Raw genomic sequence first — 57,671 nt, 5'->3', positions numbered from 1 at the left:
GTAAGTCAACGATTCGAAGATCTCCGAATCTTTTCCAGAAAGTAATAAGCTATCTTTTCGACCTACAATAATTTTACCTTCAATATCATTGCGATTGTTTTTCAGAATTTGTCTCTTCTTCAATGCATCGATATCCATGAGAGCTTCGGCATAAGTCAAGCCGACTTTGGTATCTTTTCCTTTTTGGAAAATAATTTTAGGAAAAGCATTGGTTAAAAAACCTTGGTCAAGCAAAATTTTCACATGAGCGTTTGCAGGGATTTCCCAAGAAACATTTTCAAGATTCTGGCTCGCAAGTGCCGCCCCTTCCACTTTTCTTACTGTGCTAAAATATTGTTTTTTATATTCCATAGAAGGTAAAGCGGAAGGCACTAACATCCAATTGTTTATATCCGAAATTCCCTTTGGACAAGCACCTCTCCAGCCAACTCGTTCAGCATTTGCCCATTGGGTATCATCAAAACTCTCTGAATTCCAATTGGTGGGTAATGTTTTAGAATAATCCAATAATTCACCTGCACCCGCCACATAATAGGCAGGATGCCCAACGCCTTTGGACAATGGCTGATAGGCTTGGTTCGAAAAACTCTTCCATGTAGGATTGGTATCTACAATCTTCTCAGCGGAAGTATTACCTGTCAACACAAATGCGGTTCGATGCGAAATCTGTCCTTCTGCTCTAAAATCCCCTTCATTCCAGACAATGGCAGCGATAGTATTTTTACCTTTTTTAAGATAGGGAGCAATGTTTAAGGTTTCAAAATTCCAATAAGATAAATCACCTCTGGCAGGTCCTTGCGATATAATTTTGCCGTTTACATACAACTTATATCGGTTGTCGGCCGACACGTGTATGGTAAAATTTGAAGGTGTTTGAGGTAGCTCAAAGTTTTTCCGAAAATGATAAATGCCGTATGCTTGAGGAACCGTCTGAGGAGCTGCTACCCAATAGGCTGTCCATACCTTATTCTGTATATCAGGATGAATTGTTTGAGCAATTGTCACTGAACTCATACAAAGCGATAAAAAGAGAAATATTAAGGATTGTGCTTTCATTGGTTAAGAGATTTACATACTAAACAAGCATGATAAAATTCTATTTTATATTAGATTTATTCATGAATATAGAAATCTTATTGGTCGCTGCTGTCATTATTAGTCCTTGTTTATTACATATCAAATCAAAAAAGGCTAGAAATACCACGACGAGTGTTATTTCTAGCCTTTTTTTTGAGGAAAATATTTATACTCAAACAGAAATGAATTGCGAAAAATAGCCTTGCTAAAGGTTTTATTAATAGCACTTTGCGCCTCTGTGCCTTTTGTATACAAGTCTATTTCGCTTTTCCTACTATTTTCATCAGTTGCCATTTTACATTGGCATATATGCCCATAACACGATGAGGAATCACATAGGTCATCAATACTTTTTTCAAATGCTCAGGATTGTTTGGTCTCGAAAGTACCAAAGATTTCAGGGCATAGTAGCGAGACAAAATAGGGTTGTCGCCATATTGTATCGAATTTGCCAGCATCAAGTAATATCTAGCGATATTTTTGCGGACTCTTGTATGAAAACGGAAATCTAATTCTTGATCAATGCCCTTGTACATACCAATGCGATTGAATAAAAATTCTGCATCCTGTTTACCATCTGTAAAGCTCATACCACCACCATTTTTACGATAAACCGACATTACATCGTTCATATAGTAAAATTTGCCATGCTTTCCGAGCAAAATATATCTTGGAATATCGCCACTTTTGGACTCATGAAACCACTGAGGATAAGTTTTCATGATACCATGACGAAACATCACCGCAGAGGTTGCCATATACCAAACTTCGTCCTCTCCTACCAAATCATCAAGCGTTGTTACTACCTTTTGCTCAGGGGTATTCACATATTCATCTGGATGAGAACCATCTTCAAAATGGATTAAAGCATTGTGAAAACAAGCGACAAAATCAGGATTAGCATCCAAAAAATCAACCTGCTTTTGTAATTTATGGGGACTTGTCCAATAATCATCGCCGTCCATTGGTGCAATATATTGCCCTTTTGCTTCCGCAAGCGTTGCCATTGTGTTGTTTTTCCCAAAACCACCCAAGTTTACTGGATGTAACAGCGGCTTGATTAAATGAGGATATTTCTGTTGGTATTCTCTAATAATATCGGGAGTGCTGTCAGGAGACGCATCGTCACCAACAATCACTTCGTATTCAAAATTAACTTGCTGATTAACAATACTATCCAGCGTTTGACGTATGTAGTTTTCGTGCTTATATGTATGAACAATTACGCTTACTTTAATCATTGAAATGGGTATTAAGTCGCAGTACTTGGCAAAGAAGAAAGCGTATTCTTTAAAATACTTAACTTCAGAAACTTGTACAGATTTAATTTCTATTACTTAAGTGGAAAGAATTATAGGAAAACCTTTTATTCAAAAACAAAAGACCTGTGAGGGATGCTCACAGGTCTGCAAAGATACAAGGAATATTGTTAGGCAAAAAGTTGCTCTAATTGTTCTTTCTTAGGAAAATCTGGTGTTACCAAATTTTCTTCTGGTTTGTAGATATATGGCATTGGAAATCCTCTTTCTTGGAAAGTTAGCTCCGCCATATTATTATAGCGTAATTGGATAGACCAGCGGATATTTTGTGTGATATTATCGCCAGAACGGTGTACCAAAAATGCTGAAAAAATCAATAAATCACCTACTTCGAAGGAAGTTTGTACATAATCTTCTTCAGGTAAAGCATCTTGAATAGAGCCGGTATAGCCAGAAGTATCGGCTTGCAATAAACCCACTGTATGACTAGCAGGAATGATTTGTAAAGCACCCAAATCAGCACCACAATCGACTAATGGGAACCACAAAACAACGCTGTCTAAAGATCCTTGACCCGTACGCCAGTCTTGATGCGCACCCAATTTCCAGTGACTACCTCCTTTTGATAAGTATCTACTATTGAATTGCATCGCAGGACGAACAGCAATGGTCGGGAACTCATAACCAATTTCTTTCAATAGATTTACAATACGCTCGTCTGTGCCCAAACGGTGCATCGAAATCAAATGCTGTACTTGCTTTCCTGTATTGACAAATGAGGTAAAATCAGCCTGAAAATAATCAAACATAGCTTTTTCGAAGGTATCACGATCATTAATATCTACATCGATACCTACAACACGCTTGATTTGAATCGCAAAGAGCTGTCTTGCTTCTGTATAAATTTTATTGATTTCTTCTTTTGAAAAGAAGTTTTTCAAAATCAAAAATCCGTCTTTATTGAATTGTTCTTTTGAGGCTGCCATAGCTTTGTGAAATGTTTGGCTAATTGCTTAGCAATGGGTTCAATAATGGCTCAAAATTATAGTACAGTATTTGGGATTTTTATGACAAATATCAAAAGCCTGAGTGACTATTTTTCTGAAACTGCATAGGCAAAACCTGATGCACCAAAGCCATTGCCATTGTACAACAAATATTTTTTGTCATTATGTTCATAATAGTGAGCATAATTTATCATGTTGTAATCAAAATCAGCTGGATTTTCAGATTTTGCAATACCTACTAAATCATCCTTACGCTCCCATTTGATACCATCTAATGACTCTGCATAGCCCATTCGATAACTCTGGTCACGATTGGTACGATAGTCAACTGTGTGACGATATGAGTAATACATTTTGTAAATACCATCTTCCTTGAACACGCTTGGACGACCTACTGCATGTAGAAAATCGTCAAATGCGAGTACTACATCGCCAGTCGAAGTCCAATGAATTCCATCTTTTGATTCTGCATAACGACAGTCATAAAACGGTTCTGGATACCCGTGAATATATTCACATTTTTGACCTGAAATATGCCACATTCTCCAAACCCCGTTGTCATACATTACCGAAGGCTGAGCTGCCCAGATTGGATTATGAATCGAACGATCCATGATTGGTCCACGGAACATTTTCTTGAAAGACAAACCTCCGTCATGACTGATCGCCAAGCCCATCGACAAGCGATAAGAGTTGTGTGTACGGTTCCAACCTGTGTAATACAACCAAATATCGCCATTAGGCATATCGACAAACCAAGAAGGCATAGCTCCTGTTTCATCATATTCACCAGGACCACCCAATTCTAGGATAGGCTTATCGTGGATATAGCGAATCTGAGTCGGATCATCATATTCAACATCGATAAATGTTGGACGTGACTGACCTTGTGAATCTCTAGTTGAGAAATATATTCTTAAAAAATCTTCGTGTTTGTATGCAAATGGCACTTGTGCGTGCGATTGACTATGAGCCAACGAACCATCTGGTTTATAAACCACACCTTTTTTTACCCACATAGTACTTCTATTTTGTATGATAAACGTAGAGTTTTTCAGTCAAAATTTTCTATAATAAAATTCCAAACTCCAACTCCAATCTCAACACTTTTTACGCTTTCTTTTGTGCGTTTCTCTCTGCACGAATTCTCCAATTATCTTCAAAATCTTTTCCTGGAATTTGAAGATTTACATTCACTTCTGGAGTTTTGTCTGTTTTCTCAAACGCTAATACGTAATATCCAAAACCAAAAATCCAGTGTAATTCAAAATTATCAATATTTTTAGGAAGGTCTTCTAAAGGTACTTGATCAGCAAACATTGGATTGGCAGACATCAAAGTTTGGTAACTTGATTGATCACGCAACCATGGTGCAACACTTTCATCGCCCACTACTACACGACCGCCAACTTTTACGACACGGTTGAATTCTTCAAATGCTTCTTTACGCTCTGAGAAAGTATTGATACCTCCAAAGTGGAAAACCGCATCAAAAGTATTGTCTTCGAAAGGCAAATATGTACCGTTTGCAATAAAATAATTTACATCTACTTCTTCAGGTTGCAAACGTTGTTTGGCCAAACGCAACATATTTGGCGACAAATCTGATAAAAATGCTTGACCTCCTGGCGCAATTGCCTTGATAATCAACTCAGAATCTTTGCCAGTACCAGCACCAACTTCCAAGACTTTCATACCTGGCTTTAAGCCAAGAAGATTAGTCATTTTTTGGCGAACAGTTGCTTCATCAGAGTTCAAAGACTCAAAAACCCATGTTACACCACGGTCATAACGTTGGTAAGCATCATTGTAAGCTAATTGTTCTTTACGATCTTGCTCAAATAATTCCTTAGGATATGTCAAATCAACGATGTCGTTGATTTCATAAGAAATGGGTTCTTCTGTCGAAGTATTATGTAAAGTATTGCCATCTTCAGCCAAAACCAAAGCTGTTTTAGTTTTAGGGCAAATAAATTTTTGTTCGTAGTTACTCATTGCGTTGCACGAATTTTTTCGTGATATGAATTATAAATTAATGTCTTTACTTGAAATTTTTGCTTTCTCAGCAGGATTTCCCTTATAAATACTCCAAGGTTCTGTTTTCTTCCCTGTAAAGTTGGTTCCCATCGCAAACAGTGTACCTTCTGCAATATGTACGCCATCACGAATGGTCGCATTTACGCCAAAGAAGCAATATGGCTCAACCACACAACGACCCGAAAGTACCACATGAGAAGTAAAATAAACATGGTCTTTAATTGTGCCATGATGCCCAATGTGGTTACCGCTCCAAAGCACAACATTGTTACCTATTGTCACAAAAGGTTGGATAGTATTGTCTTCGAGAATAAAGCAGTTTTCACCAATTTTGTCTGTCAGTACTGTGGCTCTTGAGCTGATATAAGATATAAATTCATATCCTAAATCTTTGGCTTCTTGATAAACCTTGGCACGAACTTGGTTCATTTTTCTTTCAGACAGGGGAGCAAAAAACTTGTATTCGCTAGTCGGATACAAAGTCGTTACCTCTTCGAAAGGTACTACTGGCAAGCCACAAAAAGTTGGCTCTTTAATATACTCTTGATTTACCGTAAAGGCCACAATTTCATGGTCTGTATCAGTAGTCAAATAATAGTGGGCGAGTTCGGCCACCAGCTCTGTTCCAAAAACAACAACTTTTGCCATAGTTCGTTTAGTTTATTAGGTCAATAAAGCTCAACCAGTCTGGTTAGTGTAAGTTCATGTAGATTTTTTGCCGCTCAATTATACCAATTCATACGAATCCAAAAACGTTTGTATTTGCTCTACAGAATTGAACATCAAAACATCCAAAATAGATAACCAAGGAACAAATTCATTCTTTAGTTGGGGATATTGAACAGGCTTACTTTTAATAAAATTTAACCGCATTCCCTTTTCTTCAAACACCTCTTTTTGATACAATTCGATACCTCCAATTGGGTTGATATAATGATTAGCCTTTTCTTGTAAACATATATCCAAAATACGATTCTGCGCTTTCAATTCGATATTTTGGTAAATCGCCGAGCTAGGAATTATCTCCGTTATGATACCCAAATAAGCATTGATAAGCTTCAGGTTTTCGACAATAATTTCAGAAAAAATTGCTTTTTCCTGTCCTAACGTTTGCTCTATGATAGGCTTCACTTGCTGGAAAAAAGGTGCTTTTTTATAACTCTGTTCAAGTGTTTTCAACCATTTTGATTTCCAAGCATCATCCCAATTTACTTCAATTTCATTGATTAACTTATTCTGGCTTGCCTCTTTCAAAGGAATCGTAAAAAGGCTATCCTTGCCATTTACCAGAATTCTGTTGCGATTAATCCAGCCCCTGTTGATAAAATTTACATCATCATAAATGACAAATTTATCTACTGCTTTAATCAATTGGAAATACCCTATATATGGAAAAATATAGGGTTGCATAATCGCTAGTTTCATATCGTAAGATTCTTCAAAAAATGAAGAACATTATTTTAACTTTCTTAAATAATAATCTTCCCCTCTGGTAATCATATTCTTCATGGTCGTATCTGTACCCAATCGAATATCACCTGGCAGAGGTTTAATTACTTTTTTGGCAAAGAATAAATATTGTGCTTCCTTCGGAATTGGTTGAACACCTTTTTCAAATGGATTTATGACAATCAAAGTACGAGTCAAGTTTTTACCCCAAAGTGGATACTCAAAGTCATCATTGATCGTAGCCAATGCAACAGTAGCATCTTGAGGTACCAACTCGTCAAACTTATGATAGGCAGGCGTTATGTCAGGACGAGCCCATGTTTGAAGATCAATTCTATCGGTATCAAAAGCAGCAGGACGACCCAATGCTGCCACCGGCAAACAACGCTCATTCAAATACACCACAAGTATTGCAGAAGCTGATGCCACTAATACAACGATGGCAGTATAGAACTTCAACAGTACAAATGACCCGCTTTGCAGTCTCCATTTATTGCCTTCATGAAACAACAACGTCACCAATGGAACTGCATACACGGCAGTACTAATCATATAACGACCTTTCCAAGCATCGTAAGGTGCCGTAAAACTCAGCGCTGCAAAATGCAAACAAAAGGCTACTGCCAGTACATAAAAAGCAATTCCTCTACGAATAAAACCAATCAACACCAGTACTACCAATGGCAAGACAATGGCAAAACCAAATATTCCCCAATGAGGATTTGCATTAAAAAATTCAAACCTTACATTATACGAAAAAGGATTGATAGTAAAGTCTGTTTCTTCCTCGAGACGAAGATGAAGTTTTTTCTCCACTTTCTCGATCGGTTTTCTCATGAGTTGATTAACAGTTTCAAACTGCTCTATATTTCTTAAGCCGTCAAGGTTTACCATATCAATAGAATACCTCACAACATTTCGTGAGCCTTGTTTGATAAGGTTTTTCAATGTTCCTGCACGTTCCACAGATTGGTGTTTTAATGCAGTAGGTGGTCCAATCGGGTGACCAAACAATTGGATGTTTCTCAAATATCCAGTTGGTAAAGTGAATAGCACCACCCCAACAGTCAGGCCAACAACTAAGTGAGTCAATCTTCCAAAGGTTCTTGACCAGAAATGTTGGTAAGAGTCACCGAATTTGTCTATAAATTTTGCTCTTAAATCTTCACCAAAAACTGTATAAATAATTATCAAAAACAGTGGTGGAAAAGAAAACACGAAGGTAATCTTGTGTCCTAAAGCAATGCCAAAAGTCAACCCAGCTAGGTACAGATAACGTCTCCAGTGTTTTTCTCGATACGTAAAAAGGAAATACACCAAACAAGCCAAATACGATCCTAATACAATATCTGTTTCAGTTGAAATAGACTGCATCATAACATCTGGTAACAACCACATTACCAAAGCTGCAAAGACACTTGCTGTAAAATTTTTGGTTAATCTTTCGGCAATGCCAAATACACCAAAACCAATAATAATATAAGCTGTATGGTGAATCACTTTAAACCAATTTTCGATACGACCACTCATAAGGTAGTTGTAGATTTGAATCGTACAAACGCTACGAGGGTAAGTATCTATATTCCAATTGGTTCCACCAAAATGAGCCATAGAACCATGACGCATGTAATACATCAACCTGTTCAAGTGCCCAGTCATACTGTCCCACTCATTGGGAACGGTATAAAAAATCAAGAAAAGGTTGGTGATTTCTGTAATAATAAATGCGCCAAAAAGTAGTCCAAAAGACCATTTTAGCCATACAGGAAGGTTTCCAAACCAGTTCCAAACCAATTGTGTACGACTTCCTATCAGTTCAAAGAAAGTAAACCGCTCACGTTGATCTCGACCAAACAATTTGGTAAACTGTACATAGAAGACGAAAGCTGGAATAAAAACCGAAAGTGCCCAAAAACGACGATCATCGATTTTACCTATTTCAGAAAGTGCAAATCCTGTCAAAATAACACTACCACAAAACGTAATGTAAGCCGTGAGCACAATATCCACCAAAGATTTCATGCAAACCCTAGAGGCTATTCTCAAAACAAAGCCTATAAAACTGGCAAACAGGATTGGATAGATAAAATTCATATCAATAATTTTAGTCAATAGAAGTATTAGAGATTTTCGTTTACGATACGTGCAATTCTGTACACATCCTCATGCGCCAAATCAAAATATAGAGGCAAAGCCAAAGCTCTCAAGGCAAAATCATCGGAGATAGGGCAAGTACTTTCCTCTGTTACGAATTTGAGCGTACTCAAGGATGGATAAAAGTATCGACGAGGCATAATCTGATTTTCAGACAAAGCATCTCTTACCTTCAGCAACGCGGCTTCAGATTCGAAGAAAACAGGATAATAAGCATAATTTTTCACGGTATTCAGTGAAAGTTCAGGTCGCCCAAGCTTTTCCCAATTTAGCTCTTGATCATAAATATCAAAAATAGCCTTACGAGCCGCAATAATTTCTGGTACTTTTGGAAGATTTACCAAACCCATCGCTGCATGAAACTCAGAATTCTTGCCATTAATACCGATCGTAAGATAATCGTCACCAATATGACCAAAGCTTCTATATCTATCTAAAAGCCAAGCATACTCATCATTATTAGTAATCACAGCTCCACCCTCTACCGTGTGAAAGACCTTAGTAGCATGGAAGCTACAAGTGCTAATATCGCCAAATGAAAGGAGTGATTTATCGTCTACAGAGGCTCCAAAGGCATGTGCTGCATCGTAAATAAGCTTAATGTTATGCTTATCCGCTATTTTTTGTAGCTCATAAACGTCACATGGATTGCCATATACGTGAGTAGCCAAAATTGCTTGTGTATTCTCAGTAATTGCGGCTTCAACTTTTTGTGGGTCAATACACAAATCCGAACGAAGGATATCTGCAAAAACAGGAGTACATCCCTCCCACACAACAGAGTGAGAAGTGGCACAGTAAGAAAATGGTGTAGTAATAACTTCTTTGGTTACTCCTAATACTTTGAGTGCTAACTGAATAGCAATGGTACCATTTGATACAAACAAGCAGTGCTTTACGCCTAAATAATCCTTAATTTTTTGTTCTAATTCACGCACTAAGGGGCCATTGTTTGTGAGTTGGTTTCGCTCCCAAATACCCTTTAGGTAGGCTTCATATTCCTCATAAGGAGGTAAATATGTTTTAGTTACATTAATCATTTAGCGTAATCTGTATATAAGTTTCAAATTTCGAAGTTTCTCTTTTCTAGCAAAAAGCAGAAAGCTTTATTTAATTCAACATTAAATAGCGTTTTCGTATTCCAATTGCATAATTGGGAATTCAATTTTCGGACGTACATATCCTGGCCATTTTCCATACCAAACTGTTCCTTCACGATAATCCTCTATTTCAAAGATCAAAGCCTCCTCAAAGTTATATACTACAGAAGCAGTATCTTTCACAATCATGAAAGAAAGTGAATAAGAACCATCGTTCAAGAAATCACTAGGAATTTCGCATTCAGCAGAGATAATACCTTTTTCGAATTTAATCGAAGGAGTCCCTATGTTAAAAATACATTCACCAGTCAAAGAGTTTACGTGGAGACTAATATTCAAATTAGCTTGATCCATGTAATTCCAAAACTCAATTTGTATCTTAAAAGAAGTACGAACATCCAAATGGTTTTGGTTGTCCAAATAATTAGGAACAAGTTTAACACTTTTCAAACGAACACGATCGTTACCCGGCGCTTCATTCTGATCAGTGTAGGTTACTTGTAAATCTGTTTTCTGTATTTGGCTCAAATAGTTTGACATAATAAGATTAGTCTCACCCATTTGAATCAATTGCCCCTTTTGCATATACATGGCTTTATTACACAAACCTTGTACTGCAGTTAGGTTATGGCTTACAAATAGAATAGTACGCCCAGAAGTTGAGGCGTCCTTCATTTTGCCAAGACATTTACGTTGAAAGTCAGCATCCCCAACAGCCAACACCTCATCAACAATCATGATTTCTGGCTCTAGGTGTGCTGAAATTGCAAATCCTAAACGTACATACATTCCTGACGAATAACGTTTTACGGGAGTATCAAGAAATTTTTCAACACCTGCAAAATCAACGATTGCATCAAAATGTTTCTTGATTTCATCACGTTTCATACCAAGAATCGCCCCGTTCAAGAATATATTTTCACGACCAGATAACTCTGGATGAAAGCCTGTACCAACCTCTAATAAGCTGGCAACACGACCTTTGATGGTAATTTTACCTTGAGTAGGTTCAGTAATACGACTCAACACTTTCAAAAGTGTTGATTTACCAGCACCATTTGAGCCAACTACACCAACTCTATCTCCTTGCTCTATTTTAAAACTTACATCTTTCAGGGCCCAGAAGTCTTCGTGTTCTACTTCGTCTTCTTCCCCTTTGGTAAACATATTTCTAAACGTATCTGTAATCACCTCACGAAAGGTATCTGACTTTGCATTACCTTTTTTATGATCGATTATGTATCGCTTACTAACGTTTTGTGCCTCAATAACTGTCATTCTACTTCAATATTTTAAATGTAATCAACAAACGAATTTTCTCTTTTTCTAAAGAAAATAATCGCAATAATTGTGGTTAGACAAACAAAAATAATGGTTGGCAAAAAGCTATCCCATGTAAAATAAGGATAGTTTGGAATCAAACACCAACGGAAACCCTCAATAATACCAGCCAATGGATTCAACCAAGTATAAAAAGGATACCAAGATAATTCTTTTATAGAAGAAGTAGAATACGCAACAGGACAAATAAAGAATCCGTATTGAACAATCAGTGGAACAATTTGCTGAAAGTCACGGTATTGCACATTAAGAGAAGCAAAAATAATCCCTAAACTTAATGCAGCCATGAAAGCAAAAAATAGAAATACTGGTACAAACAGCAAATGGTAGTCTACCGAAATACCGCTGTATATTAAGAAAGGAACTAATACTATAAAACCTACAAAAAAGTCTAACAAAGGCACTGCCACCGAGCTCAAAGGCATCAACAATCGAGGAAAGTAAACCTTCGATACGAGGTTGGCATTACCAGTAATACTATTACTCACCTGCTGAAAAGCAGAAGCAAAGAAGTTCCAAAAAATTACTCCAGTGAAAACGATGATTTTAAAATCAACACCAGATGTATCCTCAATTTTGGCAACCTTATGAAAAGCAAATACAAACACCAATACCGTCATGATTGGCCTGACAACTGCCCAGGCTACACCAATCATCGTTTGTTTATAACGAACTGTTATATCTCGAACAGCTAAAATCCATAGCAATTCTCTAAATCTAATTATGTCAGCCCAATAATGCTTTTCAGACCTTCCTGCCTCAATGACTGTTTCTTGCATTGTCTAATTAACTATTTATTTTTCTTATCCTTTAACTTTTTAACTACGTCGCGACCAGCAACAAATAATAGCGCTAATATTAATCCAATGGTTCCACCGAGTTTAATTCCTTTTCCTTTAAGGGTAATATCGGCACCAATAGGCAATTCTGAATCATCAATTTTAGTAAACAATGGAGATTCTTTCACCATAGAGAACCTCAAGTTATCAAGATTTCTAACAGCTTCTTGATACATACCTTGCAATTGTGCAGAATTAGTACTTAATCTCTGCTGTTCAATCATTCCTTGCTGCATAATCACTTGCTGATTTTGGTCAACAACCTGAGCATATCTTCTTTGAGTACCATATAACTGACTTTTCAAGGAATCAACGCGGCGTTCCATGATACCGAGTAACTCGCGTGTTTTTTTCGTTTTTGTTTCTATGTAAAAATCAGTCACCGTTTTCAAAAATAGGTTTGTCCAGATATGAGACAAAGTATCATTACGTGTCGTAGCAGCCAAAGTCATCAACGATGATTTCTTGTTTTCGTTGGCAATCGAAGTCAATGGCTCTAAAAACGATTGCAACATTCGTACTCTTGATCTCTCTTTCGGCGTCAGTTTTTCATAATCTGAATGCTTGAATCTAAAGGTTTTCATCTCTTCATCATCTTCCCATTCGTCATCCAACCCTCCACTTTTCTCAATTAGTAAGTTTCCGAAAATTACTTTTTTGCCATTTACATCTACAGGAGTCAAAAGAGCTCTGTTGTAAATATTTTTAGTTTTTAATAGCTCTAAGAAATTTTCGCCACTAAACAAACCGCTGCTAGCAGCACCTCCGCCACCACCAAGACCAAAAGCACTCGCCAAATCTGATAATCCGCCACCACCCGAGGCACTTCCATTGTCCATGTTAAAAACAATTTTGGAGGTGTATGTTTTCGGCTTTTTGGTAATGATGTCTACTAAATATCCAGAAATCACCCCAAATATCGTAAATGCGACAATTAACTTCCAATTTGCGACGACTAAGTCCTTAAATGCAATGACTTTTTTTACTATATCTTCAAAAGAAAATTGATCTTCTGGTAATGTATTTTGAGTCTGAGACATGAGTCTAAATTAATAAATGCTAGATATTATATTATTGAATTGCACGCATTAAGGCGATAATCGTGCCTATACCCGTAAGTGATGCCGTGATTGTTGTAATAATACCAAGAACTTGCTGTGAAGCCATTTGCTTCTGATTCAGTCGAGGAACAACAATTTCAGAACCTGGATTAATTTTTGGATAAACATTTACTAATCCTAATAACTTACGAGTACGGTCTACAGACCCATTTGCATAAATAACATACGAACGTTTGCGAGATGAAAGCGAAGTAAACCCACCTGACTCCGAAATATAATGTTTGAAAGATGCTCCTTCAATAAATCTTGTAGAAGTTGGATATAATACTTCACCTTGCATTCTTACTGTTTGTGGCTCTTTAGGAATACGAAGAATATCACCGTCTTGGAGTAACATATTAGATTTTGAATTTTCATTTTCTAATACATCAACCAAATCAATCCCGATAGATTCCTCATAAATTTGTTTGATTGGCTCAACCTTCACAGATGTTTCAGAATTATTATCACTCAAATCCTGAATTTGTCTGCTTTTACGCTCAACCTCTTGATCTGTCAATTTTACTTTTCTGATTAAGGTTGCTCCTGCAGGATATGCTTGCGCATTCAATCCACCTGCACGCTTGATTACATCAAGCAACTTCTCGTCTTTTCTTTCCAAAGCATAAACACCAGGAAAAATAACCTGACCATCAATTGAGACAAACTGCTGACGCTCATAATTTGGAGAAGAACGCACAAACACTTCATCAAACGGTTCCAATATAAATTTAGAAGCTGACGAACTCATTGATAAATCTGGATTGATCGAAAATTGGAATTTCTCACCAATCGTAGGCGTAATCTTAGAAGGATCATCTTGTCCGATATTTTTCTTTCTACGAATTACCTCAATTCTTCCAGTGGCAGCAGATTCCTTCAAACCACCTGCTTTTATCACCAAATCCTCAACAGTCATGTTCTTTACATATGGATACGTTCCAACAGAAGGCGTTTCGCCACCACTATTTGGCAATACACCCAGTGATGTCGAACCAGTTGGAGTTTTTTCAGCAAAACCATCCATTGATGTCAGTTTAATTTCACCTTGGATACGCACAGTGTAGTTCTCCATCATTTCCAAGCTAGAATAAACAGTAATTTCATCCTCTCTTTTCAAAGGTACATCTGGTGCTGCTCCTGAAAGAATATCCTTATAATTGACTGCAATATTTTCCTTTGTTAAATCACTTTTCAATCTAACAATTAAAATTCTATCTAAGAAAGCATCTTCTTTAAAGCCTGCTGCACGTAGAATGAGTCTAGACAAAGATGAGTTATCGCTCAAAGAATAGCGTCCCGGACGAAATACGGCACCATTTAACTTGACGACATTTTCATATCTATCCATCAAAATTTGATCTACAGTAATAAAATCTCCTGACTTCGGGAAAAATGAAGTTAGCAATTCACCATTCAAGTCAACCAATTTTCTCTCTTTATCTGTAAATCTCTCTATTTTAAGAACACTTTTGTAAGCATCTGGCAGGTATCCCCCAGCATATTCATTGATAATCATATCAAGATTTTCGTTAGGAAGAACCTCAAATATTGCAGGTTTCTTAACTCTACCTGCAATCTCGATACGAGACTTATATGGCGTAACCTGAATAATATCTTGGTCTTGTAATGCGATATCTTGACGTAAATTTCCAGTAGTCAATAGATCATATAAATCTACACGAGCAACGAGCTTTTTACCTCTAATTACTTTAATCTCACGGAATGTACCATTTTCGTTAGGTCCTCCAGCCTGATAAAGAACATTAAATACTTTGGCTAATGATGATACAGCGTAAGTACCCGGTGCAATGACCTCTCCTATAACTGTAACTCTTATTGTTCTAATATTTCCAAGAGAAACAGTAGCTGTTGTATTAGCAGATGTAGTACCTGATGCCTTTAATCCAACATAAATTTGCGAAAGGCGGTTAATGATTCTCTTTTTTGCTTCTTCTATAGTCAAACCACTCACGAAAACATTTCCAACACGGTCTATCTTAATATTACCATCTGGCGTTACAGGTAACGTGTAGTGATTCTCAGAGTAACCATTGATATCGATAATAATCTCGTCGTCGGGACCCAAAATATAATTTTTGGGAGTTGCCATACGAGCATATGAATCAAATGTAATTTTAGAGTTATTGAAAATACTATATCCAAAAATCTTCTTTCTTAAGGCAGCTGTAGATGAATCAGCTGTACTTAAATTCGCAGTTTTCTGTTTTTTCAAAGAATCTAAATCGCCTTTCTCTCCAGCAATTTCAGATACTTTGCGAGAACCAGTACTTTTTACTCCAGTGTTAGTTGTAGTTGTAGGACGTGTAATTGGTGTAGGGAGTGTAAAGTTTGCAGGAATACCTTGTATTTGTGCAAAAGAATTCAAACTCCATAAAGCAAACACTAATAAAGATATAGAGCGTAAGCTAACCGCAGACATGAATGAATGACGTGATTTTATAGCCTTCAAAACAAGATTGTTTGGGTTTTTGAGTTGTAACATGATTTTTAATTTTGTCCTTAGATCAATTTTAGAAGGATATTTTCAAAAATAATCCAAAAAACGGTACTTTTATTATTAAGATAAGTTTGAATTAAATTGCAAAGTAAATGAACTTTTGGCTAAATCTCGACAATCTTACACAGATTAATTAGGGAGTGGACAATTAAATTAATGTACACTTACGATTTTTAATGCTTTTTTGTAGATTTGCTAACTTTTTAATCCAAAACTATATTTTTGAGTCATCTCAATTACTTTTCAACTCAAAAATATAGTCAATAAGTAATTTTTTAACTTGTTTTGATGAAACATCAATAAATCCTTCTTTCTCTAGCAGTATGTCAACAACGCCAAATAATGAGGTTCAATATACCGAAGACAGTATTCGGTCACTAGATTGGAAAGAACATATCCGCCTTCGTCCTGGTATGTATATTGGTAAGCTCGGCGACGGTTCTTCGTCCGACGATGGGATATATGTATTAGTAAAAGAAATCGTCGATAACTCTATCGATGAGCACATGATGGGACATGGAAAAGCCATCGATGTGAAAATTTCAGACCACCGTGTAGAGGTACGTGATTATGGACGTGGTATTCCACTAGGTAAAGTAATCGACTGTGTATCAAAAATCAACACGGGAGGTAAATATGATTCGGGGGCTTTCCAAAAGTCCGTAGGTCTAAATGGGGTTGGTACCAAAGCTACCAACGCGTTATCAAGTTTCTTTAGAGTACAGTCATTTCGTGAAGGCAAAACAAAATGGGCTGAGTTTAGCAAGGGAGAAATGCTTGCTGAGTCGGATGGCGAACCAGAAAGTAACGCCAAAAATGGTACGCAAACAATTTTTGAACCTGATAATTCCATTTTCAAAAATTACCATTTTATCCCTCAATATTTAGATAATCTTTTCTGGAATTATGCTTACTTAAATGCGGGTTTGTCTATCAATTTCAATGGACAAAAGTATTTTTCTCAGAAAGGTCTTTTCGATTTATTAAGCAAAAAAACCAACGAAGAAGAAAATCGCTATCCTATTATTCACCTAAAAGGTAATGATATCGAAATTGCGATGACGCATGGCAACCAATATGGCGAAGAGTATTATTCGTTCGTAAATGGTCAGAATACTACACAAGGAGGTACTCACTTGCAAGCTTTTCGCGAAGCAGTTGTTAGAACAGTACGTGATTTTTACAAAAAAGATTACGCACCTGAGGATATCCGTGCCAGTATTGTTGCTGCAGTAGCTGTTCGTGTTCAAGAACCAGTTTTTGAATCTCAAACAAAAACCAAATTAGGGTCAATCACTATGTCCCCTGATTCAAGCTCTCAGACAGTGAGAAGTTTTGTAGGAGATTTCATCAAAACTGAGTTGGATAACTTTTTGCACAAAAATCCAACTACTGCCGAGGCGCTTAAAAAACGTATTGAACAGTCTGAGCGTGAGCGTAAAGATATTGCGGGTATCAAAAAATTGGCGAATGAGCGTGCTAAAAAAGCCAATTTGCACAACAAAAAACTTCGTGATTGTCGTGTGCATTTATCTAACGAAAAGTCTGATAATCGTTACGATTCAATGCTTTTCATTACCGAAGGTGACTCGGCAAGTGGCTCAATTACCAAATCAAGAAACGTTCAAACGCAAGCTGTGTTTAGCTTAAGAGGGAAACCTCTCAACTGTTTTGGTTTGACCAAAAAGATTGTTTATGAAAACGAAGAATTTAACCTACTCCAACATGCCTTAAATATTGAAGATGGCTTGGAAGGTCTTCGTTATAACAAAATCATTATTGCAACTGATGCCGACGTAGATGGTATGCACATCCGTTTGTTGATGATGACATTCTTCTTACAATTTTTCCCAGATTTAGTAAGAAATGGTCACCTTTATATTTTAGAAACACCTTTGTTCCGTGTTAGAAATAAAAAGGAAACCATCTATTGCTATTCCGATGAAGAGCGTCTCAATGCTATTCAAAAATTGGGTCCAAAACCAGAAATTACACGTTTCAAAGGTTTAGGTGAGATTTCTCCAGAAGAATTTGGTAAATTTATAGGCGATAATATTCGTTTAGAACCTGTCATTTTAGAAAAGGATACAACCATCCCTAAAATTTTGACTTATTTCATGGGTAAAAATACCCCTGACCGTCAGAGGTTTATTATCGACAATCTCATTATTGAAAAAGACCCTGCCGAAGCAGCAGCATAAGATATTACTAAGGGCTCAATAGTCTTTGTGAGCCCTTAATCAAGTATTCCTCTTCCTGTTCGCTAGCAGAAATATCCTGTTAACCATAATATGACCCTAGAACAATTACGACAACAAATTGATGAGCTTGACAATGAAATGCTTGAGATACTCAACAAGCGTATGGAAGTTGTTAAGCATGTTGGAGAGCTTAAAAAAACGACTCAGACTGTTATTTATCGTCCTGAGCGTGAGAAGCAAATCATCGACCGTCTTGCAGAAATGAGCCAAGGCTTATTGACACGCCCTGCGATTGAGGCTATTTACCTCGAAATTTTTGCAGTATCTCGTAATCTTGAACTGCCAGAACGTATTGCCTATTTGGGTCCTGAGGGTAGCTTTACTCACCAAGCAGCCGAAAGTCGTTTTGGTGCTATGAGCGATTACTTACCTTTGCCAAGCATTCGTTCAGTTTTTGAAAGTGTTGATACAGGTCGTGCAAGATTTGGTGTTGTCCCTATCGAGAACAATTTGGAAGGTATTGTAAAAGAGACGATTGATTTGCTAAACGAAACAGATTTGAAAATTGTAGCAGAAGTGGTTATTCCTGTTCACTTTACGTTTGCTACCAAATCTGAAAAATTATCGGATATCAAACGAATTTATTCAAAAGACATCGCTTTTGGGCAATGTGAAAAATTCTTAAATGAATATTTCAATGGTAAGGATGAAGAGTTTTTTGTACAAGTAGATTCGACTTCCAAAGCTGCCAAATTAGCTTCTCAAGATGAGCAATCTGCCGCAGTTTGTTCGCATATCGCAGCCAAATTGTTTGATGTTCCTATCTTGTTTGACAATATTCAAGATTCCTCTCAAAATAGAACAAGATTTTTCATTATCGGAAAAGATTTTGTCAATCAGAAGAGTGAAAAAGATAAAACTACCATCATTGCCAAACTTCCCGATGACGGTAAGCCAGGAACTCTGGTAAGATTCCTACAAGAGTTTGAAAATCGTGGCATCAACCTTGTTAAAATTGAATCGAGACCTGTGAAAGAAGGTGAAACCTTCAACTTCTGGTTCTTGATGGAATTTGATGGGTATTTCTTAGATGAGAATGTTCAACATATCATGAAAAAACATGAATCCGACATTAAGTGGCTCGGAAGTTATGTAAAAATGGTGTAAAAATAAAAGCCGTTAGCGATAAACTAACGGCTTTCTTTTTATCTCAAAACAGATTCTTCTTGAAAAATTTCACCTACATGCTTTTGGATATTTCTGCACATCTGCGCTAGTGGCAAATCATTAGCGTCTGTACCAAATGGATTTTCAATTTCTTCGGCAATCAGCTCTAAACTTGCCAATACATAAAAAACAAAAACCACCACAGGTATGACAATATAGCCTAGCGTAAAAACATATCCAAAGGGCAAAGTCATTACATAAAAGAAAATAAACTTCTTCAAAAATACTGTGTAAGAAAAAGGTATCGGCGTGTTTCTAATACGCTCACAAGCACCACAAATATCTGTAAAGGTTCGAATTTCTTCATTAATAAAAAGTAACTGCTCGCCAGAAATAATATTTTTTGCATATAATGCCTGCACCTGCTCAACTAGCAATTTGGCTATGTAATTAGGTTTATGATATTCTGGCTTTACTTTGTATTCAGAAATAAACAGCTCGCTATCATTTTGATGTCCACGCAAATGGCGTTTCAAGGCAAAAGCATATTCCACGATAAGTTTTTCTATTATGGTCCTTTCTTCAATCATCTCTTTGGGAACTATCGCTTGAATTTTGATAGCAAAATTTCTTGAGGCGTTCGTCAATGCTCCCCAGTTACGTCTTCCCTCCCACCAACGATCATAGGCAGTATTGGTTCTAAAAACCAATAGCATAGAGATCACAAAACCTAGCATTCCATGCATAGCTGGAATATTCTTGATATGTGAATTTTCACTTAATTTAAAAACATCTACTTCCAAATAAGCAATCAAACCAGAGTAGGCTCCAATAGCAATTAGCATAGGGAACAACTTTCTGAAAGTATCAGCTTTATGAAAGTGGAAAATAAAGGTGAACCATTCCTTTGGATTATAATTGATCATAGAGATAAGAATAATTTTGTATAATAGTTTCGATGATACAAACAAAAACAGCTTCTATCAAAAATAGAAGCTGTTTTTATATATATCGTAATAATTTACAATTCGTTAACCTACCGAACCTTCCAAAGAGATAGCGAGAAGTTTTTGTGCTTCTACCGCAAATTCCATTGGTAATTGGTTCAATACTTCTTTGGCATATCCGTTCACAATCAAAGCAATAGCTGCTTCAGTAGAAATACCACGCTGATTACAATAGAAGATTTGATCTTCACCAATCTTCGAAGTAGTCGCTTCGTGCTCTACAGTAGCTGTGTTATTTTTTACTTCAATGTATGGGAAAGTATGCGCACCACAACGGTCACCCATCAACAATGAGTCACATTGAGAGAAGTTACGAGCATTTTCAGCGCGTTTCATCACTTCAACTAATCCTCTATATGAGTTTTGAGAACGACCTGCAGAGATACCTTTAGAAACGATACGTGACTTAGTATTTTTACCAATGTGTACCATTTTCGTACCAGTATCTGCCTGTTGCATATTGTTAGTAACAGCTACTGAATAAAATTCTCCAATAGAGTTATCACCTTTCAAAATTACAGAAGGGTATTTCCATGTAATTGCAGAACCTGTTTCTACTTGAGTCCAAGAGATTTTTGAGTTAGCGCCATCACAAATACCACGTTTTGTTACAAAGTTGTAAATACCACCTTTACCGTCTTTATCACCTGGATACCAGTTTTGAACAGTAGAGTATTTAACCTCTGCATTTTCGTGTGCTACAATTTCAACTACAGCAGCGTGTAATTGGTTTTCGTCACGCATTGGAGCAGTACAACCTTCTAAGTAACTTACATAAGAAGACTCGTCAGCAACAATCAAAGTACGCTCAAATTGACCAGTACCAGCCGCATTAATACGGAAATACGTAGACAATTCCATCGGGCATCTTACTCCTTTTGGAATATAACAGAATGAACCGTCAGAAAATACAGCAGCATTCAATGCCGAAAAGAAATTATCTTTTACAGGCACTACTGAACCCAAGTATTTTTTGATTAATTCAGGATGCTCTTTAATTGCTTCAGACATCGAGCTAAAGATAATACCTTTTTCAGCTAAAGTCTTTTTAAAAGTAGTAGCCACTGAAACTGAGTCAATTACAGCATCTACTGCAACTCCAGAAAGGCGTTTCTGCTCATCAAGAGAGATACCTAATTTTTCGAAAGTACGACGTAATTCTGGATCAATCTCATCCAATGAATTAACAACTTTCGTTTGTTTTGGAGCTGAATAATATTTGATTGCTTGGTAGTCAACTTTTTTATAGTCAACGTTAGCCCATTCTGGTTCTTGCATACCCAACCAAGTACGGTATGCGCTCAAACGCCATTCCAACATCCATTCTGGCTCGTCTTTCTTAGCCGAGATTTGACGGATAACGTCTTCATTCAAACCTGCAGGTACTTCATCTGTTTCGAAGTGACTTTCGAAACCATATTTATACTCAGAGGAGGTGATTTCTTCGAGAATGTCTATTTCTTCTTTTGCCATTGTTTTAATCTGTTACAGCAATTGGTATATCAGTGATTTTGTGCTAGACAAGGAAGTAATTTCAAAGCATGTTAAAATGTCATTCAAAAAAATGATATTTGTTAGCTTTTTAACTAATTATTGACCTTTGAATTCATTCACTGAAATAATTGGTCTACAAAAATAAACCAAAAAGCGCAAGAAAAGTTCTGTTGTTTAGAATTTTTCTAAGATGTACCCCAATTATTCCTAATTTTTGGAGAAAACTCCGCTCAAACCCTCATTTTAAGAAGGATTCGCAAACGGAACCGAACGATTTACCGACTCTTCCAGTGATATAAATGTTTCTGTTCTCTGAATTCCTGCGACTTTTTGAATTTTGTCATGCAGTACTTCTCTTAGGTGAACGGTATCACGACAAACTATTTTGGCAAAAATAGAATAAATTCCCGTGGTATAATTTATGCTTACAACTTCAGGGATTTGCATGAGTTGGTCTGCAACCTCCGCATATAGCGAACTTTTATCCAGATAAATACCTAGAAAAGCAGATATATCCCATCCAAGTCGAGTATGGTCTACAATCAGTTGGGAGCCTTTAACAATTCCCATTTCTTCCATTTTGGCCATCCTTACATGGACTGTACCACTGGAAACATGGATTTTTTTGGCAATTTCGGTATAGGGCATAGTAGCATCACTCATTAAAAGCCCTAATATTTTTAAATCAACTTGGTCAATGCCTGGTACTTTTTCCATAAGTATTAATACAGTCTAAAGTTATTATTAACAATTTCGCAAAAAACAAGGCTTCAAGAATTGCCATTTTTAACGATTCGTTAACAAAAATAGCAAATTTTTGAAAATACTATAAATTTTAATAATTTTTTATAAAATATTTGTAAAATATCTGAACACCTGTTAACTTTGCATTGTCAAGTTAAAAGAACAACGACACACACACTGTAGGGTGATGAAATTTGGCAGACGTGCCCTCCTGTCTCGGGGGTGGTGATTACGGGATAAAGTTAGTATAATGCCTATCGCAAGATAGACTGGGGTTGACCACCAGATTTTGTACTATACCTAACTACGCCGTGGAGGTTCGAGTCCTTCTCCTACAGCAATTATCTGAAATTTTGGGGATATACGATTTGGCAAAATAAAATTTCCTGATTACCTTTATTCCCAGATTATCAGATTGACTACGAATATAATAAAGTAGTTTTATTTGGTTTTTAGTTTGTTGATGAAGTGTAATTCAAAAAAGCAGTCTTACTGAGTCTGCTTTTTTTGTTTTTATAGCCTTTTGTAATTCCTAAAGCGCTTCTGTTGAGCTATTTTCGCTTTTTATAGCTCTATCTACTTTTCTCAAACCCTCTAATGATTTGCGTCTTTTATAGATTTTCCAAATAATATTTCAATTTAGCAAAGCAATACTTTCTTTTCGATTTCCCTCTTTTTTGATGACAAAAAGAAGAAAAATTCCTTTTGCTCCTACCGATTACTCAAATATCCATTTTAAAAATAGAAAAACCTCAACCCAAATGAGCTGAGGTTTTAATAAATATTGACAATATCAGGAATTAATAAACTTTGAATTCCCAAATTCCTGCAACTCCTTTCAAGAATTTGATTCTCAAATACTGAAATTTCTTATTCAATACATCTGTGTGCGGAGATTTGATTTGAACGTCCTCGTGTCCTCCACATTTTACCCAAGTTTTACCATCTAGCGAGCCTTCCAAAACATAGGCATGTCCAGCAGTTGGTTTAACAAAGTATGTTTCAACTTTCTTAATGGTTTGAGGTTTTGACAATTTTGCCGTAAAAGTCGCTAAAGAATCGGCTGCATCTGCCATCCAGCGAGTTCCGTTTGACCAATCAGTCGCATTGACAGGATTGTAGTACTCAGTGCGTTTGAGTGTCGCATCATAAATATGAGGAACTTTGTATTCTGGCTTAGTTGAAGAAGCACTTGTTTCCTCAATTTTTAATCCTTTATCTTTTACATTCAAAGGATTTACACCTTTATTGGTCAATTTTACGGGTTTGATCGTTCCATCTTCGTTAAACTCCATTTTGTTGATCCAAACCTGACGGTTAGTTCCCGAGCGACCAAATTCGAGATAAGTGAAATAATAATCATCGCCGATATTGAATACATTGCCGTGCCCAGGACCATAGATTTTTTCAGTAGTATCAGTTTTAGCGATAATTTCTTCCTTCGGAAATTCATAAGGACCAAAAGGAGAAACTTTGCTATATTGATACGCATAGGCATAATGCTCATGACCACTCAAGGTGTACATATAATAGTAAATACCTTTTCGTTTAAAAAAGATTGGTCCTTCAGAGTAGCCATTTCTCTTAGTTTGAATCACCTGAATATCGCCATCTAATTCGGTCATATTGGGCTTTAGCTTAGCCGCACCACGTTGTGCCCAAAACAAATAAGGCGTTTTATCATCGTCGATAAAGATTTCTGCATCGATTCCTTTCGTCTTTTTAGGCCCATCCATCAGCACAAGCGGAGCTGGAGCTTTACCCTTTTCGAAAGTATCTTCTCCCACCAATTTAAAAGGACCTTTCGGAGAAGAAGCTTTTGCTACGTAAATATGTGTATTGACCGTCGGGTAAAAGAAATAGTCTTTCCCTACTTTTTGAGCATAACTTGGTGCCCAAAAAAGTTGTTTGGCAGCCGACGGAAAGAATATTCCGTCAAAAGACCAATTCACCAAATCTTTGGATTGCCAAAGAACTGGAGGTCCTGAGGTTGCCAAACCTTTATCATAACCATCTGTAGTGGCGTAGCAATAAAAAGTATCTCCAAACTTTACAATACTTGGATCAGCAATTAAGTCAGGAATAATAGGATTGTAATTTCGAACGGTTTGCGCGACAGTAGCTTTCGCTATTGACAAACACAGACCCATTCCTAGAAGATATTTGAATAATTTCATGGTTTGTTTATTAAAGGGATTAAATAATTTTTAGAGATTGGCTATTTACCAATAAGTGTCAATCATACACAATTATACTCAAGTTAGTAGATAAAAGGATAAACAGGTTAGCATTTCAACTCAACTTAACCTGTTTAAACAACAAATATTCTATTAATCGATAGCATGGTCTGGTGGTACTGGCAATCCTTGCCAAATTCGTTGAGAAGTCCATGGTTGAGGGCTTGCGCTCCAAAACTCATCTGTTTCTGGCAAACCTAGAGGAAGCAAAATAAAAGAGCATAGATATAAACTCCCTGTTGTGATATATGAATCTGCGATTTCGGGTTGAGCGCCGTAGAATCCGATTTTCAACCAGCCTTTTTCATCAAAAGTGGTTTTTGATTCTGTTGTTTTCTTCAAGATTGCCGTTAAAGCTTCACGTGTTTGAGCCACACTAATTTCCTTAGGAAGATTATGAACCAGCGCCATATCTGCCAAATGATGAAAAGCGCCTCCTCTATAAACCAACGATCGGCCTATAGCAGGAAATGTACCATCAGGATTCACCAGTTTTTCTTGAATATGTGCGTAACGTTGTGCACGCTCCATAATTTTTTTCCCTGCCCAATTAAAAGAAGAATTTTTTGCACTTACTACTTGATGGATATTTACTAAAAAAGGTTGAATAACGTAGCTATTGTAGTAATCAAAATGAAACTTTTCGCCGTCGCCATAAATACCATCACCCAAATACCATTGTTCAAACTGACGGTAACAATACTCTATACGGAGGATATCCCATGAATAGCCATACTTGCAGAAAAAGGCCTCAATCATCCCTGAAAACAATATCCAGTTACTAAAACCAGGTTTTATTTCTCTTGTTTTCACAAAAGAATTTACCACATTTTGCTTAGTTGTAGCATCCAAATGCTCCCAAAGCCAAGGAGAGCGTACAAAAGCCAAAGCCAAAAATGCAGCATCGACCAAAGGCTGCCCAGCCCCCTCGAATTTCATATAATCTTTTGCCTGAGGATTTACAGCATTAGCAACAGCTTTTACAGCCCATTGTCTGTAAGTATCTCTTAGCGCAACTTCAGGAGGAGTACCGCCTTCAGCATTGAGCCATGGGGCAATCCCACACAACAAACGACCGAAAGCTTCGAGATATGCCACTTGCGAACGGCTTGCCTTGTTATCTATATGAACAGATAGTTCGACAGGCATTTTAATTTTTAGACTATCATTTGCTAAACTTTGCAAGACAGGACGAGACAATTGATCGAGATGTGCAAGCCATACCTCACGAGTAGTGAGCACAGGCGCTTCGACGGTCGTTTCTTTTTTCTTTTTTGACTTTTGTGCGGTAGCTTGATAGCTCAAAGCAACAGCCATAAGAGCAGCGAGGATAAGTTTTTTCATAGGTTTGTTATGTAAAAAATCTATTTGGTTCAAAGCATTTTATCTAAGCCTTGAACCAAATAGAGAGAAATTTCACTTGGATAATTCTTATTTTTTCAATTCTTGATAGCGCTTCATAGCTTCCAAGAAATAGTAATCTGCATACGTTAGGGGTACATCCACTTCTGTATTTTGAGGAATATGACCAACACAATGCTTGATGAGAAAGCCACCATTTTTGCCATAAGCCGCTTTGTATGGAGCGTTTGATAAACTCCAAAGCATTTTCTCCGCTGAAGACACATAAGTTTTAGCCAAAGGAGCCTTTACATATCCTTGCAACTCTAATAATGCTGATGCCACCACCGAAGCTGCTGAAGCATCACGCAAGGCTTCTGGTTGATTTGGCGCATTGAAGTCCCAAAAAGGAATTTTATCTGCTGGAAGGTTTGGATTGTTTAAATAGAAATTAGCAATCTTATTTGCCTGTTCTAAGTAAATCGAATTTTTAGTCACACGATACATCACAGTATATCCATACAACCCCCAAGCCTGACCACGTGCCCAAGCCGATTCATTGGCAAATCCTTGTGCCGTTTTCTTCTGTTTTACCTCACCAGTGTTAGCATCATAATTAATCACATGATATGAACTATAATCAGGACGGAAATGGTGTTTCATCGTTGTATTCGCATGGGTTACTGCAATCTTATAATAGCTAGAATCTCCCGTTACTTCGGTTGCCCAAAACAATAATTCTAGGTTCATCATGTTGTCAATAATCACCAAAAAATCATCAGGCTTTGAGTCCCATGATTTTATACAGCCTACTTTTGGGTTAAAACGTGTAGCAAGAGACTTGGCAGAAGTCAGCAAAACTTCTTTATATGCTGTTTTTGGAGCAATACGATTAGCATTACCAAAACTACAAAACATCATAAAACCTAAATCATGGGTTGTAGTATTATACTTTTCCTTTTCTAGGTCTTTCAAAATACGTTCTGCTTCCTGATACGTAGCTTGGTCTTTGGTTTGTTCATAAATATAAAGCAAAGAGCCAGGGTAAAAGCCACTACACCACCAATCAGAGTTGCTAAACTCATAGCGGTCTGTATTGGGAAAATACGTCTTTGGAAATTTACCAGCGGGAAGATGTTGAGCCAAAAACTGATATTGTTTTTGTGCATCGGAAAAATTTTGTTTGAATTGCTTCAACAAAAGAGGTCTTGAGATAGCTTGAGAGGCTTTTTGTGCCATACTCGTAAAACCTAACAAGCAGCAAAGGAATAAAAGAAGACTGTAGTTTTTAATAAATTGGGATTTCATGACATAAAGTTTTAAAATGTTAGAGGCTTATGCCCGAAACAATAAAGCTCAGAATAGGTAATACTTTACTCAAAGCATGAAAAAGTTTTTCAAAACTACAGAATTAAAAAGAACGTCTATCCTTGGTTGGGGAGAGGTGCTGTATGTAATAGATTCATTTTAGAAATGAAAGGAGTTATTTACAAATGCCACAAGTGCCTCCATTTTTGGCGCAATGTTTACAGTATTTACAATTTTTACAGGCAGAACAATAATTGGAGCCAGTACATTTTCGAGCAAGAACTGCTGCACTAGAATGAACACAAAATATGAATAAAATCAGTGTTAAGGCATGAAGAGAGTATCTTTTTATAATAGTTTTAAAGTGTGTGATTTATAAATTAATTTGATACTGTATCCTCTTATTTCGAATAATAAGTTCAAGTTCCTCAATAGTTAATAACGCGTAAGAAGAGCCTTTTTCATGTAAGCTTACAAAGCAAAATCTAAATTTATCTCCTAGTATTTCTCCAAAATTAAATTCGTTCTCAGTAGCGCCAAAAAAGAAACCTTTTGGGTTATCGGGTAAATACTTCTTGGTTGTCTTTAGCTCAACCAGTATCATATCTTCTAAATAGGTCTCTATTTCATCGCCATTAATTTCTTTCTCTACTAAATTCGGAATATATATCATATCAAAGGATTGAAGAAAACGATGTTCAATCTGTAGCAAATCCAGAATTTTCTTTTTAGTTGACAAGTCAATTTTGAAAAAACCTGTATGATTTTCTATCAAATAATTTACACCTTCTTTCTCTGTGACATTGTTTGATAATGTTAGAATAAAGGAATGTTTTCTCGACATTATTATTGCAATTTAGGGTATAACTATCTTTATTGTACTTTATAAAAACAAAGTCAATTTGATCATTATATAAATTTAGGATGTTTTGTTACGCTCCCTCATGGGCCTTACTAAAAGATACTCAATTAAAGCTTGTCTAAGTTCCTCATTGAACACATCTTTGGTAATCTTTTTAAAATCTTCACAGCAAGCTGTAATTTCCAAGTTATCATCCTCATAAATTACCTTAGGTTTTTTTCCATGAACAGGACAAACCTGTTGCTCACTATTGTCAATAATTGCCTGAATATCGATCATATTGAAAGATGTTTATTGGGTTTGATAGTATTCAAAGTTATGTTAAATATCTACATCAGGAGTTATCTAAGTGATTCTCTGATTTCTTTCCGATTTCATCAAGTCTTTAGAAATTAAAAAAGCGCTTATGTTCAGAACATAAGCGCTTTTGAAAAAGTGGAGAAGATGGGGCTCGAACCCACGACCTCTTGACTGCCAGTCAAGCACTCTAGCCAACTGAGCTACATCCCCATTGGAATTGATACTGCAAAGTTATCATTTCAAAATACTTTTGCAAGTACCAATTCTATTTTTAAAAATTAAGTCTTGCTCCTATGCCTGCTTGTGGATGAAAGTAAAATACTGATGGTACTAATTCCACATAAGCACCCACTTCCATGAAAATAGATAGCGGTGAATCTGGAGAGAAATACTCCAATCCTGCCGAACCAACACCACCTAATCCTGTGGCTGGAATTTCTTTTTTGTAAGGAATTCCGTTAAAAGTATCATCTACAAAATACTTTCTAGAAGTAATTTGACCTCCAAAACCATAGTAGTTTTTAAAGCGACTACTTCCCATTTCGTTATGCCACAAATACAACCCACTTACAGCAATACCTGAACCGTTGAATGCACCAGTTTTGTAACTGTCTCTTACACCCCAGATACCCCCATAAACTCCAAAATTGATTTCAATAGCATTTTTGTCATTTCTTAAGTAGTTGCGTAGACTTAGTCCTGATGGTTCTCCAATCTTACCACCTATCGCCCAGTCTCTGTTTTGAGCAAAAGCACCTACAGATGCCACCATGAGTAGAAGAAACAATACTGTTTTTTTCATAAAATTGTTATTTAATTGATTTATGCCTCATAAGAACGAAGATAACCCATTAAAATGGAATTTTCGTCTTTTGTTCCGACGGAGATACGCAAACAGTTGTCACATAAAATCACCTTTGAACGGTCACGAACTATCGTTTTGTTCTCAATTAAGTAATCAAATACAGCTTTGGCCTCTTTGAAACGAACCAATAGGAAGTTCGCATCTGAAGGGTAGATATGTTCAACATTTGGCAGTTCGCTTAACTCTTTTTCAAGTTGAGCTCTATTTTCGTTGAGTGTAGCTACCGATTTTTTCACAAAATCTGTATTGTCGATGTTCTCAATTAATAACTTTTGCGTTAAACCGTTGATGTTGTAAGGGTATTTAATTTTATTCAAAAGTGTAATTAATTCTTCTTGTGCAAAGGCCATTCCCAGACGTAGCGAAGCCAAACCCCATGCTTTTGAAAAAGTCTGAAGTACCATTACATTAGGATATTCATCCAAACTTGGAATGAACGAAGGCTCATCAGAGAAATCGTTGTATGCCTCATCGATAATAACGATACCTTGTTGGAAGTTTTCGATGATTTGTAAAATTGCCTCACGATTAATCAAGTTACCTGTTGGGTTATTTGGCGAACAGATAAAGATCAATTTTGTTTTTGAATTTATCGCCTCCAAAATCGCATCAATGTTCAACTGATAATCAGGAGTCAATGGAATTTTCTGTATTCCTACATTATTAACCGAAGCACTTACTTCATACATGCCATAAGTTGGAGGCAATATAATAATATTATCAACTTTTGGTTCACAAGTCAAGCGAATAATTAAGTCGATAGGTTCATCAGAGCCATTTCCTAGAAAAATTTGCGTTGGACGACAGCCTTTGATAGGTGCCAATTTTTCCTTTATCGCAAACTGATAAGGGTCTGGATAACGGTTCCAGTTTTCGGGCGTTGCCGAACCAATCGGGTTTTCGTTTGCATCTAAAAAAACACCTTCTTTACCTGTATATTCATCACGTGCAGAAGAGTATGGAGCAAGGTTTAAAATGTGCGGGCGCACAACTGAGTGTATGTCAAATTTCATAAGTTTGTTTCTTGGATTTAGTGAAATAAGTAAATGTTGGCTATTGCTTCAGCTTACGGACTGATGCCAATTTTCGCCCCTTTTAACAACAAAAGGTGACGCATCTCAACCGAATGAGGAGCTATCACCTAGTTTGTTGGTTCTATGACAAAAAAATTATGCCAATCTTACGCGAACCGCATTAGCATGGGCACGTAAAGATTCGGCTTCGGCCATCTCGATAATAGTATTACCCAGATGTTGAATGCCTTCTTTTGTAATTTTTTGAATCGTTATTTTTTTGACGAAGCTGTCCAAACTTACCCCTGAGTAGGCTTTAGCAAAACCGTTAGTTGGTAAAGTATGGTTGGTGCCTGAAGCATAATCTCCTGCTGATTCTGGAGTATAATTTCCTAAGAAAATAGAACCTGCATTAAAGATTTGCTCGGATAATTCTTCTGCATTTTCGACAGACATAATCAAGTGCTCAGCAGCATACTGATTGAGCATATCAATGGCAATACCCTGATTTTCAACCAATACTGCTTGACTATTTTCTAAGGCTTTGGCTGCAAACTCGGCACGAGGCAATACGGCCAATTGCTTTTCTAACTCTTGATTAACGGCTTCAATTAATTCTTCCGAAGTCGATACCAATAAAACTTGTGAGTCGATACCATGCTCTGCTTGTGACAATAAATCTGCCGCTACAAAAGCAGGATTAGCAGAATTGTCTGCCCAAACTGCTACCTCTGATGGCCCAGCAGGCATATCAATGGCTACACCTTCTTTGTTTGCGAGCATTTTGGCAGCAGTAACATACTGATTACCAGGCCCAAAAATTTTGTAAACCTGAGGAATCGATTCTGTACCGTAAGCCATCGCAGCCACTGCTTGTGCGCCACCAACGCGGAAGATTTTAGAAATGCCACAAAGTTGGGCTGCATACAAAATCGCAGGGTGATCGGAAGGCGTACACAATACTACTTCTTTACAACCCGCTATTTGCGCAGGAACTCCAAGCATCAATACCGTCGAAAACAAAGGTGCCGTTCCTCCCGGAATATAGACCCCTACTTTTTCGATACCTACCGATTTGCGCCAACAAGTAACGCCTGTGGTAGTTTCGATTTTTTCGGGTGCTTGTTTTTGCGCTACGTGAAATTTGTAAATATTTTGATACGCCCCATGGATAGCAGTTTTAAGCTCTTCGCTCAATAATCCTGCTGCCGCTTCTACCTTCGAAGCATCCATTTCGAGCGTTTCTAAAGTCACTTTATCAAATTGTAATGCCAATTCAAAAAGTGCCTTGTCACCTTCTGCCTTTACTTTTTCAAGAATAGGGATGACTCTTTGTTCAATCACTGACATATCCTGTACTGGGCGAGTAAGAATCGCTTGGTAGTCGGATGGTGATGGATATTTTATAATTTTCATGCAAAAGGAATACTTTTTGCATTCAGCCTTTGGCATTCGGCTTGGGAAATTTTGAACCCATTGAGATTATTTTCAAATCTCGAAATGTCATTTGCTGAAAGCAATTATTAAAAAATCATTTTCTCGATTGGCAATACCAAAATTCCTTCAGCACCTGCATCACGAAGTTTTTCGATATTTTGCCAAAAATCTTGCTCCTCAATTACTGAATGCATTGACACCCAACCTTCGTCTGCCAATGGCAAAATTGAAGGAGCTTTCATGCCCGGAAGCAATTGGCGAATCAAAGCAATATTCTCTTGTTTGGTATTTAGCACAACATATTTGCGGTTTTTAGCACGTTGTACTGAGTCTATTCTAAACAAGATTTGATTCAGAATGTTTTGTTTTTCTGGTGAAAGGTTAGGGTATCCAATCATAATAGCTTCAGAGCGGAAAATCACTTCCACTTCTTTCAAACCATTACTTAACAAAGTACCTCCAGAACTAACGATATCACATACGGCATGTGCCAATCCAATACTTGGAGCGATTTCTACCGAACCAGATATTTCATGAATATGGGCAGTTACACCATTCTCTTTCAAGAAGTTACCTAAAATTACCGGATAAGAAGTAGCAATACTTTTTCCTTCTAGTTCCTTCACTCCGCCATATGTTTCACTGCGAGGAATTGCAATTGAAAGGCGACATTTTGAGAATCCTAGTAATTTAACTTCGTTTACATGCTTGCTTGTTTCAACATGAACGTTTTGTCCGACAATTCCGATATCCGCTACTCCGTCCTCTACATACCCAGGAATATCGTCGTCTCTTAGAAACAAAAACTCTGCGGGAAAGTTTGAGGATGTAGCTTTTAATTTACCAGCACCATTATCAAATTTGATTCCGCACTCCTTGAAAAGATTTAGTGAATCTTCACTAAGGCGACCCGATTTTTGGACCGCAATTCTTAATACTTCGTTCATTTTCAGCATTTGAGGCTATCCTAATAGATTGTTTTTTGGTACATTCGGCGTACACGGGACAACTTCGGGTGCAAAATTACGGAATCGTACGTAGCTTTCGACTTGTTTTAGGTAAAATATGGTAAAAAATATAGATGAGGGATCAGGGATTGAGGGATCAGGCACAAAGTGACTAGTTTATTTTGTCAAAAAATAGATAGACTTCAAAATTGAGCATAGCTGATTTCTGTGAATGTTATGGCTTTTTACAGCTAGAAAAAATGGTTTTGACACCTCTCTTGACCATTTACTCACTGTAAGCCTCTATCCTTATTCAACTTTGTGCCTTTTATCTTTTTCTCCTAACTTTGAAAAATACTTTGTAAACCCGCTTAATGATATGCTTATGAGAAACTCACTTATTTGCCTCTTGTTCTTTTTATCCTTTTTAGGAAAAGCCCAATCAACCTATCAATATTCAATTGCTCAGGATTCAGCTTACATTAGGAATAACTATGTAAAGTCTGAGTTTATGGTCAAAATGCGTGATGGGGTGCAGCTTTTTACACAGGTGTATGCGCCCAAAGACAAATCGAAGCAACACCCTATAATCATGCAAAGAACGCCGTATTCTTGCAACCCTTACGGTACTGACAAATTCAAAAAGCGTATTGGTCCCAACCCGTTTATGATTCGGGAAAATTATATTGTAGTATATCAGGATGTCCGCGGACGTTGGGCTTCGGAAGGAAAATTTGTGGAAATGACACCGCACCTTGACAAAAAATCTTCTGAGAAAGATATTGACGAATCGAGCGATACCTATGATACCATCGATTGGTTAATCAAGAATATTCCCAACAATAATGGCAAAGTAGGCCAGTGGGGTATCTCCTACCCTGGCTTTTTTACTTCAGCAGGTTCGGTTTCACAACATCCTGCCTTGAAAGCTTCTTCTCCACAGGCTCCAATGGCAGATTTGTGGCGTGATGATGCCTTCCATTTGGGCGCTTTTATGTTGGGAGCTAATTTTGGATTTTATAACTTTTTCCAACCACAAACTCAACCTACAAAAAATCGTCCTGCGCCCTATTTCTCATTTGATAGTCCAGATGGATATGATTTTTACTTGAAAATGGGTCCGACTCGTAATGCAGAAGATCAATATTACAAAAAGCGTAATGAGTATTTCCATGAAAATTTTGACCATCCTAATTTTGATGAGCACTGGCAAAAACGCAATATTTTACCCCACCTACAAAATATCAAGCATGCGGTATTAGTAGTTGGTGGCTGGTACGATGAGCAAGATTTGTACGGAACGTTCAAAACCTATCAAGCCATGGAAAAGCAATCTCCCAATAACGATATTCGTTTTGTGGTTGGACCATGGGTACACGGCGGTTGGGCTGGCTCTTCTGGACAATCACTAGCAGATGTTGAATTTGGTTCGAAAACGTCTTTATATTATCAGGAAAAAATTGAAAGTCCGTTCTTTAATCATTACTTGATAGATGAGTCATTGAGCTTGAATTTACCAGAAGCTACGCTTTTCGAAACAGGCAATAATCAGTGGAGAAATTTTGACACTTATCCTCCTAAAAATGCACAAGAAACAACTTTGTATTTTCAAAATGGAGGAAAATTAGGTTTGACAAAACCTCAAAATGAAAATGGACTTACAAGTTATGTATCTGACCCGAAACGTCCAGTACCATTTTCTGGTAAAATTAATGATGGATTTTCAGCAGAATATATGGTTGAAGACCAACGTTTTGCCTATCAGCGTCCCGATGTAATTAGTTTTGAAACAGATACACTCAAAGACGATTTGACGATGGTGGGCAATATCTTAGCGAATCTGAAGGTTTCGACTACAGGAACAGATGCCGACTGGATTGTGAAAGTTATAGACGTATATCCTAACAGCACACCTAGCAATCCTGCCCACCCAGATGTAATATATGGTGGTTACCAACAATTGATTCGTAGTGAGATTATTAGAGGAAAATATCGTAACGATTTCACGAAACCAGAAGCATTTATTCCAGGGAAACCAACAGAAGTAAAATTAGAGCTACAAGATGTATTGCATACTTTCAAAAAGGGACATAAAATTATGGTGCAAATCCAGAGTTCTTGTTTCCCTTGGGCAGATAGAAATCCTCAGAAATTTGTAAATATCTTTGAAGCAAAAGAAAGTGATTATCAAAAAGCTACCCAAAAAGTATATCACCAAAAAGCTTATCCTTCATTCATAACTTTTGGTGTTTTGAAGAATTAAAAAACCATATCATAAATAGATTAAGCTAAGCGTTACAAGCTGGTGTGAACTTCCCATATGGATTTTATACCAACTTGTGACGCTTTTTTATTTGATTATTAATCTATCATTCAGACCCATTTCAGCTAAAAAACATACCGTATTTTCATGAAAACCGATTCTTTGTTTTAATTTTAACAAAAAACAAATCTGAATCAACACTCCTAAAACATGAAAAAACTCTTCCTTTTATTGAGCTTGTTGGTAGGTATGACCAAAATTTCAGCACAATCATTGTCTGTTGCTCAACAAGACTCGGCATTTGTGCGTGAAAACTATGTGAAATACCAATACCAAATCTCCATGCGTGATGGTGTCAAACTTTTCACGAATGTATATGTTCCCAAAGATGCTTCGGCCAACAATAAGTATCCTATCGTCATGCAACGTACTTGTTATGATATAGCACCTTACGGAAAAGACGATTATCCACAAATGCTATATTACTCTCGTCACATGATGCGTGAAAAATTCATTTTTGTGGAGCAAGATGTACGTGGTCGTTGGATGTCTGAGGGTACTTGGACTAATATGACACCACATATTGCCAACAAGAAGGTCAAAACAGACGTGGATGAGGCTTCGGATACCTATGACACGATTGATTGGTTGGTAAAAAACATTCCGAATAATAATGGTCGTGTAGGACAATATGGTATTTCTTACCCAGGTTTTTACACTATTGCAGGAGCACTTTGCGGTCACCCTGCCTTGAAAGCATCTTCGCCTCAAGCACCAGTTTCGGATTTCTTCTTTGACGATTTCCACCACAATGGTGCATTTACGATTGGTTATGGATTGACGTTTCCTGTGTTTGGCGTTCAACATCCAAAACCAACGACTGAGTCTTGGTACGATAATTTGTTTCCAAAAAGAAATACGCAGGATGGTTTTGATTGGTACAAAACTCAAACACCTTTGAAAAATTTGGGTGCTAATTACAAGGATAACTTTTTCTGGCAAGAGCATGTAGATCATCCTAACTATGATGAATTTTGGCAAAAAAGAAGCATCATTCCTCATTTAAAAAACATCAAAAATGCACCTGCTATTATGGTTGTAGGTGGCTGGTATGATGCCGAAGATTTGTATGGTCCTTTGACGATTTATAAAAACGTAGAAAAAAATAACCAGAATATCTATAATACCATCGTTATGGGTCCATTTGGACATGGTGATTGGGCTAGAGAAAGAGGTCATCACATGCACTCAAATGTATATTTTGGAGATAGCGTAGCGACATTTTTCCAAAGAAACATTGAGTTAAAATTCTTTAAACATTTCTTGAAAGGTGCAGGCGATGGAAAATCTGATTTGCCAGAGGCCTATTTGTTTGACACTGGTAAAAAACAATGGCAAGAGTTTAAAGAATGGCCAGTAAAAACAGCTCAGAAAGTGAATTTCTACTTGAGTAATTCTGGAAAATTGACAGACAAAATCACTTCAGACGGTTATTCTGAATTTGTGTCTGATCCTAATAAACCTGTGCCGTACACAGAGGATAATAAGCAACTGTTTGGCTTTACCCCTCGTGCTTACATGAGCGAAGACCAACGTTTTGCAGGTCGTAGAACAGACGTATTGACTTTTGAAACGGATGTTTTGACAGAAGATGTAACTTTAGGTGGTGAGATTTTGGCAAAACTTAAAGTAGCCACCACTGGAACAGATGCCGACTGGTTTGTAAAATTAGTAGACGTATATCCAGGCGATGAGCAAAATACGCCATTTACGCCAAAACACATTACCTTGGCTGGTTATCAGCAAATGGTAAGAAGTGAAATTATGCGTAGTCGCTTCAGAAATAGCTTTTCAAAACCTGAGCCTTTAGTACCCAACCAAATCACTGATGTGACTTTCCGTTTGCAAGATGTGTTGCATACTTTCAAAAAAGGTCATAAAATCATGATTCAGGTACAATCTACAGCTTTCCCATTATTTGATATTAACCCACAAAAATATGTGGACAATATCTACAAAGCGGATGCTGCGGATTTTATCAAAGCTACTCACAAAGTATATAACAGTAGTGCGATTGAAGTTGAGATACTGAAGTAGTAATGTTGAATTGTGAGTGATCGAAGGATTACAAAAAACATTTATTTCGGATATCGGATGTTGGATTTCGGAAGTGTAGGCTTCTATATTTTGTAAAAAGCAAAGCTGTTTTACTTTATTTCTGAAATCAGAAATCCCAAATCTGAAAGAGTTTGTAATCCTTCATATAGGACTAGTTATGAAAGTGAAAAAGTCCTTGCCTCTCTCTCGATTCAGCATTATAATTGTACGAAGGGTGACGTTATTATTAAAATAGAATCGGTGTAGCGGCAATCTTGTTCTAAATACAAAACTAATCTTTCATACCACCCTAACTCAGCATTTATTTTTACAGAGGAGACTCCACTCTCCTCTGTGATTACTTGAACCACCCTTACCCTTGATTTATGAAATTACTTGCCTTACTGCTAAGCCATTGGTTATTTTCTTTACAAAGCTCAGATAGCCTAACACTCAAATGGCAAACCCAAGTTAATCGAAGACTGGATAGTTTGAGCAACTCCCCATTTTTGCAAACTGGAATGGTGGGGATGAGTGTAAAATCTGCCAAAACGGGAAAAAGTGTCATTTCTTTTCAAGCTAAAAAAAGCCTTGCTCCTGCCTCCACGATGAAGTTGCTTTCTACAGCAACCGCCTTAATGACCTTGGGTGATTCTTTCATGTATCAAACTACCCTCGAATATAGCGGAAGTATTGTCGATAGTGTATTAAACGGCAACGTCTATATCAAAGGCAATGGCGACCCTTCATTGGGTAGTTGGAGATTCAAAAATCAACCCGATTACAAACAGCTGTTGGATGCCTGGGCAATGAAAGTCAAAGCTTTGGGTATCAAAAAAATCAATGGGAGAATTATGGGGGACGCGAGTTTTTTCAATGCCAACGTGATTCCTAATACATGGATTTGGGGCGATATGGGTAATTATTATGGTGCAGGCTGTTATGGACTCAATATCAATGAAAACCTCTTTTGGGTTACATTCCAGCCCAAGGGTTATATGGAATCGGCGGGTTTTGTCAAAACTGCCCCTGATTTACCCTATTTAACCAAAATCAACAAAGTCCTAACCGACCGAGCTGGTACGGGCGACCAAGTCATGATTTATTCTACGCCTTACCAAGATGCCATTTTGATGGAAGGTTTTGTGCCACAAGGAAGTAGCTTTTCGGTAAAAGGCTCGATTCCTGACCCAGCTTTTTATATGGCTTTTGCTTTGAGCAAAAAATGTGAAGAACTCGGTATTCAAATTCAAGAAGGACCAACCTCAACTTTAGAATTGGACAAACGCTATTTAACGCATAGCAAACCAAGCGGTACGATGACTATTGCTACTCAAAACTCTCCCAGTTTGAAAGAACTGGTAAAAGCTTGTAATTATCAAAGTATCAACTTATATGCAGAGGCATTTTTAAAAACGCCTTCGGTACTGCTCAATATGGGAAATGGCACAAGCGATGCAGTTAAGGGTTTTGAACAAATTTGGCGAGCAAAAGGATTGAATATGCAAGGATTGAAAATGAAAGATGGCAGTGGACTATCGCCAAGCAATGCCGTTACAACTGATATCATGACCGATGTTTTGTCGATTATGACTAACGAAAAAAGCTTCAATTCTTATTACGAATCTATTCCTGTGGTTGGTGTATCGGGCACAGTGGCCAACCTTGCCAAGAAAAGCAAAGCCGCTGGGAATATCCATGCCAAGAGTGGTTCTATTGAAGGCGTAAGAGCTTATGGAGGCTATTTTACCGCCTCTAATGGTGAATTATATTGTTTTTCAATTATCTTCAACAAATATGATTCGAGTTATGGAAATGCAACCAAAGAGCTCGAAAAACTCATGATTATGTTGACTGACCTATAAAAGAAAAAGTTTGTGCCAGAGACTTTGCTCGCACAAACTTTTTGCTAATCACGTATAGTCCGTTTACTACAATTTTAACTTGTAAGTTAACCCAATGGTATAAACATCGAGGTCGGTAGGCACGAGAGCATAATCTCTAAAAAATGTGAGTCCCACACTATTGCGTTTATTTACGGTATAATCAACGCCTGCCTTATATCTTATTTGGTCAAAATCCTCTCCAATTTTGTAAAAAAAGTCTGCCGAAATAGACGGCGTAAATCTTGTTTTATTTGGATAGGCTAACTCAATTTTATTTCTTAAATAACTTTTTGTTTCCTCTAAACCCGTATCAGTATCCTTGAATTGATCTTGATAGCGCAAGCGATAACTAAATTTCAGTATCCATATTTTTCTATCATACTCAACATTGGTATAAAACCGATGAAACGGCTTGTATATATAAGCATCATCACTTTTGTCCCATTTACGCTTTTGGGCATATCGGTAATAGGCCGATACTTCCCAATGCTTGTTAAGTTTATACCCTATCCCAAACTCCCCAATGTACGAACCAAGGGTTGTGAAATTATCCATCGTTCGAACTTGCAAATTAGCATTGAGACTGATATGCTTGTTTAACTTTTTCTCAAGTGAAAGTCCTGTCCAAGAACGTAGGTCTGTTTCTTGCCCCCACATCTTAAAAGACATAAGGAGCAATAGCAATAGGATTCTTTTCATATTAGTGTTAAATGTGGTTAAATACTGGTTGAGCTTTTGATAGCGACGAAAACTTTGACCTATTTCCTATCGCTTTGCATAAGTTAATTATGCGAGCATCAGCTAATGATAAAAAATAGTCATTCTGGTAGCATCTTTCAGAAAGTCTATTTCATGGATTTCGACTCTATGAACGGCTAAGCCTGTACGTGTTCTTAAATCTTGCAAAAGTTCTTCCTGTTTATCAGGGGTTATCAACTCAATACGCTCATACATAACGACCTTCGAGTATTCCTTTCGCATGATTAAGCCACTTTCGAGCAACCATGTAACAAACAAAATCAATCCATTCAATACTGATAATTCATCCCAACCACCTTTGCTCACTGCCGAAATCAACCCTATGGCTATCACCATAAACAAATAGGTCATATCCTTCGCTGAAATACCCTCGGTACGATAACGTAGCATCGAAAACACGGCAAACAAACCAAATGCTGCACCCATAGACATTACCACTTTATTGAGCATATAGGTCAACAAAAAGATGATAATATTGAATACAAAAAAGGTTAAAAACAGGTCAGCACGTCGATAATTTTTATAATAAATCAAGCGAATCAATATCAAAACAGCCAATAAATTGATTCCCATGCGGATAAAGAATTTGGCTGGTAGTTTGTCTATCCACTGAAAACTTTCAGTAACTTGTGGTGAGGTTAGTTGTTGTAAGATGGTCATGGTGCGCCAATATTTTTGAGACTCTTCTTAAATGCTTTTTAAACTTATTCTGCTTGATTTGCTGATACAAACTAATTATGCCGAAACAATACTTGCTAATACCGCCTTGTTTGAGTCGATACTTTCGCATAAGGTCGATAAAAGGAGATTGACTTACTTTTTCTTGTTTCACCTCGGCAATGACAATAGCAGAATAAACTTTTTGTTGCGCTTCAAACTCGAAAGTAAGGTTTAGGTCTATCGTCAGGCGTTCTGCCCCAACCTTACTTACCAAAGTAATACGCTGGTAGTTTACCCACAGAATACCTTTTAGCGATTCAGGAATGATATCTTGTATAGTTTTTTGTAAAAAATCTGAACTATTTTCTTCCAATACCTCAGTTATTCCGTCTTGGCTAATTCGCGTTTTTTTGGTTCTACCTTTATTGTTTTTGTACTTTATTTCAAAAAAAGATAGGCTCGATTCAACGTAATTTCTAGCTCTTACCTTGTAGCGATTGAGCAAACCATTTTGATGTGCTTTGTAAAGTGCCAAATCATCGGTGTCGTAGTACAATGTTTTGTAGTTACAAAGTCGATTATCCTCTATTTCCAATACTCGATAAAATGATTTTGCTTCTCGCAAGATATCAGGCAATAGCGCCAAAGGAATCAAGTACTTAACATCCATACGGTCCATGAGTTTTACCCCATCCATTTCCGCTAAAGTAATCGGTTCAAATAAACTAGTTTGTATTTGAACCTCTTGCAAGAATGTATTAGAATCCATACGTATACTTTTTAACTTGAATTAGTTTGCCTTTTGCATCGTAAGTTTTCTTCTCTGTTTTGAGTCCATTCCCATTGATCGAATATACTGATCTACAATCCAACTCATTATGTTCATTGTAGTGTAAAACTTCAGATTTTTCCTTAAAAGAATCGTATTTATAGACCTCTCTTTCAATCTGATGATTATTACCGTCTACAATAACTTCCTCTATTTTGTCATCAAATTCATTATATTTTGAAAGAACTTTTCGTTTAAGTTTACCAGACTTGTCATATTCTGCCTCTTCGATGACTTCTCCTTGTTTGTTAAACTTTTTGTAACCATCATTTCGTGTTACCTCTTTACCTCCAATACTTTCAGTGATTTGTTCGGTAACAGTCTTTATCTTATTTTTTTTGACCTCTTTTTTACTTTGTCCATAACTTAAATAGGACGTAGCGAGCAAAAGGATTGCGATTGGGTAATGTTTCATATTTGTCTGTTAGAGATTTTATATTGATGCTTAAAAGATTTGGCAAAAAATTTCGTTCTATTAAGTTATGCATTTATTAACCATGACTTGAAATGTTAAGAAACTGTTGCCTACTTATTAAAAAAGATTCTAAATAAAATCACCACATGAGTGCATTAAATAGATTCAATAACTCAAAATCTTGCGCACTTACAAAGAATCATTCTCTTATTAATAAAACCCCTAACTCTCCCCAGAATTCTTTCGCAAATCAACGGATAAAATTTGAGACCATCAGCAAGTTAGGCACAGAGTGTAGAAGTTACGTTTTTATCTGTAGATTTTAACTTTTGTTAACATGAATTTTATGCAAAAAATGGCGTTTTTGAGTTCAAAAACGCCATCTGTATACATAATTTCTCTGATTTTCTACAATTGATAACACTTTTAAAAAATACATAGTCTTGTTAGTTCGCTACTATTTTGACTTGGATTTTTCAGTTAAAAACTGGTCGATTTCTGAGGCTCTCTTAACTATTTGCTTCTGTAGGCTTTGAATTCCTTCCTCAAAACTTTTCTCATTTGTTAAGTGCGAATAGGGCGATTTCTCTCTACTGGCAGCCTGTTTTATCAGGCTTACATATCCATCCACCTGTTTGTTGAGTTTGGTTGCTTGCCAAGTATTTTTCCTGAAAGTTTCTACTTCCTTCAAATAAGAGCCATAATAGGTCGGATCTTGCGCAAGATAAGCAATCAACACAAACTGTTTAGGGCAATCTTTGAGAGACAGAGCAAGCCCTCTATTGGGCATTCTGAAATCCTTAGGTGGTTCTGGCAAACCTTCAGGGATAGGAAAATTAGGCTTATCGTTGGTCGAAATTGCTTCATTGTTATCCCAAGGAATCCAGACCAAACCACGATTGGGTGCGTTGTACAAATAAAAATTATGAGCCATTGCCCCATAAGTATCCCAATTGGTCATGGCGGTATTGATAGCCAACCATTTGATAAAGTGATTAATGTCAAAAGTCTTTTCAAGATTTGTACGCCATTGGGCAGGCGCCTTGATTCGGTTTGAGTCGTTGAGCGCCGATACAAATGCCTGAACATCATGAAATTTCTTTTCCTTTTTAAAATTCTTTTTTTCAAACTCTTTTTCTCTAAATCGCTGAAAAGTTGATTCTGGTTTATAAATATTGCCTGATGAGCTACCAAATTGTGACTGAATCATTGTATCGTCAATCACCTCTACCATGGTGTACACCCCTGCATATTGTACGCCATCACCATAGTCAAGATATACCTCATAAAAAGCCGTCTGAGCAGTTGGAATACCTGCTTGGCGATAAATATCGCTTGCTAGTTTTTCACGAATCAGCGTGTTGTCATGAAAGGCAGGCGACATAGATAATTCATGAAAACCATACAAATCTGATTTTTCATATTTATCAAAATCTAGCCTAAAAGGCATTTTGTACACCCCCGCCCCCCACGAACTCATCAAGCTCGAATTTCCTTTGAGTCTGAAACCTATATTATTCCATTTTTTTCCCTCAAATTCCACTTGGCAAGCAACGTAACGAGGCTCTTCGGATGTCCCCATAGGAGGAGGTATAATTTCGCCATCACCTCCTCGCTGAGGTGGAAAGCCTGCGGTTCGTTTGCCATCTTGTGACATCGGTGGAAAGTCCTTCTGGTTTGGTCGTTTGCCATTGGGTGGTCCCAAACGTGGAAAAGCAGATTTGCCAAAATCAGTTTTGAACTTTTCCTTCATGTCTATTTTGATACTATCCCAATCTGCTTTCGAAATAGAAATAGTGATTTTGTTCAGTCGGTTTTGTGGAAAAACCTTGGCGTAATCTGGTGTAGAAGAAACTTGTGCCTCTCCCCATGAAAAGTTGCCCAATACAATCAAAGACAACAACACACCTACAAGTGTTCTTTTCATAATTTATTCAAATTGAAATGTTTAGATAATCTATTTTGCGTTGATCCATATAGGTTAAAACACAAGCACAAAGGGTTACACAGGAAGTATAATCGATTGCTGTTCAAAACTATACAAATAAAATGAGAGGTAATCGAAGGGTTCTCTGGTGATAGATATAGAATGTCTATTTGTAGAAAAAGACATGGGCTCGAGCATTTATCTACACAAAGGCATTCTTGATAGACAGTTGGCGTGGTTTTGGAATTTTCTTACGTTAGTTCAACACTTTGTTATAATAGCACATACTTGAAAAGCATGAAAGTATTCGAAAAATATCAGTTAGTATTTCACATTGTTGGGTGGTCATTAGTATTCTTTTTGCCTGTGCTCATGATGCCCAATAGTTTTTATAATCGCCCTGAGTTTAGTCGATTTTTTACGGTTCAATGCTTCAATAATTTTGCATTAATGGCCGCTTTTTATATCAATTTACTGGTACTTGTACCTAAGTTTTTGATGAAAAAACGAGGTGATATATTCTCTATTTATATCATTCTTGGATTTGTAATCATATTAGCTTTGCATTGGGCATGGTCGCATTATTTTCTCAAAATGCACGGCTTTGATATGGGTATGCCCAAGATACCTCCGCCATCGGAATGGAAAAACAGGCCTAGTAATATGCCTCGTCCACCGAGGATGTTCTTGCCATTTCCGCAATTGATGAACGCCACCTTGACCTATTTTTTCTCGATTATTTTCAGTACTTCGTTGGCATTATGGCAAGAACGTTTGCGAAACCATGACCTACAACAGCAAATTTTGTTGGAAAAAGTAGCGGCCGAATTAGCGGTATTGAAACTGCAAGTAAGTCCTCACTTCTTGTTCAATACGCTTAATAATATTCGTTGGTTGGCACGCAAAAAATCTGAACATACCGAAGACGCAATAGTAAAACTCTCGCAGCTTTTGAGATATATGTTGTATCAATCTGAGAGTGATAAAGTGCCTCTGACGCAGGAGTTAGACTATCTCCAAAATTATATCGAGTTACAAAAAATGCGTATCTCAGGTAAAAACACAGCAGAGTTTTCCCACGAAGGTCCAATCCACCTATATTCTATTGAACCACTGTTATTTATACCGTTGGTCGAAAATGCGTTTAAATACGGGCTACACAGTACAGAAGAATCACATATTTTGATTAAACTTTCTGTAGAGAATGGCATTCTAAGATTTATTACAAAAAACCGAAATTTTGATCACAATTTTAAGGAAGAGGATAAGACAGGAATAGGTTTACAAAATGTAAAAAAACGCTTGGCCTTACATTATCCCGAAAAACATGAGTTAAAAATAACAGAAAACGATCTTTTCATCGTTGAAGTATATATACAATTGTAATTACTTTGAACTTAGGTAATTCTCGAAACGAAGCGATTTAGTTTGCTTTTTAACCAATAATTAAACACGACTACCTACCAAGATAAGGTTATCTTCGGCACTCTCTCCTATTCATAAATTGATTCCTTTATTCTTATTTGTAATCGCTCAAAATCCATCAACCTTTATGAATTTTATGAAACCATCAACTCAATCTGACTATCCCACTAAACTGAAATGTATCGCAGTAGATGACGAGCCATTTGCATTAGATATGATTGCCGATGATATTCAAAAAGTCCCTTATTTGGAGCTTGTGAATACTTTCTCTAGTCCATTTGAGGCTTGGGAATTGATTAATTCGGGGCAAATAGATTTGGTATTTTTAGATATTCAAATGCCTACACTAACGGGTACGCAATTTTTACGAAGCTTGATTCAGCCTCCCATGGTCATTTTTACCACAGCTTATCAACAATATGCCATGGAAGGATACGACCTCAATGTGATTGATTATTTGCTTAAGCCTATTCCGTTTGACAGATTTTTACGCGCTACCAACAAGGCCTATGAACTCTACACGTTACGTCACAAAGAAGTCGCCGAAACTACTGCTCCTGAAGTAGACTATGTCGTAATTAATGCTGATTATAAGAAGATTAAGCTATTTTACCAAGATATTTTATTTGTAGAAGGACTTAAAGACTATGTAAAAATCTTTACGGTAAATGACAACAAACCTATCCTTACTCGTTCAAATTTGAAGGCTATGGAAGGAAAGCTTCCTGCTCAGTTTTTTTGTAGAGTACACAATTCATACATTGTTTCATTACAAAAAATTACGGCTTTCCAAAAATCTAAAATAGAGATTGGTCGTGTGGAAGTGCCTGTAGGAAGTAGATTTCTGCCTGCATTCGAAGAAATTTATCAGGGACAACTTCGATAGTTTGATACTCACTTTTAATGAGTTGGTCGATAAATCCAGATAACTCGTCACAAAGTCAAAGAAGATAGACAACGTTCAGGGTAGGTTTTGTGTCTAAGATTTTGAGCAATCAAAGTTTTACCGCCCAACTCCAAATTATCATGAGCTTTATCAATACCTTACAAGAAAGAAACCACCCTGAGGTGGATACCAAGAAGCAGTTTTCTATTTTAATTCCTTCTTGGAACAACTTACCTTATTTAAAGCTTTGTATTGAAAGTATCAGGAAAAATTCTCTGTTCAATCACCAAATCATCGTTCATGTCAACGAAGGCAAAGACGGAACGTTAGAATGGGTTCGAGAACAATCAGACATTGACTATACTTACAGTGCTAATAATATTGGTATTTGCTATGCTCTGAACTATGCTGCCCAACAGGCAACCACCGATTATATTTTATACATGAACGACGATATGTATGTGTGTCCAGACTGGGATAAAGCGATTTCGGATGAAATTAAAGCCATTGGACATCCTTACTTTTTCTTGTCTGCCACCATGATTGAACCTTACAATACCAATAATAATTGTGTGATTCATCATGATTATGGAACAGATTTGAAGTCATTCAACGAAGATAAACTTCTGAAAGAGTACCAAACATTTAAAAAACCCGACTGGACTGGTGCCACTTGGCCTCCCAATATTGTACACCGTGACATTTGGAATGCTGTAGGTGGATACAGCGTTGAGTTTCATCCGGGGATGTATTCTGACCCTGATTTTTCGATGAAACTCTGGAAAATGGGTATTCGATTATTTAAGGGCGTTGGCGAAAGTAAGGTATATCATTTCTCTGGTCGCTCAACGGGGAGAGTAAAGAAAAACAAAGGGTATTTTACTTTTATCCAAAAATGGGGAATGACATCAGGATATGTTATGACACATTTTTTACACAAAGGAGAAGAGTTTCACGGTATGCTCACTGAACCAGTCGATAATGCGGCCGCAAAAGTTAAGAACTTATTCAAACGTGTTTCTGCGAGTTTGCATGCTTAATGGACTGTAAAGGTTCATTTTAAGAATAGAATATCAAAAGCATTTTTCTATCAACAAAAGACTTTTACCTATATTACGTTATAACAAAGCCGAGTAATGTAAGTTCCTCGGCTTTTTGTATTTACTAAACCTCCATATACTATGAAATCAATCTTTTGCTTATGCTACGCACTATTTTTTACGTTGGGAAGCTGTCATTCTTCTACAAAAAGCTATAAAAATGGCGATCTTATTTTCCAAATTTCACGTTCTTCGCAGAGTAAAGCCATTCAATTACCTACACATTCTAAGTATTCACATTGTGGGATTATTTATCAAAAGGGCACGGAGTATTTCGTGTTTGAGGCAGTTCAACCCGTTAAACTCACGCCGTTGAATGAATGGATTGCAAGAGGCGAAAAACATCATTTTGTTGTAAAAAGGCTAAAAAATGCCGAAAGAATTCTTACGCCAAAGGTACTAGATGCGATGCAAAAAGAAGGAAAAAAACTTCAAGGAAAAAAATACGATATCTACTTTGGCTGGGACGACCAACGTATCTATTGCTCAGAACTCATTTGGAAAATCTACAAGCGTGGTGCCAATATCGAAATTGGGAAGCTTCAAAGATTAAAGGATTTTGACTTAGAAAATAAATTGGTCAGAAAAAAATTAGAGGAACGATATGGAAAACGAATTCCATTGAGCGAAAAAGTCATCTCTCCAGCAAGTATTTTTGAAGACTCTCAACTAGTTGAGGTAGATCGAAATTAAAAATAGGTGTAGGGTCCAAGTTAACTAATAGTAGAGTAGAGAAGTTTAGAGGTTAAACTAAGGTCAAAATCTCATTATTTCATCGTGGTCTTTTACCTCTCTGAAAATGGGACTTAAGATTTTTACAAGATTATCAATCAATCTTTGGGCATAAATGCCATATGAGTCAAGGGTTGGGTCTAATATGGTAAGTTGTATGCCTGCCACCTTCGGATGCGCCATCAAGGGTATCAAAAGCTCTCGAAGCTCCTCATAAGACATTCCTCCTGGTTGAGGACTATCTACGGCTGGCATTACTTTATGGTCTAAGACGTCTACATCGAGATGAATCCAGAAACCATCCCATTTTTTTGCTTCTATATGCATAAAAAATAAAGACAGTAAGGTATCTATTCCCATCTCACGTAGGTGTGACAACGGCACATATTCAATCTGCGAAGATTGTATGAGACCCACGTATTCGGGGTCCCAATACCTATTACCTATACACCAAACATTTTCTTCTTCAAAGTAAGGTTCTAGCTGATGGATATTGGTGAGCTTTGGGTGACCATGCCCAGTCACAATAGCCAAGTCCATCCCAGCGGCACCGCCAGTTTGTGACATAGAAGGTAACACAAAATCTGTATGACCATCCAGATACATCAAACCATAATTACCTAATTCTTTCAATGCCAAGGCATTGCCTATCAAAATACTACAATCACCTCCAATTACGACAGGAAATGAATCTGTTGCCAAGACTCTTTTAAGTTCCTGCGCTTGTGCTTTGGCATACTCAACTATCTTGTAGGCATTGAGCACACCCGAAGCTTCATCAAGCTGCGAGCTATATGGAGGAGCCGCCAAATGGATTATCTGAGCAGGGTTAAGTTTATCATACAAACCATGCTTTTTCAAATGTTGAGGCAGTTTACTTACACCTGGCTCTTTTCCTTGGGCAGACTCTTTCAAACCCAAATTAGAGGGTGATTCAATGATAATAAGGGGTTTCATAAGCCTTATATCGTTTTATATGGAACAAAGTAATCAAATCTGTTGAGCTTTGAACAGAACAATAGTAGCAAACCGACCTTAAGTAAAACCTTAACACAGCACTGAGACTGTTATCGGCGAAATCAAATTATTGTTAGTCAAATAATCACTATTCAATCCATTCACAGAAATAGCCCCAAGATTGTAATCGCTTGGGTATGGCTTCTATTTCTAAATGAGGACTATCAACTCTCAAAATCCTATCACAATCCTCTAAATCGAAATTGAACTTATCATGCGGAAATACTTCATGCAAACGCTGAAGCAATTGGGCGGCGGTCTTCGGACAACTAACCTCTGTCCGAAATATTTCTACTTGGTTTAGAGCAGTCGACATAATTACGTTTTTTATTTTTTACGTAAAAATATAGACAAATAAATTATTCTGCGAGGTTATTTATGACAAAAGTAATGGTTTTTTACGACAATCAAACAATTTGAATACTTTTTTTATTCAAAAATTAAAAATATTTATCTGCAAATGGTAGGCAAGGCTATTTTACGATTCCTTCGAGTTGCTGGAAGATGGGCACGAGGGATTGTCCTCTTTCGGAAAGATTGTATTCGATATGGAGTGGCTTTTCGCTGATGATAACTTTGTGCAGGATACCTTCAGATTCTAATTCTTTGAGGGCAGTTGCTAACGATTGCTTGTTGGCACCTTCTATTTCTCTCAATAATGTATTGAAACGAATAGGACCATTGACCGCAAAACGGAAGATTTGAGGCTTCCATTTTCCTGATAATGTCTTTAGCAATCCTTCAGCAGGACAAGTACTTTCGGCTTGATTTTTGGTAGTCATGTTTTTTTGACCTCTTGTTTATACAAAATTTGGTGCCCAAATTTACTGATAATTACTCGTAGGAGTATATGATATTTGTTAATAAACAAAATGGTAACTAGTGTTGGGTGTTGTTTATTGTTCTAATAAGTAGAATGTTGTAATGAGTCATAACGAGTTTTTTTGCAAAAATAAAAACGACCAGACTTCAAAAATTTTGTGTATTTAATACTAAAAGCAATATCCTAAGCTAAAAACCAATTTCTTTTTGTAGTACAATTTTACCCTATTATTCAATGAACTCTCTCTTTAAAAACTTAATAATTATTGCCTTGTTAAACAGCCTTGGTGGATATACTAGCCAAGCACAAAAGAAAAATTCTATGAAAGATTCTAAATCGAATCCACTTCTGTGCGATCCCGAAACAGGAGTTTGCGAGATTGATACTACGTCTACAACTGGTGATTTTGACTATCAATTCCAACAAAAAAAGTTAATTAAGATTATTTATTTCACTGATCCAATTTGTTCTTCATGCTGGGGTATCGAGCCTCAACTTCGTAAACTGAAGCTTGAATATGGGAAATATCTCGAAATCGAATACCGCATGGGTGGTTTGTTACCTGATTGGAGCTACAATGCTGGTGGTATTAGTAAACCGTCTGACGTAGCACACCACTGGGATGAAGTAAGCGCGCACTACGATATGCCTATTGATGGTGATGTATGGCTAGAAAACCCTCTGGCATCCTCGTATCCTCCTTCTATTGCATTTAAGGCAGCACAATTGCAAGACGAAGCGAAAGCTCAAAAGTTTATGAGAAGAATGCGTGAAATGGTTTTTCTGGAAAAGAAAAACATTGCAGACTGGAATCAAATTAAGACAGCAGCTATCGAGGTAGGTTTGGATACAGAACAACTTCAGCAAGATTATGCAGGTAAAGCTACAGAACTCTTCAAAGAAGATTTATTATTGGCAAGAAAAATGGGCGTAAGAGGATTTCCTACTCTATTGCTGAGTAATTCGCTCAATAAAACCCAAGTTATTTACGGTTTTAGACCTTATCCCTTGTTCGAAACAACCATTAGTAGTTTGGCTCCAGCAGTATTTAAAGACAGCTATGATAAATCTTGGGAAGCTTTATTTGCCAAATATCCAACGCTTACTGCTAGAGAGTTCACAGAATTGAGTGGAAAATCTCGTCAAGAAAGTGAAAAGCTACTAAAACAATTAACACAAGAAGGAAAACTCCAACAGCATACTACAAAAAATGGAAGTATCTGGAAAGTGAAATAGATATTGGTGCTGAATTCCTCTGTAGGAGCTAAAGCATAAATAGCTATATGACCAAAAACTCCCATTAGCGGATGAATAAATTCACCCGCTAATGGGAATTACTATTATATCAGTTCAGCAGAGGCTATAGAAAATATATAAGTCTTATTTTTGTCGCATCTAGGGATGATTTCATTAATATACCTATCCTTTCAAGCGAAACTCCACAGGCGTAAGTCCAACCTCTTTTTTGAATAATCTGGAAAAATAAGGAGGATTTTCAAAACCTAGTTGATACGCTGTTTCAGCAATGGTATTGTCTGTTCCTAACAAAAGATTTTTAGCTTCGTCAATCAAGAAGATATGGATATGCTCTAGGGCCGTTTTGCCTGTTTCTTGCTTCAATAGATCACTCAAATAACGAGCAGAAGTATGAAGTTCACTAGCAATGGCATGAACAGATGGCAAGCCAAATTGTTGAATTTTACCGCTTTCAAAGTAAGTTCTCAATATTTTCTGAAATCTTGAAACGATTCCTCCTGACAATTGAGTACGATTAATAAATTGCCTTTTGTAAAAACGCTGTGCATATTTAAGAATCGAATCAAGATGCGCTAAGATAATATCCTTGCTAAATTCATCTTGATTATTTCGATATTCAACGCCAATTTTTTCATACAATTCCCACATAATCAACTCCTCACTTGGAGAAAGGTGTAAAGCCTCGTTGATTTCGTAATCAAAATATCCATATTTTTTGATTTCATCGTGCATAGGATGCCCCAACAAATAATCTTCATGGACGTAAATCACAAAGGCTTTTTCGGAAAGCTCAACATTGTTGATTTCCAAAACCTGCCGTGGCTTCACAAAAGACATAGAACCATTGTCATGGTCATACTTGGTTTTGCCATACAAAAAAGTCCCCGATTTGATTTTTTTGAGCGCAATCATATAAAAATCAGCCGTAAACTTGCTTTCTCCCCACGAGCAAGTCGAAAGCTCTTGGCAGGTCAGCAAGCTAATCATAGGATGCTCTGGCGACGGATACCCACTTCGCTCATGTAATTCGGTTATGGTTTTGTAGTGCTCCATAGTATTTTTGACCGCAAAAAGTCTATATCTGATAAAAACCTAAAAATGTGCAAGTTACCCTAGAATGAGTCTTGAACTATTGAATTCCAGTATTTAATATTGCACAATACTACTCTAATATTTAACCACTAATTTTCCAATAGTAGTTCCCGACTCTAATTGCGCGTGCGCCTTTTTGAAGGTTTCGGCACTAAGTCCTGAAAGCGTATTATTGTGAGTAGAAATCAAAACTCCCTCCTCTAATAACGTGGCAACTTTATTCAAAATATGATGTTGTTCAATCATATCTTCGGTTTGGAAAGTTGAGCGTGTGTACATAAATTCCCAAGAAAAAGTAACACTTTTGCTTTTCAATTTATTCAACAAAATTGGCGTACCACTGCCCGTGATAGAATTGATATGTCCTTGAGGTTTGATAAGCTCTACAACAGCATCCCAGTATCCATTGATGTCGACGGCATCATAAATGAAATCAACAAAATGAAAACCTGCTTGACGAACCTCATTGACCAAATCTTTGTGATTTACGACCACATCAGCACCCATTTTTTTACACCATTCTATTGATTCGGGACGAGAAGCCGTAGCAATAACCGTTAGACCTAGTAATTTTTTAGCCAGTTGAATCGCAATAGAACCTACACCACCAGCTCCTCCTATAATCAACAAAGTTTTACCTTTATCTTTTTCAGGGTTTAAACGCATACGATCAAACAAGGTTTCCCAAGCCGTAAGAGCAGTCAAAGGCATAGCAGCCGAAGCTTCAATAGAAAGAGATACGGGTTTCTTTCCAACAATTCTTTCATCAACTAGCTGAAATTCAGCATTACTCCCTGAGCGAGTAATATCTCCCGCATAATAAACTTCGTCACCCACTTTAAATAGAGATACCTCCTCTCCTACCGCTTCGACAATACCGACGGCATCCCAACCAATAATTTTGGGGTTCTCTAAAACAGTATCTTTTGCGGCGTTCTGACGGATTTTAGTATCTACAGGATTGATGGATACGGCCTGAATTTTCACCAATAAGTCTCGTCCTGAAGGATTAGGTATTGATGTTTCAAACTCCATAAAACTGTCTGGTGATGATATAGGCAATGAGGTTTTGAATCCGATAGCTTTCATTTTTGATGATTTTATAAAAAAATAGATAAAATAAGAATTGTTCTAAAAATTGCGACGCTGGTAAAATTACAAATAAGCGATTTATACTTCAATAAAGTTTCCCTCAAGCAAGGAATAAAGTCGCTCGCTTGAGGGTATTTTCATTCAAAATTCACAACTCAAAATTCAGCACTAATATCTAGTGTCCGTGCGCTTTGGCACTAACCTCCTTGTTTTCTTCCCAAGAAGCAAGACGTTGTTCGTACACAGATTTTACAATTGGATAACCCACTTTTCCTAAAATTAATCTCAAAGGAGGTTCGGTTGAAGCAATTAAATTGAGTACAGGCTCAACGGTAGCTTCGGGTTTGCCATAACTATCAGGAGTACTACCATTTCTGAAAGCCGCTTTTAAGTCATCATAAGCTGGGATTTCCTGCGTTTGCGCGGCAGAAGCTCCTGCCCAGTCAGTAGAGAAACCATTTGGCTCAATCAATGTAACATGGATACCAAATGCTTTTACTTCTGTAGCCAGTGTTTCGCTCAAACCTTCAACCGCAAATTTTGATGCATTGTACAAACCAAGCGTTGGCAAAGTGAATAACCCTAATACACTCGAAACCTGAATAATATGTCCCGATTGTTGAGCACGCATATAAGGCAATACCGCCTGAGTAACCCATAGTAACCCAAAGAAATTAACCTCCATTTGTTGGCGAGCCTCAGCTTCAGTAGTTTCTTCGACAGCCCCAAAAAGACCATATCCAGCATTATTGATAAGAACGTCGATACGACCAAAATGTTTATGGGCTTTTTCGACCGTTTCCAACACTTGTTCACGATTGGTAACATCTAAAGGCAATGGTAAAATTTGAGAACCGAAAGCCTCGACCAAGTCGTTTAAATCATCCGTTTTGCGTGCAGTAGCCACGATGTTATGACCTTGTTCTAAAAGAGCTTTTGCCCATATTTTCCCGAACCCACGAGAAGCACCAGTAATAAGAATCACTTTTGACATAAGAATAATTGTTTTGTTTGATGTGACAAAATTACTGGATGCCTACGGCTCAAGGCTTATACAAAATTCCGAAGATATGATACATTTTTACGGAGTTACACGAATCAGCAGTAGAACACTATGCAACAGGACGCTTACCTTAAGCAGAGGATTTATTTTCGTGAAAATATAAATCACAAATGATATGAAATCCCTTATTAATGTCATAGGACTCATTGTAGTATCTTTTTTATGTAGTTTCAAAAAAGAAAACCCTATCACTTTTAACACTACCACTGTCAAAGCACCATTTGGTACAGTTAGTGTAAAAGCCCCAAATTTTAGTAAATCACCCAAATTATCAATTCTTGATTTTGGCGCAGAAAAAGGCAATCAAGAAAAAACAACTCTAGCTATTTCAAAAGCCATCACACAAGCAAATAAATTAGGAGGAGGTACAGTTGTTGTACCCGAAGGAGAATGGCTGACAGGCAAAATTCATTTAAAGAGCAATGTCAATTTACATCTAGAAAAAGGAGCAACACTCCTATTTTCGGGTAATCCTGCAGACTATTTACCGACTGTACATAGTACATGGGAAGGCATGGAATGTTATAATTATTCGCCCTTAATTTATGCCTATCAATGTAAAAATGTAGCTATTACGGGAGAAGGAGAAGTAAAAGCACAAATGGATACATGGAAAATTTGGTTTGCTAGACCAAAACCCCACATGGAAAGTATCAAGCGTTTGTACCTACAAGGAATCAGCTATACTCCTGTAATTCAGCGCCAAATGGTGAACGACACGGCACATTTACGTCCACAATTTATTCAATTTAATCGCTGTGAAAATGTTTTACTAGAAGGGATTTCGATTCAAAATAGCCCTTTTTGGACTATACACCCTTACCTATGTAAAAACGTCATTATCCGTAAAGTCAACGTGTACGCACACGGGCACAACAACGATGGCGTAGACCCTGAAATGAGTCAAAATGTATTGATTGAAGACTGTGTTTTTGACCAAGGTGACGACGCCATTGCAATCAAATCTGGACGAAATCCAGAAGGATGGAGAATAAAAACACCTTCAAAGAATATCATTATTAGAAATTGTTTAGTCAAAAATGGACATCAACTAGTAGCCATAGGCAGTGAATTATCAGGAGGAATCGAAAATGTGTGGATTCAAAACTGTGAAGTAGTAGACGGCGCGAAGCTATTTCATTTGTTATTTATCAAGACCAATGAAAGAATGGGTGGATATGTCAATCATATTTATGTAGAAAACGTAAAATCAGGAAAAATCGACCAAGGCATATTAGGCATCGAAACCGACGTATTGTATCAGTGGCGTAACTTAGTACAGACCTTCGAAAAAAGGCTTACCCCTATCAAAAATGTATTTTTGAATAACGTTCAAGCGTCAGAAGTCAAGTTTATTTCAAGAATATTAGGGCAAAAAGAATTACCGATAGAGAACATCCAACTCAAAAAAGTAAAAGCCATCAAAATCACAGACCAACCCTCTATACATGAAAATGTAAGCAATTTTAAATCAGAGTAAAAATTAATCCCCGCAACCGACCAGAGGAAACCAAGTCTGCGGGGATTTTTTATATTCGGAAAAGGTAAGATTATGCGACAAGCCCAAGTGTAAACTTCATTCCAACTACTGTGTGGTAAGATTAAAAGGTATCAATTATTCCAATTGGTCATAGAAAGTTTCAATTCCTGCATGGTACGATTAAAAGAGACCCCAATCCGTCGTGTGTGCTTTACAATTACAAATTTCAATTCCTAAATGGTACGATTAAAAGAATGTCGGCAACGCTTACAGGGGCTACAATACTAGCAAATTTCAATTCCTAAATGGTACGATTAAAAGGGAAAATGAGACACAAATTCGCATTGAGATAATTGTGTTTCAATTCCTAAATGTTACGATTAAAAGATATAGTCAATAATAAATTAGCAAACCCGAAAGAGGTTTCAATTCCTAAATGGTACGATTAAAAGGTTTCCTGTTGTTGCAAATGGAAGATATTATTGTTCAAAGTTTCAATTCCTAAATGGTACGATTAAAAGCCGTCAGCACGTGTTAGCGCAAACTGCTTAAATGTACTGTTTCAATTCCTAAATGGTACGATTAAAGGGAGTATTCAGGACAACCAAGACAACAGCATGAAAAGTTTCAATTCCTACATGGTACGATTAAAGGGACAATCTTCTGGCTCAATCTCCGAGACAGTATTGTCTGTTTCAATTCCTACATGGTACGATTAAAGGATGTCAGTACCGCAATGGTGCAACTAGGCTTAACAAAGTTTCAATTCCTACATGGTACGATTAAAGGCATCTAAAAACGCGGATATGTATAACCGAATAAAGTTTCAATTCCTACATGGTACGATTAAAGGGGTAATTTGTAAGAAGTTCGGCGTCGAACTTAAAAGTTTCAATTCCTACATGGTACGATTAAAGGACGAAACAGAATTGAAACTAATTAAACAGTAAACTAGTTTCAATTCCTACATGGTACGATTAAAGGTACACAAACGAACCTCTAACACCGTGGGCGGGCGCTGTTTCAATTCCTACATGGTACGATTAAAGGAACCGCTTAGACAAATACGTTGGGGCGCCTAATCCGTTTCAATTCCTACATGGTACGATTAAAGGAAAACGGCGATACTTTGCACTTAGAGGGCAAAGTCTAGTTTCAATTCCTACATGGTACGATTAAAGGTCTAGTTGAAATTACGAACTATTCTACAATTCCATTGTTTCAATTCCTACATGGTACGATTAAAGGTATCAAGTCGCCATGAAATGCAAAAAAGTACTAACCGAGTTTCAATTCCTACATGGTACGATTAAAGGCTCAAGAAGGAATCTCTTAAAAGAGGTCAGGCGAGTTTCAATTCCTACATGGTACGATTAAAGGATTATTGATTAGCATTCCACTATAAACGTGTGTATGTTTCAATTCCTACATGGTACGATTAAAGGTCAATTTTGTTTCGATTTTGAATGACTGCAAAAATAAGTTTCAATTCCTACATGGTACGATTAAAGGGCAAGAAAGGAGAGTTGTCGATGAAGAACTATAACAAGTTTCAATTCCTACATGGTACGATTAAAGGATAGCCTTGTTAATTACTCTGTTTCTCGCAATGCTGTTTCAATTCCTACATGGTACGATTAAAGGTAATGGGCTTTAGGTTGCTATAATCCGAATTTTGTGGTTTCAATTCCTACATGGTACGATTAAAGGTACCGTTCTTAAACAGTTATTACAAGCTAATAACTAGTTTCAATTCCTACATGGTACGATTAAAGGAAATCAAATACATGTCAATTGCGCGCTCAAACTTTTGTTTCAATTCCTACATGGTACGATTAAAGGTTTTGTTCACGTAAGTTCCTACGATAGACGACTCTGTTTCAATTCCTACATGGTACGATTAAAGGCGTAGTTCGCTAAAACGGTAACACTTGTACTATTCTGTTTCAATTCCTACATGGTACGATTAAAGGCGTAGTTCGCTAAAACGGTAACACTTGTACTATTCTGTTTCAATTCCTACATGGTACGATTAAAGGCGTAGTTCGCTAAAACGGTAAC

Annotated in this window: 47 protein-coding genes, 1 tRNA gene and 1 CRISPR repeat array (1 of these 49 running past the window's edge); of the genes, 11 read left to right on the top strand and 37 right to left on the bottom strand. The window is 37.1% G+C overall.

Annotated features, from left to right (window positions below; translation table 11 throughout):
• From QM524_RS00400 to QM524_RS00340, 13 genes are all read right to left on the bottom strand, one after another.
• A protein-coding gene (locus QM524_RS00400) for a family 78 glycoside hydrolase catalytic domain (protein ID WP_283342988.1) crosses the window boundary here: on the bottom strand, positions 1-1,056 show its 5' portion. The gene continues 1,335 nt to the left of window position 1, outside the view; only the first 1,056 of its 2,391 coding nucleotides appear in the window; the start codon lies at positions 1,054-1,056; the stop codon falls past the left edge of the window.
• 278 nt (positions 1,057-1,334) lie between these two features.
• On the bottom strand, positions 1,335-2,318 hold the full coding sequence (locus QM524_RS00395; protein ID WP_283342987.1) for a glycosyltransferase family 2 protein: 984 nt from the start codon (positions 2,316-2,318) through the stop codon (positions 1,335-1,337).
• A 188-nt stretch (positions 2,319-2,506) separates the two neighbouring features.
• Entirely contained in the window at positions 2,507-3,322 is an 816-nt protein-coding gene (locus QM524_RS00390) for a phytanoyl-CoA dioxygenase family protein (RefSeq protein WP_283342986.1), read from the bottom strand.
• Between the two features lie 107 nt (positions 3,323-3,429).
• A complete protein-coding gene (locus tag QM524_RS00385; protein ID WP_095163100.1) occupies positions 3,430-4,362 on the bottom strand; it encodes a glycoside hydrolase family protein in 933 nt (310 codons plus the stop codon).
• A gap of 91 nt (positions 4,363-4,453) precedes the next feature.
• Positions 4,454-5,338: a class I SAM-dependent methyltransferase gene (locus tag QM524_RS00380; protein WP_166577552.1), complete on the bottom strand. Its 885-nt coding sequence runs from the start codon at positions 5,336-5,338 to the stop codon at positions 4,454-4,456.
• A 30-nt stretch (positions 5,339-5,368) separates the two neighbouring features.
• Complete coding sequence (locus tag QM524_RS00375) at positions 5,369-6,028, bottom strand: acetyltransferase (RefSeq protein WP_283342985.1); 660 nt, start codon at positions 6,026-6,028, stop codon at positions 5,369-5,371.
• Between the two features lie 78 nt (positions 6,029-6,106).
• A complete protein-coding gene (locus QM524_RS00370; RefSeq protein ID WP_283342984.1) occupies positions 6,107-6,805 on the bottom strand; it encodes a WbqC family protein in 699 nt (232 codons plus the stop codon).
• A 30-nt stretch (positions 6,806-6,835) separates the two neighbouring features.
• Entirely contained in the window at positions 6,836-8,923 is a 2,088-nt protein-coding gene (locus QM524_RS00365; protein WP_283342983.1) for a glycosyltransferase family 39 protein, read from the bottom strand.
• Positions 8,924-8,949: 26 nt separating this feature from the next.
• Positions 8,950-10,023, bottom strand: a complete 1,074-nt coding sequence (locus QM524_RS00360) for a DegT/DnrJ/EryC1/StrS family aminotransferase (RefSeq protein ID WP_166577548.1) — start codon at positions 10,021-10,023, stop codon at positions 8,950-8,952.
• Positions 10,024-10,104: 81 nt separating this feature from the next.
• Positions 10,105-11,361: an ABC transporter ATP-binding protein gene (locus QM524_RS00355; RefSeq protein ID WP_283342982.1), complete on the bottom strand. Its 1,257-nt coding sequence runs from the start codon at positions 11,359-11,361 to the stop codon at positions 10,105-10,107.
• 14 nt (positions 11,362-11,375) lie between these two features.
• Complete coding sequence (locus QM524_RS00350) at positions 11,376-12,203, bottom strand: ABC transporter permease (protein WP_095163049.1); 828 nt, start codon at positions 12,201-12,203, stop codon at positions 11,376-11,378.
• A gap of 11 nt (positions 12,204-12,214) precedes the next feature.
• Complete coding sequence (locus QM524_RS00345; protein WP_283342981.1) at positions 12,215-13,303, bottom strand: hypothetical protein; 1,089 nt, start codon at positions 13,301-13,303, stop codon at positions 12,215-12,217.
• A 31-nt stretch (positions 13,304-13,334) separates the two neighbouring features.
• Complete coding sequence (locus QM524_RS00340) at positions 13,335-15,869, bottom strand: polysaccharide biosynthesis/export family protein (RefSeq protein ID WP_283342980.1); 2,535 nt, start codon at positions 15,867-15,869, stop codon at positions 13,335-13,337.
• Positions 15,870-16,207: 338 nt separating this feature from the next.
• On the opposite strand from QM524_RS00340, the gene QM524_RS00335 reads away from it, so the two are divergent.
• Both QM524_RS00335 and pheA read left to right on the top strand, forming a co-directional pair.
• Entirely contained in the window at positions 16,208-18,085 is a 1,878-nt protein-coding gene (locus tag QM524_RS00335) for a DNA topoisomerase IV subunit B (RefSeq protein ID WP_283342979.1), read from the top strand.
• 90 nt (positions 18,086-18,175) lie between these two features.
• A complete protein-coding gene (gene pheA / locus QM524_RS00330; RefSeq protein ID WP_095163027.1) occupies positions 18,176-19,252 on the top strand; it encodes a prephenate dehydratase in 1,077 nt (358 codons plus the stop codon).
• Between the two features lie 38 nt (positions 19,253-19,290).
• Here pheA and QM524_RS00325 read toward each other — a convergent pair whose 3' ends face one another.
• The 13 genes from QM524_RS00325 to hisG form a co-directional block, all read right to left on the bottom strand.
• Positions 19,291-20,178, bottom strand: coding sequence for a bestrophin family protein (locus QM524_RS00325; protein WP_283342978.1), 888 nt, complete (start codon positions 20,176-20,178; stop codon positions 19,291-19,293).
• A gap of 105 nt (positions 20,179-20,283) precedes the next feature.
• A complete protein-coding gene (gene sufB / locus QM524_RS00320; RefSeq protein WP_095163022.1) occupies positions 20,284-21,732 on the bottom strand; it encodes a Fe-S cluster assembly protein SufB in 1,449 nt (482 codons plus the stop codon).
• A gap of 264 nt (positions 21,733-21,996) precedes the next feature.
• Complete coding sequence (locus QM524_RS00315; protein WP_095163020.1) at positions 21,997-22,470, bottom strand: Lrp/AsnC ligand binding domain-containing protein; 474 nt, start codon at positions 22,468-22,470, stop codon at positions 21,997-21,999.
• Positions 22,471-23,297: 827 nt separating this feature from the next.
• On the bottom strand, positions 23,298-24,674 hold the full coding sequence (locus tag QM524_RS00310) for a family 43 glycosylhydrolase (protein ID WP_283342977.1): 1,377 nt from the start codon (positions 24,672-24,674) through the stop codon (positions 23,298-23,300).
• A gap of 153 nt (positions 24,675-24,827) precedes the next feature.
• Positions 24,828-26,078 carry a DUF2264 domain-containing protein gene (locus QM524_RS00305; RefSeq protein ID WP_283342976.1) on the bottom strand — a complete coding sequence of 417 codons (1,251 nt, stop codon included), beginning with the start codon at positions 26,076-26,078 and terminating at the stop codon, positions 24,828-24,830.
• 87 nt (positions 26,079-26,165) lie between these two features.
• Positions 26,166-27,383 (bottom strand): glycoside hydrolase family 88 protein, encoded by a 1,218-nt coding sequence (locus tag QM524_RS00300; protein ID WP_283342975.1) that lies wholly within the window; start codon positions 27,381-27,383, stop codon positions 26,166-26,168.
• A 373-nt stretch (positions 27,384-27,756) separates the two neighbouring features.
• Positions 27,757-28,227 (bottom strand): hypothetical protein, encoded by a 471-nt coding sequence (locus QM524_RS00295; RefSeq protein WP_283342974.1) that lies wholly within the window; start codon positions 28,225-28,227, stop codon positions 27,757-27,759.
• Positions 28,228-28,302: 75 nt separating this feature from the next.
• Positions 28,303-28,524 (bottom strand): hypothetical protein, encoded by a 222-nt coding sequence (locus tag QM524_RS00290; RefSeq protein ID WP_283342973.1) that lies wholly within the window; start codon positions 28,522-28,524, stop codon positions 28,303-28,305.
• A 157-nt stretch (positions 28,525-28,681) separates the two neighbouring features.
• Positions 28,682-28,755, bottom strand: a tRNA-Ala gene (locus QM524_RS00285).
• Positions 28,756-28,816: 61 nt separating this feature from the next.
• A complete protein-coding gene (locus QM524_RS00280; RefSeq protein ID WP_283342972.1) occupies positions 28,817-29,347 on the bottom strand; it encodes a hypothetical protein in 531 nt (176 codons plus the stop codon).
• Positions 29,348-29,367: 20 nt separating this feature from the next.
• Positions 29,368-30,423 (bottom strand): histidinol-phosphate transaminase, encoded by a 1,056-nt coding sequence (gene hisC, locus QM524_RS00275; RefSeq protein WP_166577539.1) that lies wholly within the window; start codon positions 30,421-30,423, stop codon positions 29,368-29,370.
• A gap of 156 nt (positions 30,424-30,579) precedes the next feature.
• Positions 30,580-31,839: a histidinol dehydrogenase gene (gene hisD, locus QM524_RS00270; protein ID WP_283342971.1), complete on the bottom strand. Its 1,260-nt coding sequence runs from the start codon at positions 31,837-31,839 to the stop codon at positions 30,580-30,582.
• A 107-nt stretch (positions 31,840-31,946) separates the two neighbouring features.
• On the bottom strand, positions 31,947-32,807 hold the full coding sequence (gene hisG / locus QM524_RS00265) for an ATP phosphoribosyltransferase (RefSeq protein WP_166577537.1): 861 nt from the start codon (positions 32,805-32,807) through the stop codon (positions 31,947-31,949).
• 385 nt (positions 32,808-33,192) lie between these two features.
• On the opposite strand from hisG, the gene QM524_RS00260 reads away from it, so the two are divergent.
• The 3 genes from QM524_RS00260 to dacB all read left to right on the top strand — a co-directional run bounded on the left by QM524_RS00260 (position 33,193) and on the right by dacB (position 39,032).
• Positions 33,193-35,070 carry a CocE/NonD family hydrolase gene (locus tag QM524_RS00260; protein WP_283342970.1) on the top strand — a complete coding sequence of 626 codons (1,878 nt, stop codon included), beginning with the start codon at positions 33,193-33,195 and terminating at the stop codon, positions 35,068-35,070.
• Positions 35,071-35,280: 210 nt separating this feature from the next.
• Entirely contained in the window at positions 35,281-37,167 is a 1,887-nt protein-coding gene (locus QM524_RS00255) for a CocE/NonD family hydrolase (RefSeq protein WP_283342969.1), read from the top strand.
• A gap of 386 nt (positions 37,168-37,553) precedes the next feature.
• Positions 37,554-39,032, top strand: a complete 1,479-nt coding sequence (gene dacB / locus QM524_RS00250; RefSeq protein ID WP_283342968.1) for a D-alanyl-D-alanine carboxypeptidase/D-alanyl-D-alanine endopeptidase — start codon at positions 37,554-37,556, stop codon at positions 39,030-39,032.
• A 66-nt stretch (positions 39,033-39,098) separates the two neighbouring features.
• On the opposite strand, the gene QM524_RS00245 is transcribed toward dacB, so the two are convergent.
• The 5 genes from QM524_RS00245 to QM524_RS00225 form a co-directional block, all read right to left on the bottom strand.
• Entirely contained in the window at positions 39,099-39,752 is a 654-nt protein-coding gene (locus tag QM524_RS00245) for a DUF2490 domain-containing protein (RefSeq protein ID WP_283342967.1), read from the bottom strand.
• A 102-nt stretch (positions 39,753-39,854) separates the two neighbouring features.
• Positions 39,855-40,472: a DUF4956 domain-containing protein gene (locus QM524_RS00240; RefSeq protein WP_283342966.1), complete on the bottom strand. Its 618-nt coding sequence runs from the start codon at positions 40,470-40,472 to the stop codon at positions 39,855-39,857.
• Positions 40,432-41,241 carry a polyphosphate polymerase domain-containing protein gene (locus tag QM524_RS00235; RefSeq protein WP_283342965.1) on the bottom strand — a complete coding sequence of 270 codons (810 nt, stop codon included), beginning with the start codon at positions 41,239-41,241 and terminating at the stop codon, positions 40,432-40,434. Before QM524_RS00235 ends, QM524_RS00240 begins: the two co-directional genes overlap by 41 nt.
• Positions 41,231-41,716 (bottom strand): hypothetical protein, encoded by a 486-nt coding sequence (locus tag QM524_RS00230; protein ID WP_283342964.1) that lies wholly within the window; start codon positions 41,714-41,716, stop codon positions 41,231-41,233. Before QM524_RS00230 ends, QM524_RS00235 begins: the two co-directional genes overlap by 11 nt.
• 457 nt (positions 41,717-42,173) lie before the next feature.
• On the bottom strand, positions 42,174-43,643 hold the full coding sequence (locus QM524_RS00225) for a CotH kinase family protein (RefSeq protein WP_283342963.1): 1,470 nt from the start codon (positions 43,641-43,643) through the stop codon (positions 42,174-42,176).
• A 297-nt stretch (positions 43,644-43,940) separates the two neighbouring features.
• On the opposite strand from QM524_RS00225, the gene QM524_RS00220 reads away from it, so the two are divergent.
• The 4 genes from QM524_RS00220 (at position 43,941) to QM524_RS00205 (ending at position 47,747) form a co-directional block, all read left to right on the top strand.
• The gene (locus QM524_RS00220; RefSeq protein ID WP_283342962.1) at positions 43,941-45,029 is read left to right on the top strand and encodes a sensor histidine kinase; all 1,089 of its coding nucleotides are present in this window, start codon (positions 43,941-43,943) and stop codon (positions 45,027-45,029) included.
• A 175-nt stretch (positions 45,030-45,204) separates the two neighbouring features.
• Entirely contained in the window at positions 45,205-45,954 is a 750-nt protein-coding gene (locus QM524_RS00215) for a LytR/AlgR family response regulator transcription factor (protein ID WP_283342961.1), read from the top strand.
• 140 nt (positions 45,955-46,094) lie between these two features.
• Positions 46,095-46,994 (top strand): glycosyltransferase family 2 protein, encoded by a 900-nt coding sequence (locus tag QM524_RS00210; protein WP_283342960.1) that lies wholly within the window; start codon positions 46,095-46,097, stop codon positions 46,992-46,994.
• A 141-nt stretch (positions 46,995-47,135) separates the two neighbouring features.
• Positions 47,136-47,747, top strand: a complete 612-nt coding sequence (locus QM524_RS00205; protein ID WP_283342959.1) for a YiiX family permuted papain-like enzyme — start codon at positions 47,136-47,138, stop codon at positions 47,745-47,747.
• A gap of 63 nt (positions 47,748-47,810) precedes the next feature.
• Here QM524_RS00205 and QM524_RS00200 read toward each other — a convergent pair whose 3' ends face one another.
• The 3 genes from QM524_RS00200 to QM524_RS00190 form a co-directional block, all read right to left on the bottom strand.
• Positions 47,811-48,743 carry an arginase family protein gene (locus tag QM524_RS00200; RefSeq protein ID WP_283342958.1) on the bottom strand — a complete coding sequence of 311 codons (933 nt, stop codon included), beginning with the start codon at positions 48,741-48,743 and terminating at the stop codon, positions 47,811-47,813.
• A gap of 148 nt (positions 48,744-48,891) precedes the next feature.
• The gene (locus tag QM524_RS00195) at positions 48,892-49,119 is read right to left on the bottom strand and encodes a hypothetical protein (protein WP_166577526.1); all 228 of its coding nucleotides are present in this window, start codon (positions 49,117-49,119) and stop codon (positions 48,892-48,894) included.
• Positions 49,120-49,276: 157 nt separating this feature from the next.
• Positions 49,277-49,585: a winged helix-turn-helix transcriptional regulator gene (locus QM524_RS00190; RefSeq protein ID WP_095162970.1), complete on the bottom strand. Its 309-nt coding sequence runs from the start codon at positions 49,583-49,585 to the stop codon at positions 49,277-49,279.
• 362 nt (positions 49,586-49,947) lie between these two features.
• Here QM524_RS00190 and QM524_RS00185 point away from each other — a divergent pair, with 362 nt between their 5' ends.
• Positions 49,948-50,862 carry a ClpXP adapter SpxH family protein gene (locus QM524_RS00185; protein ID WP_283342957.1) on the top strand — a complete coding sequence of 305 codons (915 nt, stop codon included), beginning with the start codon at positions 49,948-49,950 and terminating at the stop codon, positions 50,860-50,862.
• A gap of 183 nt (positions 50,863-51,045) precedes the next feature.
• Here QM524_RS00185 and QM524_RS00180 read toward each other — a convergent pair whose 3' ends face one another.
• The 3 genes from QM524_RS00180 to QM524_RS00170 form a co-directional block, all read right to left on the bottom strand.
• Entirely contained in the window at positions 51,046-51,936 is an 891-nt protein-coding gene (locus QM524_RS00180) for a helix-turn-helix domain-containing protein (RefSeq protein WP_283342956.1), read from the bottom strand.
• Positions 51,937-52,050: 114 nt separating this feature from the next.
• Positions 52,051-53,064, bottom strand: a complete 1,014-nt coding sequence (locus tag QM524_RS00175; RefSeq protein WP_283342955.1) for a zinc-binding alcohol dehydrogenase family protein — start codon at positions 53,062-53,064, stop codon at positions 52,051-52,053.
• 178 nt (positions 53,065-53,242) lie between these two features.
• Positions 53,243-54,061, bottom strand: coding sequence for an oxidoreductase (locus QM524_RS00170; RefSeq protein WP_283342954.1), 819 nt, complete (start codon positions 54,059-54,061; stop codon positions 53,243-53,245).
• A gap of 184 nt (positions 54,062-54,245) precedes the next feature.
• Between QM524_RS00170 and QM524_RS00165 the strand changes: the two genes are divergently transcribed.
• A complete protein-coding gene (locus tag QM524_RS00165) occupies positions 54,246-55,610 on the top strand; it encodes a glycoside hydrolase family 28 protein (protein ID WP_283342953.1) in 1,365 nt (454 codons plus the stop codon).
• 157 nt (positions 55,611-55,767) lie between these two features.
• A CRISPR array of direct repeats spans positions 55,768-57,649; the repeat unit is 30 nt; unit sequence GTTTCAATTCCTACATGGTACGATTAAAGG.
• Between the last annotated feature and the right edge of the window lie 22 nt (positions 57,650-57,671).

This window comes from Flectobacillus roseus (assembly GCF_030056595.1).
GTDB classification, from domain to species: domain Bacteria; phylum Bacteroidota; class Bacteroidia; order Cytophagales; family Spirosomataceae; genus Flectobacillus; species Flectobacillus roseus.
The sequence above is the reverse complement of the archived record's forward strand: the minus strand, read 5'-3'. Positions and strand labels throughout refer to the sequence as shown.

What these genes read in the sequence shown, in the direction of transcription:
- QM524_RS00395 (WP_283342987.1), bottom strand. Translation starts at nt 2,318, where the DNA reads ATGATTAAAGTAAGCGTAATTGTTCATACATATAAGCACGAAAACTAC.
- QM524_RS00390 (WP_283342986.1), bottom strand. Translation starts at nt 3,322, where the DNA reads ATGGCAGCCTCAAAAGAACAATTCAATAAAGACGGATTTTTGATTTTG.
- QM524_RS00385 (WP_095163100.1), bottom strand. Translation starts at nt 4,362, where the DNA reads ATGTGGGTAAAAAAAGGTGTGGTTTATAAACCAGATGGTTCGTTGGCT.
- QM524_RS00380 (WP_166577552.1), bottom strand. Translation starts at nt 5,338, where the DNA reads ATGAGTAACTACGAACAAAAATTTATTTGCCCTAAAACTAAAACAGCT.
- QM524_RS00375 (WP_283342985.1), bottom strand. Translation starts at nt 6,028, where the DNA reads ATGGCAAAAGTTGTTGTTTTTGGAACAGAGCTGGTGGCCGAACTCGCC.
- QM524_RS00370 (WP_283342984.1), bottom strand. Translation starts at nt 6,805, where the DNA reads ATGAAACTAGCGATTATGCAACCCTATATTTTTCCATATATAGGGTAT.
- QM524_RS00365 (WP_283342983.1), bottom strand. Translation starts at nt 8,923, where the DNA reads ATGAATTTTATCTATCCAATCCTGTTTGCCAGTTTTATAGGCTTTGTT.
- QM524_RS00360 (WP_166577548.1), bottom strand. Translation starts at nt 10,023, where the DNA reads ATGATTAATGTAACTAAAACATATTTACCTCCTTATGAGGAATATGAA.
- QM524_RS00355 (WP_283342982.1), bottom strand. Translation starts at nt 11,361, where the DNA reads ATGACAGTTATTGAGGCACAAAACGTTAGTAAGCGATACATAATCGAT.
- QM524_RS00350 (WP_095163049.1), bottom strand. Translation starts at nt 12,203, where the DNA reads ATGCAAGAAACAGTCATTGAGGCAGGAAGGTCTGAAAAGCATTATTGG.
- QM524_RS00345 (WP_283342981.1), bottom strand. Translation starts at nt 13,303, where the DNA reads ATGTCTCAGACTCAAAATACATTACCAGAAGATCAATTTTCTTTTGAA.
- QM524_RS00340 (WP_283342980.1), bottom strand. Translation starts at nt 15,869, where the DNA reads ATGTTACAACTCAAAAACCCAAACAATCTTGTTTTGAAGGCTATAAAA.
- QM524_RS00335 (WP_283342979.1), top strand. Translation starts at nt 16,208, where the DNA reads ATGTCAACAACGCCAAATAATGAGGTTCAATATACCGAAGACAGTATT.
- pheA (WP_095163027.1), top strand. Translation starts at nt 18,176, where the DNA reads ATGACCCTAGAACAATTACGACAACAAATTGATGAGCTTGACAATGAA.
- QM524_RS00325 (WP_283342978.1), bottom strand. Translation starts at nt 20,178, where the DNA reads ATGATCAATTATAATCCAAAGGAATGGTTCACCTTTATTTTCCACTTT.
- sufB (WP_095163022.1), bottom strand. Translation starts at nt 21,732, where the DNA reads ATGGCAAAAGAAGAAATAGACATTCTCGAAGAAATCACCTCCTCTGAG.
- QM524_RS00315 (WP_095163020.1), bottom strand. Translation starts at nt 22,470, where the DNA reads ATGGAAAAAGTACCAGGCATTGACCAAGTTGATTTAAAAATATTAGGG.
- QM524_RS00310 (WP_283342977.1), bottom strand. Translation starts at nt 24,674, where the DNA reads ATGAAATTATTCAAATATCTTCTAGGAATGGGTCTGTGTTTGTCAATA.
- QM524_RS00305 (WP_283342976.1), bottom strand. Translation starts at nt 26,078, where the DNA reads ATGAAAAAACTTATCCTCGCTGCTCTTATGGCTGTTGCTTTGAGCTAT.
- QM524_RS00300 (WP_283342975.1), bottom strand. Translation starts at nt 27,383, where the DNA reads ATGAAATCCCAATTTATTAAAAACTACAGTCTTCTTTTATTCCTTTGC.
- QM524_RS00295 (WP_283342974.1), bottom strand. Translation starts at nt 28,227, where the DNA reads ATGTCGAGAAAACATTCCTTTATTCTAACATTATCAAACAATGTCACA.
- QM524_RS00290 (WP_283342973.1), bottom strand. Translation starts at nt 28,524, where the DNA reads ATGATCGATATTCAGGCAATTATTGACAATAGTGAGCAACAGGTTTGT.
- QM524_RS00280 (WP_283342972.1), bottom strand. Translation starts at nt 29,347, where the DNA reads ATGAAAAAAACAGTATTGTTTCTTCTACTCATGGTGGCATCTGTAGGT.
- hisC (WP_166577539.1), bottom strand. Translation starts at nt 30,423, where the DNA reads ATGAAATTTGACATACACTCAGTTGTGCGCCCGCACATTTTAAACCTT.
- hisD (WP_283342971.1), bottom strand. Translation starts at nt 31,839, where the DNA reads ATGAAAATTATAAAATATCCATCACCATCCGACTACCAAGCGATTCTT.
- hisG (WP_166577537.1), bottom strand. Translation starts at nt 32,807, where the DNA reads ATGAACGAAGTATTAAGAATTGCGGTCCAAAAATCGGGTCGCCTTAGT.
- QM524_RS00260 (WP_283342970.1), top strand. Translation starts at nt 33,193, where the DNA reads ATGAGAAACTCACTTATTTGCCTCTTGTTCTTTTTATCCTTTTTAGGA.
- QM524_RS00255 (WP_283342969.1), top strand. Translation starts at nt 35,281, where the DNA reads ATGAAAAAACTCTTCCTTTTATTGAGCTTGTTGGTAGGTATGACCAAA.
- dacB (WP_283342968.1), top strand. Translation starts at nt 37,554, where the DNA reads ATGAAATTACTTGCCTTACTGCTAAGCCATTGGTTATTTTCTTTACAA.
- QM524_RS00245 (WP_283342967.1), bottom strand. Translation starts at nt 39,752, where the DNA reads ATGAAAAGAATCCTATTGCTATTGCTCCTTATGTCTTTTAAGATGTGG.
- QM524_RS00240 (WP_283342966.1), bottom strand. Translation starts at nt 40,472, where the DNA reads ATGACCATCTTACAACAACTAACCTCACCACAAGTTACTGAAAGTTTT.
- QM524_RS00235 (WP_283342965.1), bottom strand. Translation starts at nt 41,241, where the DNA reads ATGGATTCTAATACATTCTTGCAAGAGGTTCAAATACAAACTAGTTTA.
- QM524_RS00230 (WP_283342964.1), bottom strand. Translation starts at nt 41,716, where the DNA reads ATGAAACATTACCCAATCGCAATCCTTTTGCTCGCTACGTCCTATTTA.
- QM524_RS00225 (WP_283342963.1), bottom strand. Translation starts at nt 43,643, where the DNA reads ATGAAAAGAACACTTGTAGGTGTGTTGTTGTCTTTGATTGTATTGGGC.
- QM524_RS00220 (WP_283342962.1), top strand. Translation starts at nt 43,941, where the DNA reads ATGAAAGTATTCGAAAAATATCAGTTAGTATTTCACATTGTTGGGTGG.
- QM524_RS00215 (WP_283342961.1), top strand. Translation starts at nt 45,205, where the DNA reads ATGAAACCATCAACTCAATCTGACTATCCCACTAAACTGAAATGTATC.
- QM524_RS00210 (WP_283342960.1), top strand. Translation starts at nt 46,095, where the DNA reads ATGAGCTTTATCAATACCTTACAAGAAAGAAACCACCCTGAGGTGGAT.
- QM524_RS00205 (WP_283342959.1), top strand. Translation starts at nt 47,136, where the DNA reads ATGAAATCAATCTTTTGCTTATGCTACGCACTATTTTTTACGTTGGGA.
- QM524_RS00200 (WP_283342958.1), bottom strand. Translation starts at nt 48,743, where the DNA reads ATGAAACCCCTTATTATCATTGAATCACCCTCTAATTTGGGTTTGAAA.
- QM524_RS00195 (WP_166577526.1), bottom strand. Translation starts at nt 49,119, where the DNA reads ATGTCGACTGCTCTAAACCAAGTAGAAATATTTCGGACAGAGGTTAGT.
- QM524_RS00190 (WP_095162970.1), bottom strand. Translation starts at nt 49,585, where the DNA reads ATGACTACCAAAAATCAAGCCGAAAGTACTTGTCCTGCTGAAGGATTG.
- QM524_RS00185 (WP_283342957.1), top strand. Translation starts at nt 49,948, where the DNA reads ATGAAAGATTCTAAATCGAATCCACTTCTGTGCGATCCCGAAACAGGA.
- QM524_RS00180 (WP_283342956.1), bottom strand. Translation starts at nt 51,936, where the DNA reads ATGGAGCACTACAAAACCATAACCGAATTACATGAGCGAAGTGGGTAT.
- QM524_RS00175 (WP_283342955.1), bottom strand. Translation starts at nt 53,064, where the DNA reads ATGAAAGCTATCGGATTCAAAACCTCATTGCCTATATCATCACCAGAC.
- QM524_RS00170 (WP_283342954.1), bottom strand. Translation starts at nt 54,061, where the DNA reads ATGTCAAAAGTGATTCTTATTACTGGTGCTTCTCGTGGGTTCGGGAAA.
- QM524_RS00165 (WP_283342953.1), top strand. Translation starts at nt 54,246, where the DNA reads ATGAAATCCCTTATTAATGTCATAGGACTCATTGTAGTATCTTTTTTA.